At 73.2% G+C, this 56,557-nt stretch carries 51 protein-coding genes and 1 pseudogene (2 of these 52 only partly in view); 27 read left to right on the top strand and 25 right to left on the bottom strand.

Annotated elements, in window-relative coordinates; genetic code table 11:
• The 7 genes from AC3IYI_RS37140 to AC3IYI_RS37110 all read right to left on the bottom strand — a co-directional run.
• Positions 1-40, bottom strand: partial view of a hydroxyacid dehydrogenase gene (locus tag AC3IYI_RS37140; protein WP_489411812.1) — the 5' portion only. The gene continues 938 nt to the left of window position 1, outside the view; only the first 40 of its 978 coding nucleotides appear in the window; it begins with the start codon at positions 38-40; its stop codon lies beyond the left edge, outside the window.
• A gap of 95 nt (positions 41-135) precedes the next feature.
• Complete coding sequence (locus AC3IYI_RS37135) at positions 136-1,095, bottom strand: carbohydrate ABC transporter permease (RefSeq protein WP_489407821.1); 960 nt, start codon at positions 1,093-1,095, stop codon at positions 136-138.
• Positions 1,092-2,021, bottom strand: a complete 930-nt coding sequence (locus AC3IYI_RS37130) for a carbohydrate ABC transporter permease (protein ID WP_489407820.1) — start codon at positions 2,019-2,021, stop codon at positions 1,092-1,094. The genes AC3IYI_RS37135 and AC3IYI_RS37130 overlap by 4 nt, the downstream gene beginning before the upstream one ends.
• A gap of 126 nt (positions 2,022-2,147) precedes the next feature.
• Positions 2,148-3,458, bottom strand: coding sequence for an ABC transporter substrate-binding protein (locus AC3IYI_RS37125; protein ID WP_489407819.1), 1,311 nt, complete (start codon positions 3,456-3,458; stop codon positions 2,148-2,150).
• A gap of 115 nt (positions 3,459-3,573) precedes the next feature.
• Complete coding sequence (locus AC3IYI_RS37120; RefSeq protein ID WP_489407818.1) at positions 3,574-4,719, bottom strand: LacI family DNA-binding transcriptional regulator; 1,146 nt, start codon at positions 4,717-4,719, stop codon at positions 3,574-3,576.
• Between the two features lie 112 nt (positions 4,720-4,831).
• A complete protein-coding gene (locus AC3IYI_RS37115; protein WP_489407817.1) occupies positions 4,832-5,575 on the bottom strand; it encodes a ribonuclease H family protein in 744 nt (247 codons plus the stop codon).
• 7 nt (positions 5,576-5,582) lie between these two features.
• Positions 5,583-7,892 carry an MMPL family transporter gene (locus AC3IYI_RS37110; RefSeq protein ID WP_489407816.1) on the bottom strand — a complete coding sequence of 770 codons (2,310 nt, stop codon included), beginning with the start codon at positions 7,890-7,892 and terminating at the stop codon, positions 5,583-5,585.
• Positions 7,893-8,009: 117 nt separating this feature from the next.
• Here AC3IYI_RS37110 and AC3IYI_RS37105 point away from each other — a divergent pair, with 117 nt between their 5' ends.
• The 8 genes and pseudogenes from AC3IYI_RS37105 to AC3IYI_RS37070 all read left to right on the top strand — a co-directional run bounded on the left by AC3IYI_RS37105 (position 8,010) and on the right by AC3IYI_RS37070 (position 14,092).
• Positions 8,010-8,732: a TetR/AcrR family transcriptional regulator gene (locus AC3IYI_RS37105; protein ID WP_489407815.1), complete on the top strand. Its 723-nt coding sequence runs from the start codon at positions 8,010-8,012 to the stop codon at positions 8,730-8,732.
• Positions 8,729-9,469 carry an LmeA family phospholipid-binding protein gene (locus tag AC3IYI_RS37100; protein WP_489407814.1) on the top strand — a complete coding sequence of 247 codons (741 nt, stop codon included), beginning with the start codon at positions 8,729-8,731 and terminating at the stop codon, positions 9,467-9,469. The genes AC3IYI_RS37105 and AC3IYI_RS37100 overlap by 4 nt, the downstream gene beginning before the upstream one ends.
• 59 nt (positions 9,470-9,528) lie before the next feature.
• Positions 9,529-9,948, top strand: coding sequence for an SgcJ/EcaC family oxidoreductase (locus AC3IYI_RS37095; RefSeq protein ID WP_489407813.1), 420 nt, complete (start codon positions 9,529-9,531; stop codon positions 9,946-9,948).
• A gap of 83 nt (positions 9,949-10,031) precedes the next feature.
• A complete protein-coding gene (locus AC3IYI_RS37090; RefSeq protein WP_489407812.1) occupies positions 10,032-10,988 on the top strand; it encodes an ADP-ribosylglycohydrolase family protein in 957 nt (318 codons plus the stop codon).
• Positions 10,989-11,003: 15 nt separating this feature from the next.
• A pseudogene (locus AC3IYI_RS37085) lies at positions 11,004-11,395 on the top strand (class I SAM-dependent methyltransferase); the annotation flags it as partial.
• 86 nt (positions 11,396-11,481) lie between these two features.
• On the top strand, positions 11,482-12,204 hold the full coding sequence (locus AC3IYI_RS37080) for a VanZ family protein (RefSeq protein ID WP_489407811.1): 723 nt from the start codon (positions 11,482-11,484) through the stop codon (positions 12,202-12,204).
• Between the two features lie 63 nt (positions 12,205-12,267).
• On the top strand, positions 12,268-12,996 hold the full coding sequence (locus tag AC3IYI_RS37075) for a response regulator transcription factor (RefSeq protein WP_489407810.1): 729 nt from the start codon (positions 12,268-12,270) through the stop codon (positions 12,994-12,996).
• A 10-nt stretch (positions 12,997-13,006) separates the two neighbouring features.
• Positions 13,007-14,092, top strand: a complete 1,086-nt coding sequence (locus AC3IYI_RS37070) for a sensor histidine kinase (RefSeq protein ID WP_489407809.1) — start codon at positions 13,007-13,009, stop codon at positions 14,090-14,092.
• Positions 14,093-14,123: 31 nt separating this feature from the next.
• On the opposite strand, the gene AC3IYI_RS37065 is transcribed toward AC3IYI_RS37070, so the two are convergent.
• Positions 14,124-15,488 carry a D-alanyl-D-alanine carboxypeptidase family protein gene (locus AC3IYI_RS37065; protein ID WP_489407808.1) on the bottom strand — a complete coding sequence of 455 codons (1,365 nt, stop codon included), beginning with the start codon at positions 15,486-15,488 and terminating at the stop codon, positions 14,124-14,126.
• Positions 15,489-17,617: 2,129 nt separating this feature from the next.
• Here AC3IYI_RS37065 and AC3IYI_RS37060 point away from each other — a divergent pair.
• The 3 genes from AC3IYI_RS37060 (at position 17,618) to AC3IYI_RS37050 (ending at position 20,048) form a co-directional block, all read left to right on the top strand.
• Entirely contained in the window at positions 17,618-18,310 is a 693-nt protein-coding gene (locus tag AC3IYI_RS37060; protein WP_489407807.1) for a peptidoglycan recognition protein family protein, read from the top strand.
• A 174-nt stretch (positions 18,311-18,484) separates the two neighbouring features.
• Entirely contained in the window at positions 18,485-19,096 is a 612-nt protein-coding gene (locus AC3IYI_RS37055) for an NIPSNAP family protein (protein ID WP_489407806.1), read from the top strand.
• A 109-nt stretch (positions 19,097-19,205) separates the two neighbouring features.
• Positions 19,206-20,048, top strand: coding sequence for a hypothetical protein (locus AC3IYI_RS37050; RefSeq protein ID WP_489407805.1), 843 nt, complete (start codon positions 19,206-19,208; stop codon positions 20,046-20,048).
• Between the two features lie 67 nt (positions 20,049-20,115).
• On the opposite strand, the gene AC3IYI_RS37045 is transcribed toward AC3IYI_RS37050, so the two are convergent.
• Positions 20,116-21,840, bottom strand: a complete 1,725-nt coding sequence (locus AC3IYI_RS37045) for a chloride channel protein (RefSeq protein ID WP_489407804.1) — start codon at positions 21,838-21,840, stop codon at positions 20,116-20,118.
• Between the two features lie 379 nt (positions 21,841-22,219).
• Between AC3IYI_RS37045 and AC3IYI_RS37040 the strand changes: the two genes are divergently transcribed.
• On the top strand, positions 22,220-23,605 hold the full coding sequence (locus AC3IYI_RS37040; protein ID WP_489407803.1) for a cytochrome P450: 1,386 nt from the start codon (positions 22,220-22,222) through the stop codon (positions 23,603-23,605).
• Between the two features lie 150 nt (positions 23,606-23,755).
• Here the strand turns inward: AC3IYI_RS37040 and AC3IYI_RS37035 are convergent, their stop codons facing one another.
• Positions 23,756-26,224 (bottom strand): YfhO family protein, encoded by a 2,469-nt coding sequence (locus AC3IYI_RS37035; RefSeq protein WP_489407802.1) that lies wholly within the window; start codon positions 26,222-26,224, stop codon positions 23,756-23,758.
• Between the two features lie 418 nt (positions 26,225-26,642).
• Between AC3IYI_RS37035 and AC3IYI_RS37030 the strand changes: the two genes are divergently transcribed.
• A complete protein-coding gene (locus AC3IYI_RS37030) occupies positions 26,643-27,263 on the top strand; it encodes an L-threonylcarbamoyladenylate synthase (RefSeq protein WP_489407801.1) in 621 nt (206 codons plus the stop codon).
• Between the two features lie 105 nt (positions 27,264-27,368).
• Here AC3IYI_RS37030 and AC3IYI_RS37025 read toward each other — a convergent pair whose 3' ends face one another.
• The 4 genes from AC3IYI_RS37025 to AC3IYI_RS37010 all read right to left on the bottom strand — a co-directional run bounded on the left by AC3IYI_RS37025 (position 27,369) and on the right by AC3IYI_RS37010 (position 31,207).
• A complete protein-coding gene (locus tag AC3IYI_RS37025) occupies positions 27,369-27,620 on the bottom strand; it encodes a hypothetical protein (protein ID WP_489407800.1) in 252 nt (83 codons plus the stop codon).
• 111 nt (positions 27,621-27,731) lie between these two features.
• Positions 27,732-28,592, bottom strand: a complete 861-nt coding sequence (locus tag AC3IYI_RS37020) for a hypothetical protein (RefSeq protein ID WP_489407799.1) — start codon at positions 28,590-28,592, stop codon at positions 27,732-27,734.
• Between the two features lie 78 nt (positions 28,593-28,670).
• Positions 28,671-30,005 (bottom strand): uracil-xanthine permease family protein, encoded by a 1,335-nt coding sequence (locus AC3IYI_RS37015; RefSeq protein WP_489407798.1) that lies wholly within the window; start codon positions 30,003-30,005, stop codon positions 28,671-28,673.
• 71 nt (positions 30,006-30,076) lie between these two features.
• On the bottom strand, positions 30,077-31,207 hold the full coding sequence (locus tag AC3IYI_RS37010; RefSeq protein WP_489407797.1) for an aryl-sulfate sulfotransferase: 1,131 nt from the start codon (positions 31,205-31,207) through the stop codon (positions 30,077-30,079).
• 171 nt (positions 31,208-31,378) lie between these two features.
• On the opposite strand from AC3IYI_RS37010, the gene AC3IYI_RS37005 reads away from it, so the two are divergent.
• Complete coding sequence (locus AC3IYI_RS37005) at positions 31,379-31,981, top strand: helix-turn-helix domain-containing protein (protein ID WP_489407796.1); 603 nt, start codon at positions 31,379-31,381, stop codon at positions 31,979-31,981.
• Positions 31,982-32,082: 101 nt separating this feature from the next.
• On the opposite strand, the gene AC3IYI_RS37000 is transcribed toward AC3IYI_RS37005, so the two are convergent.
• Positions 32,083-33,261: an AI-2E family transporter gene (locus tag AC3IYI_RS37000; protein WP_489407795.1), complete on the bottom strand. Its 1,179-nt coding sequence runs from the start codon at positions 33,259-33,261 to the stop codon at positions 32,083-32,085.
• 271 nt (positions 33,262-33,532) lie between these two features.
• Here AC3IYI_RS37000 and AC3IYI_RS36995 point away from each other — a divergent pair, with 271 nt between their 5' ends.
• The 7 genes from AC3IYI_RS36995 (at position 33,533) to AC3IYI_RS36965 (ending at position 42,544) form a co-directional block, all read left to right on the top strand.
• Positions 33,533-33,904, top strand: coding sequence for a hypothetical protein (locus AC3IYI_RS36995; protein WP_489407794.1), 372 nt, complete (start codon positions 33,533-33,535; stop codon positions 33,902-33,904).
• A gap of 174 nt (positions 33,905-34,078) precedes the next feature.
• Entirely contained in the window at positions 34,079-38,155 is a 4,077-nt protein-coding gene (locus tag AC3IYI_RS36990) for an nSTAND1 domain-containing NTPase (RefSeq protein WP_489407793.1), read from the top strand.
• Positions 38,156-38,370: 215 nt separating this feature from the next.
• Entirely contained in the window at positions 38,371-39,219 is an 849-nt protein-coding gene (locus AC3IYI_RS36985; protein ID WP_489407792.1) for a C40 family peptidase, read from the top strand.
• 75 nt (positions 39,220-39,294) lie between these two features.
• Positions 39,295-40,602: a serine hydrolase domain-containing protein gene (locus tag AC3IYI_RS36980; protein ID WP_489411811.1), complete on the top strand. Its 1,308-nt coding sequence runs from the start codon at positions 39,295-39,297 to the stop codon at positions 40,600-40,602.
• A gap of 176 nt (positions 40,603-40,778) precedes the next feature.
• Positions 40,779-41,519 carry an NPP1 family protein gene (locus tag AC3IYI_RS36975; protein WP_489411810.1) on the top strand — a complete coding sequence of 247 codons (741 nt, stop codon included), beginning with the start codon at positions 40,779-40,781 and terminating at the stop codon, positions 41,517-41,519.
• A 168-nt stretch (positions 41,520-41,687) separates the two neighbouring features.
• Entirely contained in the window at positions 41,688-42,260 is a 573-nt protein-coding gene (locus tag AC3IYI_RS36970) for an HPP family protein (protein ID WP_489407791.1), read from the top strand.
• Between the two features lie 98 nt (positions 42,261-42,358).
• A complete protein-coding gene (locus tag AC3IYI_RS36965) occupies positions 42,359-42,544 on the top strand; it encodes a DUF6381 family protein (protein WP_489407790.1) in 186 nt (61 codons plus the stop codon).
• A 54-nt stretch (positions 42,545-42,598) separates the two neighbouring features.
• On the opposite strand, the gene AC3IYI_RS36960 is transcribed toward AC3IYI_RS36965, so the two are convergent.
• Positions 42,599-42,949 carry a hypothetical protein gene (locus AC3IYI_RS36960; RefSeq protein WP_243332017.1) on the bottom strand — a complete coding sequence of 117 codons (351 nt, stop codon included), beginning with the start codon at positions 42,947-42,949 and terminating at the stop codon, positions 42,599-42,601.
• 119 nt (positions 42,950-43,068) lie between these two features.
• On the opposite strand from AC3IYI_RS36960, the gene AC3IYI_RS36955 reads away from it, so the two are divergent.
• Positions 43,069-43,680, top strand: a complete 612-nt coding sequence (locus AC3IYI_RS36955; protein ID WP_489407789.1) for a YdeI/OmpD-associated family protein — start codon at positions 43,069-43,071, stop codon at positions 43,678-43,680.
• A gap of 15 nt (positions 43,681-43,695) precedes the next feature.
• On the opposite strand, the gene AC3IYI_RS36950 is transcribed toward AC3IYI_RS36955, so the two are convergent.
• Positions 43,696-44,889 carry a cytochrome P450 family protein gene (locus tag AC3IYI_RS36950; protein ID WP_489407788.1) on the bottom strand — a complete coding sequence of 398 codons (1,194 nt, stop codon included), beginning with the start codon at positions 44,887-44,889 and terminating at the stop codon, positions 43,696-43,698.
• A 115-nt stretch (positions 44,890-45,004) separates the two neighbouring features.
• Between AC3IYI_RS36950 and AC3IYI_RS36945 the strand changes: the two genes are divergently transcribed.
• Positions 45,005-45,769 (top strand): dienelactone hydrolase family protein, encoded by a 765-nt coding sequence (locus tag AC3IYI_RS36945; protein ID WP_489407787.1) that lies wholly within the window; start codon positions 45,005-45,007, stop codon positions 45,767-45,769.
• A 223-nt stretch (positions 45,770-45,992) separates the two neighbouring features.
• Positions 45,993-47,114 carry an allantoicase gene (gene alc, locus AC3IYI_RS36940; RefSeq protein WP_489407786.1) on the top strand — a complete coding sequence of 374 codons (1,122 nt, stop codon included), beginning with the start codon at positions 45,993-45,995 and terminating at the stop codon, positions 47,112-47,114.
• Between the two features lie 71 nt (positions 47,115-47,185).
• Here alc and AC3IYI_RS36935 read toward each other — a convergent pair whose 3' ends face one another.
• On the bottom strand, positions 47,186-47,596 hold the full coding sequence (locus AC3IYI_RS36935) for an organic hydroperoxide resistance protein (protein WP_250741571.1): 411 nt from the start codon (positions 47,594-47,596) through the stop codon (positions 47,186-47,188).
• Positions 47,597-47,723: 127 nt separating this feature from the next.
• Between AC3IYI_RS36935 and AC3IYI_RS36930 the strand changes: the two genes are divergently transcribed.
• Positions 47,724-48,197 (top strand): MarR family winged helix-turn-helix transcriptional regulator, encoded by a 474-nt coding sequence (locus AC3IYI_RS36930; protein ID WP_489407785.1) that lies wholly within the window; start codon positions 47,724-47,726, stop codon positions 48,195-48,197.
• Here the strand turns inward: AC3IYI_RS36930 and AC3IYI_RS36925 are convergent.
• From AC3IYI_RS36925 to AC3IYI_RS36915, 3 genes are all read right to left on the bottom strand, one after another.
• Positions 48,160-48,936: a cytochrome b/b6 domain-containing protein gene (locus tag AC3IYI_RS36925; RefSeq protein WP_489407784.1), complete on the bottom strand. Its 777-nt coding sequence runs from the start codon at positions 48,934-48,936 to the stop codon at positions 48,160-48,162. The two genes, AC3IYI_RS36930 and AC3IYI_RS36925, sit on opposite strands and share 38 nt — an antisense overlap.
• The gene (locus AC3IYI_RS36920; protein ID WP_489411809.1) at positions 48,920-49,585 is read right to left on the bottom strand and encodes a molybdopterin-dependent oxidoreductase; all 666 of its coding nucleotides are present in this window, start codon (positions 49,583-49,585) and stop codon (positions 48,920-48,922) included. The genes AC3IYI_RS36925 and AC3IYI_RS36920 overlap by 17 nt, the downstream gene beginning before the upstream one ends.
• A gap of 238 nt (positions 49,586-49,823) precedes the next feature.
• A complete protein-coding gene (locus AC3IYI_RS36915) occupies positions 49,824-51,185 on the bottom strand; it encodes an FAD-dependent oxidoreductase (protein WP_489407783.1) in 1,362 nt (453 codons plus the stop codon).
• Positions 51,186-51,369: 184 nt separating this feature from the next.
• On the opposite strand from AC3IYI_RS36915, the gene AC3IYI_RS36910 reads away from it, so the two are divergent.
• Complete coding sequence (locus AC3IYI_RS36910) at positions 51,370-51,921, top strand: HAD domain-containing protein (RefSeq protein WP_489407782.1); 552 nt, start codon at positions 51,370-51,372, stop codon at positions 51,919-51,921.
• A 176-nt stretch (positions 51,922-52,097) separates the two neighbouring features.
• Positions 52,098-52,853, top strand: coding sequence for an HNH endonuclease family protein (locus tag AC3IYI_RS36905; protein WP_489407781.1), 756 nt, complete (start codon positions 52,098-52,100; stop codon positions 52,851-52,853).
• 6 nt (positions 52,854-52,859) lie between these two features.
• Here the strand turns inward: AC3IYI_RS36905 and AC3IYI_RS36900 are convergent, their stop codons facing one another.
• The 4 genes from AC3IYI_RS36900 to AC3IYI_RS36885 form a co-directional block, all read right to left on the bottom strand.
• Positions 52,860-54,026, bottom strand: a complete 1,167-nt coding sequence (locus AC3IYI_RS36900) for a YncE family protein (protein ID WP_489407780.1) — start codon at positions 54,024-54,026, stop codon at positions 52,860-52,862.
• A gap of 186 nt (positions 54,027-54,212) precedes the next feature.
• Positions 54,213-54,746 (bottom strand): GNAT family N-acetyltransferase, encoded by a 534-nt coding sequence (locus AC3IYI_RS36895; protein WP_478685493.1) that lies wholly within the window; start codon positions 54,744-54,746, stop codon positions 54,213-54,215.
• 115 nt (positions 54,747-54,861) lie between these two features.
• Positions 54,862-55,833, bottom strand: a complete 972-nt coding sequence (locus tag AC3IYI_RS36890; protein WP_489407779.1) for an isopenicillin N synthase family dioxygenase — start codon at positions 55,831-55,833, stop codon at positions 54,862-54,864.
• A 142-nt stretch (positions 55,834-55,975) separates the two neighbouring features.
• Positions 55,976-56,557: the 3' portion of a GNAT family N-acetyltransferase gene (locus tag AC3IYI_RS36885; protein ID WP_489407778.1), read on the bottom strand. The gene runs 504 nt beyond the window's last position; only the last 582 of its 1,086 coding nucleotides appear in the window; its start codon lies off the right edge, out of view — the gene reads right to left on this strand; it ends in the stop codon at positions 55,976-55,978.

The raw sequence follows: 56,557 nt of genomic DNA, 5'->3' as shown, positions 1-56,557 counted from the left end.
CCTGCTCGTCGAGCAGGGCCGCCTTCGTGTCCCGGTCCATGACGAGGAGGGTGCGGGGCTTGCGGGGCCCGTTGGGTGTGGGGTGCACGCCGGGGGTGAGGTGCACGCCGGGCTCGCAGGTCGGGCCGGGTTCGGTCACTTGACCGCTCCCGCCGTGAGGCCGGAGCGCCAGAACCGCTGCAGGCCGATGAAGGCGAGGGCGAGCGGGATGACGGCGACCAGGGATCCGGTGATCGCGAGGGAGTAGAACTCCGGGTACTGGAGCACGACTTGGTTCCAGCTGTAGATGCCGAGCACCGCCGGGTACAGGTGGTGGTCGTTGAGCATGACCAGCGGGCCGAAGAAGTTGTTCCAGCTTGCGGTGAAGGAGAAGAGGAAGAGGGTCATGAAGCCGGGCATGAGCATCGGCAGCGAGATCGACCGGAACACGCGCAGTTCGCTCGCTCCGTCGATGCGGGCGGCCTCGAGGACCTCGCCGGGTACGTAGCCCTCGGAGAAGACCCGGGCCAGGTACACGCCGAAGGGGTTCACGAGCGCCGGGAGGAGGACCGACCAGTAGGTGTTGACGATCCCGGCCTCGGAGGCGAGGAGGTACTGCGGGAGCGTGATGACCACCGTCGGGACGAGGGTGCCGGTCAGGACGAGGCCGAAGAGCGCGCCCTTGCCGCGGAACTCGTACTTGTCGAAGCAGTATCCGGCGGCGACGCTGATCAGTGAGGACGCCAGTGATCCGACGACGGAGTAGAGGAGGCTGTTGAGCAGCCAGCGGCCGAAGATGCCGTCGTCGTACGTGAAGACGGACCGGAGGTTGTCGAGGAGGTGGAACTCGCCGAATCCGAAGCCGGCCGTCCCGAAGAGGTCGGCGTGGTTCTTGGTGGCGGCGATCAGCAGCCAGGTCAGCGGCATCAGGGTGTAGAGGACCGCCACCAGGAGCACGGCGTTGACCACGGCCTTGGAGGCCATCGCGCCGCTCCGGCCCGGCCTTCCGGCCGGCTTCCGCTTGCCCTGCCGGGCGGGCGGGGCTCCGGGTGCGGGCGCCGGCTCGCCGCCGGGGGCGGCCGCGGGCGGGGCCGAGGGGGCCGTCTGGGTGCTCATGCCGAGTCACCTCGCTTTCCGATCCGGGTGACGACGTAGGAGAGGGTGCCGGCGACGAGGGCCACGAGGAGCGAGGCGGAGGACGCGAGGCCGTAGTCGTGCCGCTCGAAGGCCGCCTTGTAGATGAACATCATCGGGGACCAGTCCGAGCCCATCGAGCCGGCCCGCTTCGAGAGGAGCATCGGCTCGCCGAAGATCTGGACCACGCCGACACAGGTGAACAGGAGCGTGAGGAAGACGGCGGAGCGGATCATCGGCAGTTTGATCCGCAGGGCGATGCGCAGTTCGCCGGCGCCGTCCATGACGCCCGCTTCGATGACCTCGCGGGGCACTGCCTGCAGGGCGGCGAAGAAGATGATCATGTTGTAGCCGATCCACTGCCAGGCCGCGACGTTCACCAGCGAGGGCAGGACGCTGCCGGGGGCGAAGAAGTCCCAGTGGCCGCCCGCCGCTTCGATCCAGTCCAGGACCGGGCTCAGGCCGGGGGTGTAGAGGTAGGTCCAGATGATCGCCGCGATCAGTCCGGGGACCGCGTGCGGCATGAAGACGGCGAACTGGACGAGGCGCCTGGCCTTGGCCGCGGCCGAGTCGACGAGCAGGGCCAGGGCGAGCGCCGCGCCGATCATCACAGGGATGTAGAGGGCGCAGTACGCGGCCACGTGCAGGAAGGAGGAGGTGAAGCCGTGGTCGCCGAGCGCCTTGGCGTAGTTTCCGAACCCGCTGAAGACCCGTTCGGTGCCACCGAATCCGAGACCGGAGGAACGCTCGGTGAAGAAGCTCATCCAGAGCGCGTACGCGACGGGCAGGATCAGGACCGCGGTGAAGAGCAGGAAGAACGGGCCGAGGAAGACGAGTACCGCCCTGCCCTGGCCTGGCCGGCGCACGGGCGCGGCGCCGCGCGCTGAACGAGTGAGTGGTGCTGCCACCGGATCTCCTTGGTGGTGCGCTGCGGAGGAACAGAACGGAACGGACGGGGAAGGGACTTCACTGCGGGGCGGGACGGGGCGGGGCGGGGCCCGGGTGCCGGGAGGGCTGCGGGCCCCGCGCGGCGCCTACTTCACGAGGTTGAGCCCCCGGCCCTTGATGGCCGCCTCGGCTGCCGTCTGGCCGGCCGCGAGTCCGTCGGTCAGGGTGCCCTTGAGCGCGGCGTCCTGGATGGCGGTGTTGGTGGCCGTCTGCACCGGGCCCCAGACCCAGCCGGGGACGATCGTGTCGACCTGCGCGCCGGCGATCTCGTAGACCTTGTCGCCGCCGAAGAAGCCCTTGTCGTCGAAGGCCGCGGCGGCGATCGGACGCAGTTCGGGGCTGGCGGGCAGGCTGCTGCTCGGCGCCTTCAGGCTGCTGAGGCGGGCCTTGACGCCCTCGGGGCTGGTGGCCGCCCACGCGGCGAACTCGGCCGCTTCCTTGACGTGCTTGCTGCCCTTGGTGACGGCGTAGCTGGTGCCGCCGAACATGCCGGTGGCCGGGGTTCCCCAGTGCGGCAGCGGGGCGACGCCCCACTTGCCGGAGTCCTTGACCAGGGCCGTCATCGTGCCGCCCGCGCTCCACGAGGCTCCGATGAAGCTGGCCATGACCCCGTCGGCCTTGGCCTTCGCGAACTCCGGGCCGTTGATCTTCAGGTTCATGACCAGGTCGTCCTTGACCAGGCCCTGCCAGTACGAGGCCACCTTCTGCGAGGAGGCGTCGTTGATGGCGACCTTCCAGCCGTCGCCCTCGGTGCCGTACCACTTGGCACCGGCCTGCCAGGAGAGCGCCGCCAGCAGGGGCGCGTCATCGTTGCCCCAGCCGCCTATGCGCACGTTCTTGTCGGCGGCCTTGATCTTCTCGGCGGCCGTCTTGTACTCGTCCCAGGTCTTGGGGACTTCGACGCCCGCGTTCTTGAAGAGGTCCTTGCGGTAGTAGAGGAGGTTGGGCGTGGCGTCGTACGGAACGGCCCAGGTCTTGCCGCCGAGGGTCACCCGGTCCTGGACGCCCTGGGGGAACTTCGCCTTCACGGTGGCGCCGGCCGGGCCGCTGATGTCCTCCAGGAATCCCTGGCTGACGAACTCCGGCAGGGTCGGGTACTCGATGCCCGCGACGTCGGGGGCGTTCCCGGCCTTGATCGCGTTGCTGATCTTGGCGTACCCGTCCGGTCCGCTGGTGATGGCCGAGTAGGTGACCTTGATGTTCGGGTGCGACGCGTTGAAGGCGTCCACCACCTGCTGGGCACCGCCGGTCCAGCCCCAATAGGTCAGGTTGACCGGCTCTTTGGGAGCGTCGGCCTTCGGCGCGGCGCCCCCCTCGCTCCCACCGCAGGCAGTGGCGAACAAGGCCAGCGAGAGCGTGGCGAGGGCGGCGCGGGAGGTACGGGAAGTGAGCTTCACTGCTCTGCTCCTCAGATGCGAGCCGTCGATGCGGCGAGGTGATGCACATCATTCGGCCAGAGGAGAAGCGAGTCAATAGGAAAGGAAAGTTTGAGAAAGAAAAGCCAAGTCGCCGTTAGGCTTCGCTGGAAGCGCGCACCCGCAGCTCGGGGAGGATGGCGATCCGCCGCCTGGGCCGGCCCGGCTCGCGCAGTCGCCGTACGAGCAACTCCACTCCCGTGACCCCGACTTCGTGCTTCGAGGGCGCCACCGCGCTCAGCGGCAGGTCCGCCAGGGAGGCCACCTCGTCGTCGTACGAGACCAGTGCGACATCGCCCGGCACGGCCAGCGAGGCGGCGCGCAGCCGCTGCAGCAGCACCATGGCCTCGTGGTCGGGATGGACCAGGGCGGCGTCGACGCGGCCCTCCCGCACCGCCTCCACGAAGGCGGCCATCACCTCTTCGTAGACGGCGTCACCCGCCCCGAACTCCGCGAGGTCGAGGAAGAGCGCGTGCTCGGCGACCCCGGGGCCGGCCTCTTCCATCGCCGCGCGGTACCCCTTCTTGATCCAGGGTGCGGTGGGGGTTCCGCCGCGCATCACCAGGGCGATCCTGCGGCGCCCCGTGTCCAGGAGGTGGCCCACCGCCAGCCTGGCTCCGTACCCGTGGTCCGTGCCGACGTGCTCGGCGGCGGAGGCCTGCTGTTCGGGGCGGCGCTCGATGAGTACGACGGGTACGCCCAGCTCCTCGTACCACTGGCCGCCCGGCTTCCCGTCGGCGGCGGAGGGCGCGAGCAGCAGCCCGTCGACGCCGTCCGCGACCATCCGCGCGGCCTGCGCCTTCTCGGTGTCCACGTCGTACGTGGACACGGCGAGGGTCAGCCGCACCCCGAGGGAATCCGCCGCCTCCCGGGCCCCCTTGATCACCTCGGGGTAGTAATAGGCGGAGGACGGCACGATCAGCCCGAGGACCAGCGGCCGGCCGGAGTCGGGGCCCGCTCCGGGTCCGACTGCGGATCCCGCTCCGGCGCCGGTGGCGGGAGCGGCCGAGGTCGCGCGCGCCGCCGTCGGTGCGGCGGTCACGGCGGCGGTCTCCGCCCAGTCCTCGGGCAGCATCGCGCCGCCGTGCACCCGGGCCAGCAGGCCGCGTTCGGCGAGGACTTCGACGTCCTTGCGGACCGTCACCACGGACACGCCGAGCTCCGCCGCGAAGTCCGTGACGCGCATGGATCCCGCTTCGCGGACCCGGCGCAGGATCGCCTGCTGTCGTTCCTCTGCGTGCACGGTGGAGCTCCCCTCGCCTGCATCCCCTGGTCGAGGTCAGCGTAGCGCGCGAAAGCCGAAACTTCCGTTTTCTTTCGAACGAAAGCTTTGCATAGTGGGGCGTGGCTGAAAGCTATCCGGCGTCGGCTCCGCCGCAGTCGGGGTGACCCCAGCGCGCACCCAGCTTGCCGATCTTCTCCCCCGCCGCGTACTGCTTCCCGCAGGGGCAGGTACCGGGGAACTTGGCCTTGATGATCACCCCGGCCCGTCCGGCGGTCGCACCCTTGGCGGCCGTCGCACGGTTGGCAGCCGTCGCGCTCTTGGCCGACGCGGCTCCGGTGGGACGGCGGGCGGAGGTGCTGCGGGCCGGGGTGCTGCGGGCCGGCGCCGGGACGGGCATGGACGCGTGGCCCAGCGCGGTACCGGCCGGCTCCTGGCTCACGGCCGCGTCGCTGGCCGCCTGGTCGGCGATCGCGTTGAGGTGGTCGCCGTCCTCGCGGTGCGCGGGGACGTAGCGGAACTCCACGTCCCGGTCGGTCAGCAGGGCGTCGATGCTCTCGACGAGCTCGCGGTTGGCCACCGGCTTACCCGCGGCCGTCTTCCAGCCGTTGCGCTTCCAGGCCGGGAGCCACTGGGTCACGGCCTTCATGGCGTACTGGGAGTCCATCCGCACCTGCACGGCCGTGCCGGGGGCCACGGCCTCCAGCAGCCTCTGCAGAGCGGTGAGTTCACCGACGTTGTTGGTGGCCCGGCCCAGCGGACCGGCCTCCCAGCGCTCGGGGTGGCCGTGGACGTCGGCGATGACCCAGGCCCATGCGGCCGGCCCGGGATTTCCCTTGGCCGCCCCGTCGCAGGCGGCGATGATGCGATCAGACATCCCCCGATCATGCCTCACCGAGACCACCGCCCGTGCCCGCGGTCGCACACCGAGGACCGGCCGCCTCCGGTTCCGGCAGCGCGTCCGGTTCCGGCGACGCCTTCGGTTCCGGTTCCGGCGACGCCTCCGGTTCCGGTTCCGGCGACGCCTCCGGCTGCCGCTCCTCGTCGCGCGGCCGCGGCAGGAACCGGTCCAGGAACGGCGGCAGCCACCAGTTGCCCCGGCCCATCAGGAACATCGCCGACGGGACCAGCACCAGCCGCACCACGGTCGCGTCCAGGACCACGCTCACCGCCAGACCCACCGCGAGCATCTTGACCACGACGGTGGGCGAGGCCGCGAAGGACAGGAAGACGGCGGTCATGATGAGCGCCGCACTGGAAATGACCCGGCCGGTGGCCGCCAGGCCCGTGCCGACGGCGACCGTGTTGTCGCCGGTGCGGTGCCAGGCCCCGGCGATGGCGGAGAGCAGGAAGATCTCGTAGTCCATCGACAGGCCGAAGACGATCGCGAACATCATCATCGGGACGAACGACTCGATGGGTACGGGCTGCGACACCCCGATCAGCCCGCTCCCCCAGCCCCACTGGAACACCGCGACGAGGACCCCGTAGGACGCGGCGGTGGTGAACAGGTTCAGGGCGACCGCCTTCAGCGGGACCACGACACTGCGGAACACGAAGGTCAGCAGCACGAGCGCGGCGGCCAGCACGATGGCGATGATGAGCGGCAGCCGGTCCTTGACGGTGTCGCGGAAGTCCAGCTGGCCGGCGGTGGATCCGGTGAGGTAGCCCTCCGCGCCGGTGCCGGTCAGTGCGTCGGGCAGGGTGGCGGCGGTCAGCGTCGTGAACAGGCTGCCCGTGCCGGCGCTCTGCGGTCCGGTGGCCGGGGTGACGGTGGAGACGAGCAGGCGGCCGTCGGGGCTCGGCGCGAGCGGGGTGAACCCGGCTATCCCGGCGGTGTCCCGGAGCGCCGCCGTGAGTTCGGCGCCGATCCGGTCGGCCGGGACGGTGGCTTCGTGCAGGTCGGCCACCAGGACGAAGGGACCGTTGGCCCCGGGGCCGAAGCCGGGTCCCTCGCCCTCGGCGATCCAGTCGTAGGCCGTGCGCGTGGTGCTGCCCGCCCGGTCGGCGCCGTCGTCGACGTGGCCGAGGCGCAGCGAGAACAGCGGTACGGCGCAGAGCGCGAGCAGCAGGGTGCCCGCGGTCAGGAACTTCCACGGATGCCGTGCCACCAGGGCCGCGTAGCGGTGCCAGCCGTCGTCGTCGCCGGAGGATTCGGCGACCGGGCGGCGCAGCGCGAACCGGTCGATCCGGCGTCCCACCAGCCCCAGGGCGGCCGGTACGAGGGTCAGGGCGGCCGCTCCGGTGACGACCACGACGAGGGTGGCGGCCAGCCCCATGCGGCCGATGAAGGTCAGTCCGCACGTGTACAGGCTCAGCATCGCCACGGCGACGGTGACGGCGGCCACCAGGACGGCGCGCCCGCTGGTGGCGGCGGTGCGCCCGGCCGCGTCGACCGGATCGTGCCCGTCGAGGAGGTCTTGGCGGAAGCGGGTGGTGAGGAAGAGGGCGTAATCGATGCCCACGCCGAGGCCGATCATGGTGGCCAGGGTGGGGGCGGCGGTCGCGAAGCTGACGACGCCCGCCACGATGCCGACGATCCCGAGGCCCACGCCGACGCTGACGACCGCGGTGAGCAGGGGCAGCAGGGCGGCGGCCACGCTGCCGAAGGCGAGCAGGAGGATCAGCAGGGCCACGAGGACGCCCGCCGCCTCGCGGGCCCTGTCGTCGGCCGGCGGCCGGACGACCTGGTTCAGGTCCCCGCCGTACGCGACCTCCACGCCCGAGGCGCGGGCCGCGGCGGTGGCCGTGTCGAGGGTGCCGGTGTAGGCGTGCCCGAGGGTTTTGACCTGCCGGTCGAAGGACACCGTGGTGTAGGCGCTGCGGCCGTCCGCGCTGGTGACGACCGGGGACGCGCCGGTGACGTGGGGCATCCGCGCGAGGCGGGCCGCGCTCTCGTCGAGGGCCTCGCGGTGCCCGGCCAGGGAACCGGAGTCCACGTGGAAGACCACGCGTCCGTTGGGGTCCCCGGTCCCGGGGGCGGACGCGGCCAGCAGATCGGCGCCGGTACGGGACTGCGTGCTGGGGAGGTTGATCTGGTCGCTGTAGACCGGGGCGGCGAGCCGGCTGCCGGCCATCGCGCCGGCCAGCAGCAGGAGCCAGGCCGCGATCACCCAGACGGGGTGGCGGGCGCAGAAGGTGCCGAGGCGGCCGAGGCGGCTCGGGCCGCCCTTCCGGCCGAGGGGGGAATGCACGACGGCACCTCCAGGAAGTGTCAGGGCTGACACGAAGCACCTTGGCAGAAAATGTCAGGCCTGACAATTGTCACCTATGACAATTGACAGGGGTGACGTCATTGCTAGGCTTCGACGGTGAACCAAGATCCGGCCGAGCCCGTCTCCGCACGCACGCCCCCACCCCCGCCCGCACCCGCACCCGCACCCGGCTCCGGCCGGGAGCCGGAGCCCGCGTCGGCGTCGGAGCACGGGCTGCGCGAGCGGAAGAAGGAGCGGACCCGCAAGCTGCTCCGCGAGGGCGCCGCGGCACTGTTCGCGGAGCACGGTTTCGCGGGCACCACGGTCGCGGACATCGCCGCCTGCGCGAACGTGTCCGAGCGGACCTTCTTCCGCTACTTCGACAGCAAGGAAGCCCTGCTCCTGCCCGACAGCGTCGACCTGTTCGCGTACGTCGAGGCCGAACTGGCCCGGCGCCCGCCGCAGGAGGATCCGCTCGACGCGGTCTGCAACGCCCTGATCTCCGCGGTGGCCCCGTTCGCCGCCTCCAGCCTCACCGCCCTGACCCACTCCGTGGCCATCGCGGGCGACGAGCGCGTGGTGGCCACCCAACTCGTCCAGCTCTTCGCCGAATTCGAGAACCGGCTCACGCTCTTGGTCCTGAACCGGCTCCCCGCCGACACCCCCGGGGCCGACCTGCGCGCCGGTGTGATCGCGGGCGCCGCCCTGTCCGCCGTCCGCGCCGTCCTGCGCACCCAGCGCCGGCGCCGCGCGAACGGCACCCTCACCGACACCCCACCCTCCGCGCTCCTGCTGGAGGCCTTCGGAACGCTGAAGCAGATCGGATCCGCCCCGCAATGAAGCTCCGACGCACCCCCGTCCTCGTCACCGCCGGGATGGCCGCCGCCCTCGCCGGCGTCTTCGTCGCCGACGTCGCCGTCGAACACACCGCCCAGGACCGCATCGCACGGGCGGCGGGCTGCCGCCTCCAGGCCCGCGGGCCCGTCACCGCCGAGCTCTCCGGCGCCTTCGCCGGACTCCGCGCGCTGACCGGCCGGCTGGGCTCCGTACACCTGGCGGCCGAGGGCGTGCGCCGCGCCGACACCGACATGGACGTCAAGGCCGACCTGTACGACGTCACGCGCGACGGCGGCATCAGCGGCGGCCGGGCGACGGCCACCATCCCCTACGAGGCCCTGCAGAAGCGCCTGGCCGACTCGGGGGAAGCCGCCTCGGGCGCCGAGGGGCTGACGGTGGGCGGCGACGCGAAGGGACTCACCCTCACCGGGACCGTGGGCGGCCTCGGCCTCCCCGTCACCGTGCACGCGAGCACCAGCGCCTCGGCGGCCGGCCTGACGATCACCCCGACGACAGTCACCGTACTGGGCCGCGAACTGCCGATAGCCACCGTGAGCGCACTGCCCGGCACGGCCGGCCTGGCCGAGCGGCTCGCACCCCGCACCGTGGACGTAGGCGAGCTGCCCGAGGGGGTCAGCCTCACCGGAGCCCGTACCACCGGCGCGGGCCTCACGCTGGACGCCTCCCTCACGAAGTCCGCCGCGTCGGACACCGCCGGGAAGGACTGCAAAGCGGCATAGACGACCCTCTCAACCCGAACCTCAACAGCCTTGACCTCAAGCGCGCTTGAGGTGTGAGCATGGTCCGCATGACCACGGAACTCCCGTCCCGCGCGGCGGACATCGAAGCGATCGGCCGGCTCGTCGCCACCGTCGAGCACTCCCAGCGGACCAAGGACCCCGAGGAGTTCCTCGGTCTCTTCCACCCGGACGCGATCTGGACGACGGCCCACGGCAAGGTCCTCATCGGTCTCGACGCGATCTCGGAGTTCACCCGCAAGGTCCTGCCCGCGGCGACCTGGGACGGCCAGGTCACCTACGAGGTGGTCCACGTGCTCTTCATCCGCCCCGACGTCGCGGCCGTCAAGGTCCGCCAGCGCTACCTGTCCCCGGGCGAGGAGAGCGAGGGCGCTCCGCTGTACGTCCTGGCGAAGCAGCCCGACGGGCGCTGGCTGCTGACCGCCTGCCAGAACACCGGGGTCGTCGTCGACGGGAGCTGATCGAACGAGCCCAAATCGGCTCGCGATCGGCACCCGCGTACGGAGAGGATGGCTCGACCAGTCCGCCGTTCGAAGGACCTCCGATGAGCAGCCCGCCGTACGTCCGATCCGCCCGTGCCTGCCTGGACGGGCTGGTGATGGGCGATGCCTTCGGCGACAGCTGGTTCACGCTCTCCGGCGAGAACGTCGAGGAGCAGTGGGCGGCGCGCGGGCTCCGGCCCACGCCGTGGCGGTGGACGGACGACTCCGCCATGGCGTTCGTGCTCTTCGCCCACCTGGCGGCCCACGGAGAGGTCCGGCCGGGCCTTCTGGCGCGGGAGTTCGCCGCCGAGTACGCCCGGGATTCGGGGCGCAAGTACGGGGCGTCCATGCACGAGGTGCTGGGGCGGATCGGTGCGGGCGAGGACCGGCGGGGCGTCACCGCCGAGCAGTTCGGCGGGCAGGGTTCCTACGGCAACGGCGCCGCGATGCGGGTCGCGCCGCTCGGGGCCTGGTTCCGGGGCGACCCGAAGGAAGCCGCCGCGCAGGCCCGGCTGTCCGCGTCGGCCACGCACACCCACCCGGAAGCGGCCGCCGGCGCCGTCGCCGTGGCGGTGGCCACCGCGCTGGCGGCGGCGAGCGCGGGCCGCGACGCCCCCGCCCGCGCCGAGTTCCTCCGGGAGGTCGCCGGGTACGTACCGGGGAGCGAGGTCGGGTCCGGGCTGCTGGTGGCCACGGGCCTGCCAGCGGGTACGTCGGTGGACCGTGCCGCGTCCGTACTGGGCTCGGGCCGGCGGATCTCGGCCCCGGACACCGTGCCGTTCGCCCTGTGGTCCGCCGCGGGGCACTTGGACGACCTGACGGAGGCCTTGTGGCAGACCGTCGGCGGCTGGGGCGACCGCGACACCACCTGCGCGATCGCTGGCGGGGTCGTCGCGGCCCGCACCGGCACCGGCGGCGTTCCCGCCGACTGGCTGACGGCCCGCGAGGCCATTCCGGCGTGGAGCGGGTGGACGCCCGAGCGGCCGGCTCCCCAAGCCCTGTCCCGGCAGATCATGTGACTACTAGGCTGCGGCGATGTGGTCGCGTCGCTGGTGCTGCACTACCTGGAGGACTGGGGACCGACGCTGGCCGAGTTGCGGCGCGTCCTCAGGCCCGGCGGCCGGCTGATCGCGTCGGTGGACCACCCTTCGTGGCCTACACGTTCCAGGATCCACGGCCCGACTATTTCGCGACCAGCAGCTACACGTTCGATGGAAAGTCCGTCCCGATGAAGTTCTGGCGCAAGCCGCTGCACGCGATGACCGACGCCTTCACCGGCGCCGGCTTCCGGCTTTCCGTGATCAGCGAACCGCAGCCCGACCCGGCGGCCCGTGAGCTGTTCCCCGACGGCTTCGGTGACCTGTCGAGCACAACCTGCTTCCTGTTCTTCGTCGTCGAGGTACCGCTGCCGGCTTCGGGTCCTTGATGCCGGGATCGCGTCCATCGCGGATATCGCGCGCGTATCGAAAATCGCATACGCCCTCACAACGGCCCGCCGTGTCCCCTGGGGACATGAACCACAACGCATCCCCGTCGCCGCCGCCCCGCCGCACGCGCAGGATCGTGCTCCTCGGCCTGGCGGCCCTCGGCGTGGTGAGCGCCCTGTACGTCGTGCGGGGGCCGCTCATGATGTCCGCTCCGAGGTGCATGGCCGGGCAGTGGCACGGGTGCCTCGATACGTTCAACGGCGTGGTGCTCATGACCCTCGTCGCCGTGCCGTTGTCCCTGCTGGTGGTGTGGGCCCTGGCGCGCCGTCGGCGCACCGCCGGCATGGGCGCCGGATCGGCGTGGCGGGTCTCGCTGGCCGAGGTAGGCATGGTGCACGGGACGCTGCCGTTCGTGTGGATGACCATGATGCCGGGCTCCGGGGCCGGGATCGTCCCCGGCCGGTTCAGTCTGGTACCGGTACGGGACCTGGTCACGATGGGGCCGCTCGGCATCGCCGGCAACCTGCTGGTCTTCGCCTCGCTGGGGTTCTTCGCCCCGATGCGGTGGGCGGCGCTGGCCTCCGTGCCGCGGATCCTGGCCCTCGGGGCGGGCTGCTCCGTCCTCGTCGAGACCGCGCAGTACGTCCTGCAGCTGGACCGGGTGTCCTCCGTGGACGACGTACTCGTCAACGCCGCCGGCGCCGCCCTGACCGCCCTGGCATCGCGCCGCTGGTGGCGGACCACGGCACCGGCGCCGTCGGACCGGCCCCGCCCCGCGCTGACGCCGACGCCGACGCCGACGGGCTGAGCCGCGTACCCGATGTGCGCCTTGCATACGACGGCGATATGTCCTGGTGCTTAGGCTGCGTGCATGCGCGTACTGATCGTCGAGGACGAGCCCTACCTGGCCGAGGCCGTCCGTGACGGTCTGCGGCTGGAGGCGATCGCCGCCGACATCGCCGGCGACGGCGACTCCGCCCTGGAACTGCTCGGCGTCAACTCCTACGACCTCGCGATCCTGGACCGCGACATCCCCGGCCCCTCCGGCGACGAGGTCGCCCGCCGCATCGTCGCCTCCGGCAGCGGCATCCCGATCCTCATGCTCACCGCTGCCGACCGGATCGACGACAAGGCCTCCGGGTTCGGACTCGGCGCCGACGACTACCTCACCAAGCCGTTCGAGCTGCGGGAGCTCGTCCTGCGGCTGCGGGAGCTCGTCCTGCGGCTGCGGGCGCTCGACCGCAGGCGCGCGTACGCCCGGCCCCCGGTCCGCGAGATCGCGGGCCTGCGGCTCGACCCCTTCCGCCGGGAGGTCTTCCGCGACGGCCGCTACGTAGCGCTCACCCGCAAACAGTTCGCCGTGCTGGAAGTCCTCGTCGCCGCCGAGGGCGGGGTCGTCAGCTCCGAAGACCTGCTGGAACGGGCCTGGGACGAGAACGCCGACCCCCTCACCAACGCCGTGCGCATCACCGTCTCGGCCCTGCGCAAACGGCTCGGCGAACCGTGGGTCATCGCCACGGTCCCCGGAGTCGGCTACCGCATCGACACCCAGCCGGAGGCCGGACGCGAGGAAGCACCCCGGGGAGCAGGCCGTGGATAGAGCGCCCGGATTGAGCGTTCGCTCCAAACTCACCCTCAGCTACGCCGGATTCCTCATGGTCGCCGGCATCCTGCTGCTCGCTGCGGTGTGGCTGTTCCTCCTGCGGTACGTCCCCGATCGCGCGCTCATCGTCTCCGCCGACACGCCCACCCACGGCGTCTTTCCCATCCGCTCCAACCTCCTGCGCGTCTTCGCTCCGAGGGCGGCCGCGGTACTCGCGTTCCTGCTGGTGCTCGGCCTCGTGGGAGGGTGGATCCTCGCCGGCCGGATGCTCGCACCGCTCACCCGGATCACGGACGCGGCGCGGACGGCGGGGAACCGGTCGCTGTCCCACCGGATCCACATGCAGGGCCGCCAGGACGAATTCCGCGAACTCTCCGACGCGTTCGACTCGATGCTCGAACAGCTGGAGTCCCACGTGGCCGAGCAGCAGCGGTTCGCCGCGAACGCCTCCCACGAGCTGCGCACCCCCCTGGCCATCTCGCGGACGCTCCTCGACGTCGCCCGCAAGGACCCGACGCGGGACCGGGGCGAACTCATCGAACGCCTGCACGCCGTCAATGCGCGGGCGATCGACCTCACCGAGGCCCTCCTGCTCCTCAGCCACGGCGACCGCGCGGACCTCACCCTCACCCGCGGGGGCGTCGACCTGTCGCTCCTCGCCGAGGAAGCCGCCGAAACCCTGCTTCCCCTCGCCGAGCAGCGCCGGATCACCCTCGACGTCACCGGCGGACCGGCCCGGACCGACGGCTCCGGGGAGCTCCTGCTGCGGATGGTGACGAACCTCGTCCAGAACGCCGTCGTCCACAACCTCCCCACCGGCGGGAGCGTGACGGTCCACACCGAGGAGCACGGCGACACGAGCGTGCTGCGCGTCGAGAACACGGGCCCCCGGCTCCCCCCGGAACTGGTCCCGACGCTCACCGAACCCTTCCGGCGCGGGGCGGACCGCGTACGCACCGACGAGCACGCCGGTGCCGGCCTCGGGCTGGCGATCGTGCACAGCATCGTCCGCGCCCACGCCGGAACCCTCGACCTCGCCCCCGGCCCCGCCGGCGGCCTCCGCGTCACGGTCCGGCTCCCCGGCAGACGGTAGGCGGCAGGCATCGCCCGTACCCGGCACGGGCCTAGCGGAGACGTACGAGCTTCGCGCCGAGGGACGGTGCGGACAGGTCCGTCTGGAGTGCCACGGGGACCGTCGGGGCGCCCGGCCCGGTGCCGATGGTCAGGACCCCGATCTCGGTGCCGGCCCGCGCCTCCTCAGGGAGTCCCTTCTCCCCTACGGCCAGACTTAGTTCGAGCCGCTGGCCCGGCACGGCGACGACGGCCGTGTCCCGGGTGGCCACCACCGGGGTCCGGGTACCGAGCCCGTCGTCCACGTAGCCGACGACCTGGCCCTTCTTGACCGCGCCGGCCGAGGTCAGTGCCGCGCGGACGGCCTCGACGACCTTCTTGCTGTTCTGCTTGACCAGGATCAGGCTGTTGGAGCCGTCGGGGTCGGCGCCGGTGACGTGCTGGTCGAGCATCGTGCCGAGGATCAGCGGGGTCTTGTCGCCCACCGTCTTGTACGCCGCCCACATCAGCGCACCGCCGGCCGCGGAACTGGAGCCGGTCTTGATGCCCTTGATGCTGAGTCCGGCGATGAGCAGGTCGTCGTTGTTGTTGTTGAGCGGCTCCCGCAGGCCCGGGACGGTGGCGTTGGGAAGCTGGACGATCGCCCGGAACGCGTCGAACTTCATGACCTCCTCGGCCAGTTTCAGCTGATCGACGGCGGTGCTCATGGTCTTGGCGTCGAGGCCGCTCGGGTCGGTGTACGTGGTGGAGGTCATGCCGAGCGCCTTGGCCTCGGCGTTCATCTTCTCCACGAACGCGGCCTCGGAATCGCTCCCGGTGTCCCAACGTGCCAGCAGGCGGGCGATGTTGTTGCCCGAGGGGATCATCAGCATCTTCAGCATGTTCTGCTGGGAGAAGCGGGTGCCGGCCGTCAGGCCCCTGATGCGCGATTCGCTCAGCGAGGTGCCGTCCGCGACGGCCTTGGCGTCGACCTCGATCTGAGGGCCGTCCTCGCCCTTCTTCAGCGGGTGGTTCTTGAGGATCACGTAGGCCGTCATGACCTTGGCGACGCTGGCCGTGGGCACGGGCTTCTGCTCCCCGAACGTGCCGACGTCGCCGGCGCCGCCGATCCGTACGGCGGCCTGGCCCTTCTCCGGCCAGGGCACGTCGAAGCGACCGTCGAGGGTGACGGCGGACGCGGCGTCCCCACGGGTGAACACGGCGTCGGGCAGCGGCCGCAGCGCCTGGACGACGGCCAGTACGGCGACCAGCAGGAGCAACGGCGGCACCCAGATCCGAACCCGCCGGGCAACGGTCCGGCCGGGGGTCGCGGGCGGCGGCGGGGTATTGGTGAGCTGCGCGAGCAGATCGAGCGCGGGCAACGGCTGCTCGGTGGTCCCCTCGGGGGTGGCGCCCTGCGGCTGGGCGGGGGCGGGCACCCGTGTGGGGACGGCCCCTGAAGCGGGAGCCGTTCCCGAGGCGGGAGCCGTTCCCGAAGCCGAAGCCGCTCCCGAAGCGGGAGCCGTTCCCGGAGCCGACTGGATTTCCGGGGCCGACTCGGTTACCGGAGCGGGAGCTGTCCCCGAAGCCGACTCGGATACCGAAGCCGGGACGGTTACCCGAGTAGCCGGGACGGCTCCCGAGGCCTGGACGGGCGCAGGTCCCGGAGTCGACGCGGTTCCCTGACCCGGGACGGGAGCCGTAGTCGGCACGGTTCCCGAAGCCGGGGCATGCGCCGCCGTCGGCACGGCCGGGGCGGGTCGTGCACGTACCGGCGCTGACGCTGACGCTGACGCCCATGTCGGCACAGACGACGAGGGGGCCTCGTCCAGCGGCTTGAGCGCGATGAACGTGCTCGTCCTCTCGGAGTCCGACTCAGGACGGGTACCGGTACCGGTACCGGTTGCTGCTGCCATCCTGTCCGCCGCGGGGCCGGGCCCCGGACCCAACTCCGCATCCGGCCGCGCCCGCGGGTCCGGAGCGGGCGAGACCCGGAGGGCCCCCTCCACGACGGCTTGCGGCTCCGATCCGGACTCCCGCTCCGGCCACGACACGGGCCCCGAGGCAGGCCCGGCCGCGGACTCGGACGCAGACTCAAGCTCGGCCGTGGGCTCTGCCCCGGCCCCAGGCCCGGCCGTGGACGCGGACCCCGGCACAACCGTCGGCTCGGCCCCGGCCACAGGCCCGGGCACGACCTCGGATACAGACACCGCCTTGACGCCGGATGCAGACACGGGCACGGGCACGGCCACGGCCGCAGGCGAAGGCGCGGGCATGACCTTGGCCCCGAACGCAGCCACAACCGCGGACGCGACCCCCGGGTCCGGCTCGGGCTCCGGCTCCGGCTCCGGCTCCGGCTCGAGAGCGGGAGCGGGAGCGGGAGCGGACGCAACCTCGGCTGCGCGCTCGGACGAAGCTCCGGGCGCAGCCAGGGACGCAGGCTCGGCCCCCGGCGCCCGCTCGGAAGCGGACGCGGTCTCAGGCTCGGCCCCGGGCACGGACACCTGCGTGGGTACGGCCCCGGCCGCGGGCGCTGGCTCGGAGCCCGGTGCGGACGCAGTCCCGGACTCCTCAACTGACGCAGCCTCAGGCTCGCCGCCAGACGCGGGCTCGGAGGCATTCGAAGGCGCGGGCACGGCCCTGGACGGTGGGATGGGCTCGGGGCCGGGGGTTGACCCAGTCTCAGATTCGGGCCCGGACCCGGCCGGGGGCTCCGGCATGGCGCCCGAGGCGGGGGCGGACGAAGGCGCGGGCGCCGTCCCGGCCCGGGGCACGGGCACGACCCTGGGCGCGGGCGGGGGCGTGGGCGCGACCGCGGGCGGGGGCGTGGGCTCGCAGCCGGACTCCGGCTCGGAGGCGGTCGCAGACTCAGCATCGGGTAGGGGAGCCGCCGTCCGCGCCGGCACGGTGCGCGGGTCCGAACCCGGCCGGGGTGCGGGCACGACCGCGGATGCGGGCTCGGAGCCGGGCTCCGGCTCGGAGGTGGTCGCAGACTCAGCATCGGGTACGGGAGCCGCCCTCCGCGCCGGCACGGTGCGCGGGTCCGAACCCGGCCGGGGTGCGGGCACGACCGCGGATGTGGGCTCGCAGCCGGACTCCGGCTCGGAGGTGGTCGCAGTCTCAGCATCGGGTACGGGAGCCGCCCTCCGCGCCGGCACGGTGCGCGGGTCCGGACCCGGCCGGGGTGCGGGGGCGGGCGTGAGCCGCTGGGCGGGAGTCGGTGTGTGCGCCTCGCGCGTGCCGGGCGTCCTCGCCGGGTGCCCGTCCCTCGTCGCGCCGGGCGTCTCGCCCTCCACCGGTACCGCCGTCATGCCGTACACCGCCTTGCTCGTGCCGTTCTGGATCAGCAGCCAGTCTCCGTACCTCATATGCGGAGGTGATGCGCACTGGATGACCAGTTGGTCACAATCCGTCCGGCCGGGCCCCGGCCGTGCCCCGGCCGTGCCCCGGCCGTGCCCCGGCCGGCATCCGTCGTCAAACGATCACGCCCCCCTCATGAGCGCCCCGAAGAATCGCCCTCTCCACCCTCTCCCCCACGCACGGCACCACCAGGAACCGGACACCGCTCATGAGCACCAGCACCCCCGGCCCCCCGGCCCCGTCGCGGCGACGTCTGCTCGCCGGCGGCGGGGCCGTGTTCCTCACCGCGGCCACCGGCTCCGTGTTGGCCGCCCGGTCCGGCGGCTCCGTGCAGAGCGACGACGACCGCGGCCCGGGGGCGGGACCGCCCACCGCCTCGCCCACCGCCTCCCCCGCATCCGGATGGATGCCCGGGGTGGCGAGGATCCCCCTGGAGCGCAACTTCGTCCCGGGCGACCGCGATGCGCAGCGCGGGCTCGTGCTCCATGTCCAGGAGGGCGAGGGGTCTTTGTACGAGCGGTTCAACACCCCCGGGATCAAGACCTCCTCGCACTTCTGGGTCTCCCGGGACGGGGAGACGGAGCAGTACGTGTCCGTCCTGGACCGGGCCTGGGCGCAGGTGGAGGGCAACGGGTCGTGGGCCTCGGTCGAGACCTCCGGTTTCGCGACCCGGTCGCTCACCGAGGCGCAGGTCGACGCCGTCGCCCGCATCTTCGCCTGGGGCGCCGGCTCGCACGGCTGGCCGCCGGCCGTCAGCGAGCGCCCGGACCAGCCGGGGCTGGGGGTCCACGCCATGGGTGGCGCCGCGTGGGGCGGGCACGCATGCCCCGGCACCCTCCGGTCCGGCCAGCGCGCCGAGATCATGCGCCGGGCGCGCGAGCGGTTGCCCGGCGGGGAGTGAGCCGGTCGGGCGGTACGCGAGGGCTTGCGCGGGCGGGCGGCCCCAGCGCGATCGGGCAGCGGTTCCAGTCCGGGGCCCGCTCCGCGTCCGGCACGGGGAGCCGCCCGGTCTCGTGCGTGTCCGTGCCGGTCCACTGACAGGAGGTGTCAGTGGACCGGCTCTAGCGTCCGGGCCATGAACGTCATAGTCGAACTCCGGCAGTACACCCTCCGTCCGGGCGCCCGGGACACCCTGGTCGACCTCTTCGAGCGGGAATTCGTCACTGGGCAGGAGGCGGCCGGCATCACCGTGGGCGGCCGGTTCCGGGACCTCGACGACCCGGACCGCTTCGTCTGGCTCCGCAGCTTCCCGGACATGGCAGCACGGGCGCGGGCGCTGCACGCCTTCTACGGCGGCCCCGTCTGGCAGGCCCATCGCGAGACGGCCAACGCGACCATGATCGATTCGGACGATGTGCTCCTGCTGCGCGGACCGGGCTTCGCCGCCCCGGCCACCAACGGGCCCATCGTGGCGACCGTCTGTCACCCCCTGGACCTCATGGCCTTCGCCGGTCACTTCGAGCAGCACCTGCGCCCCGTCCTGGCCGCCGCCGGGACCCCCGCGCAGGCGGTACACCTCTCCGAGCACGCGGAGAACACCTTCCCCGCGCTGCCGGTCCGGACCGGTGAGAACGTCCTGCTCTGGTTCACGGCCGGGCAGGCGCCGCGCCTGCCGGACCTCTCGCTCCGGCTGAAGTCGGCTCCGCAGCAGCTCCGACTGGAGCCCGTCCGGGGGCTGCGGCCGTAGGCCGCCTTCGTCGGATCTTGCCGGTCGAGCGCGCGTCTCCCCCAGTTACCGCGGGAGGGGGAGGAGGGGGGAGCGAGATCCGGAAGAGACGGCTGCCTAGGGTTGGCCCATGAGCACGCCAGACGACGACCGCATGGCCCTCGACCTCCTCGGCGCCCACCTGGAAGACCTGTGCCGGGCGGCCGGCGAACTCCGGCGTGGAAACCGGGCCGTCGTCCCCGAGCCGCCGCGCGAGCTCGGCGAGGCCGCCGCGGACGGTGCGGCCTCGGAACTCCTGCGGTGGGGGTACGGAGAGCTGGCCGGCATCCCGCGCTCACCGGCCGAGGTGTTCGCCCTCGGCGTCGGCAGCACCCTCATGGAGCTGTGGCGGCGTCGCAGTCCCTGGAACGCGGCGGCCCTGCGCCTGCTGGAGGACCCGTACGTCTTCCTCGCCACCGGTCCGCGCCGGAACGAGGACTGGGCCGAGGACGTGCTCGCGCTGATGCACCGCGAGGTCCCGGACCCGCGCGGCTGGCTGCGGCTCGACGGCGACCGCACCAACGATGCCCGCAACGTCGTGCCGGCGTACCCCTTCGAGCCGCCGCCCGCCGCCGGGTTCCGGGACCGCCTGTACGAGCTGGAGCCGGCGGGGGCCGTCACCGCGCTCGCCGTTATGGCGGAGGAGTGGGGCCACTGCCAGCCCGTCCGCAACCGGCCGGATCGCGATGCCCTGCTGGCCGACGCACGGTTCCTGCTGGACCGCTACGGCCGGGACGCCCGGTTCTGGACGAACGCCCGGGACGCGGCCTCGCACCCCGCCCGGGACTTCGTCCGGGCCGGCCTCGAAGGGACGACGGTCCACAGGTTCCTCACGAGCGAGTACATCAAGGGCCTCGACCTGTTCGAAGAACTGGGCCTCATCGCCGTGTCCGACGACGAGGTCGGGGTCTTCTGGTCCATCGGCGCGTACTGACACCGGCTCCCCGGCACGCAGACCCCCGCGCGCGAGGCGGCCGCCGCTCCCCGGACCTGTCGCCTCATCAGGCCTGCGGGTGCAGGGCCAGCAGGGCCGAGCGGTGGGAGACCCATCCCAGGAGGCGGAGCCGTTCCTCGTCGAGGACCGGGAGTCCGTCGCCCTCGCTCGCTGCGAGGAGCGGCAGCGCTTGCTGGAGGGACTGGCCGGCGAGCAGGGCCGGCGGGTGGTCCCGTACCGTCTCGACGGGCGTGTTCTCGGGGAGGCCTTCGTGCAGGGCCCGGGAGAGGGCGGGCGCGCCGACCGAACCCGCGTAGTGGCCGTGGCGGTCGACGAGCGGGAGGCGGTCGGCGCCCGCCTCGATCATCACCGTGATCGCCTCGCGCAGTCCGGTGCCGGGCGCGAGCGCGGGCGGCGGTGGTCCCATGGCGGTCCGGACCTCGATCGCGGCCGGGCCCGTCAGGTCCAAGTCGACGCCGCGGCGGCGGAGTTTGGCCGTGTAGACGGTGTCCCGGCTGAGCGCGTGGCTGACTCCGGTGGCGACGGCGACGGCGGCCATCAGCGGCAGGACGATGCCGTACTCGCCGGTCAGTTCGTAGATGATGACGACGGCGGTGATCGGTGCGCGGGCCGAGCCGGCGAAGACGGCGCCCATCCCGATGACGGCGTAGGTCGTGGCCGAGCCGGTAACTCCGGGGGCGAGGTGGTCCATCGACTGTCCGAAGGCGCTGCCGAGCATGGCGCCGACGAAGAGGCTGGGTGCGAAGACGCCTCCCGAGCCGCCGATCCCGATCGTGACGCTGCACGCGATGATCTTGCCGACGAGCAGCACGAGCAGGAATCCGATCGCGTACCCGCCCGCCGCGGCCTTGCCGAGGACCGGGTAGCCGACCCCGTACATCTCGGGCAGTGCGAGCAGGATCGCGCCCAGCACGATGCCGCCGGCTGCCGGGCGGAGCCATTCCGGGCCGTGCCAGACGGAGTCGCAGAGGTCTTCCACCCCGTACAGCACCTTGGTGAAGAGCACCCCGACGACCCCGGCCACGGCGCCGAGCAGTACGTACAGGGCGTACGCGGCCAGGTGGCCGGTGCTCACCGGTGCCAGGTCCAGGAACCGTTCGTCGCCGAGGAGCACGCGTCCGATCACGCTGGCGGTGACCGAGGAGACGGCCAGCAGGCCGAAGGCGCGGGCCGTGAAATCGCGCAGGATCAGTTCCATCGAGAAGAAGACGCCGGCCAGGGGCGCGTTGAAGGTGGCTGCGATGCCGCCGGCCGCGCCACAGGCGACGAGCAGCCGCATCCGTTCCTCGCGCACGCGCAGGAGGGCTCCGGCGGTGGAGCCGAGGGCGGCCCCGATCTGGACGATGGGCCCTTCGCGGCCGACGGAACCGCCGCCGCCGATGCACAGCGCGGAGGCGAGGGATTTCACCACCGCGACCCGGGGCGGAATCCGGCCACCCTTGCGGGCGACCGCGTACATCACCTCGGGGACTCCGTGGCCGCGCGCCTCCTTGGCGTAGCGGTAGACGAGCGGCCCGTAGAGCGCGCCCGCGACCACGGGCGCGAGCAGCACGAAGTACGGTCCGAGCCAGGGCACGTACGGGTTGTCGGCATGGCCGGCGGAGGAGTAGTCGTCGTGGCCGGACAACACCCGGGTGAAGACCTCGATCAGCCAGCGGAAGCCCACCGCGCCCAGTCCCGCCCCGGCGCCCACGAGTACGGCGGGCAGCAGCATCGCGGCCTGGGTGCGGTCCAGCGCGTCCCGTACCCCGTCCGCCGAGAACGGACCCATCTCCACTCCTCAGGAACCGATCCACTGCCGATCGCGCGCCCCGGCCCCTGACCACGATCCCCCGGACCCCCATCCAACGGGCCGCCTCCCGCCTCGGCCCGGAGGCGGGCCGGAGGGGCACCCGCCCGGCGTAGGGCGGGTCACCGGTCCGTCGCGGGCCCGTCTCCCGTCCGCCGAAGGCACGTCACCGATCCGTCGAGGGGCCGTCCGGGGCGGTGTGCCGCCTGGCCGAAGGCCGACCCCCGTCCGTGCCCGGTCCCGTACAGTCCGTGCTGCCGCCGGCCGGACGCGCGGGCGGAACCCGCCGAAACCCGGCGGAACGCAGGGGTGCCGAGCGGAACCCGGCCCAGCCGGCGAACGGACGAACAGGGGAACACCGATGGCCATCGAAACCGGTCCCGTGGGCCGCCTCAGTCCCCCGGTCCCCGAGCTGGACCCCTCCGTCGTGGAGCGGTGGAGCGCGGGGGGAGGCCAGCTCGTCGAGCTGCTGGCCGAGGTGTGCGGACGGCTCGGCGGGGTCGGTGCGTTCCGGCTCGGCGACGGCCCCGGGGGCGGATCGGGGAGCGGGTCGGGCAGTGCGTCGGGCAGCGGGCCGACGGGCCGGCCGACCGTGCTGGTCACCGATCCCGGGGCGATCCAGCACGTGCTGGCCCTGCATCCGCAGCGCTACGTCAAACGCTCGCACCGCGCCCGGCTGCTGGTCGGCGAGGGCGTGCTCTCCGCGACCGGCGAGGCGTGGAAGCGGCAACGGCGGCTCCTGCAGTCCCAGTTCACGGGGACCGGGATGCGCCGCTACGAGCAGCGGATCGCCGAGGCCGCGCGGATCACCGCCGGGCGCTGGGCCGCGTACGCCCGTACCGGGGAGGTCTTCGACGTCGGCGAGGAGATGCGGCGCTTCGCCCTCGACACCATCTGGCGCTCCCTGACCGGCCACCCGCTGGACGCGGACACCGAGCGCGAACTGGGCTCCGTCGCGGCCGTGGTGGCGGCGCTTCCGACGCTGCCCGCAGATTCCGCCGACGCCGGGGAGGCGGTCGCCGCCGATCTGGCCAGGATCGACGCCGTGGCCCACCACGCCATCGCCGCCGCCCGCCGGGGCTGCGCGGGGCCCGACGGGCCGGGGCTGCTCCACCTGTTGGTGGAGGCCTCGGCCGAGCGGCCCGAGTACTCCGACCGGCTGATCCGCGACGAGCTGGTCACGCTGCTGGTCGCCGGGCACGAGACCACGGCCACCACGCTGACCTGGCTGTACCTGCTCCTCGACCGCCGTCCCGAGGCCCGCGCGTGGGCCCTCGCGGCGGGCGGCGAGGGCTCGGCGGAGCGCCGGGAGGCGATCCAGGCCCTGGTCAACGAGACGTTGCGGCTGTACCCGTCCGCCTGGATCCTGCCCCGGCACGCCGTCGAGGACGACGTCCTGGCGGGCTACGCCATCGAGGCGGGCACCGACGTGCTCGTCTGCCCCTACCTCGCGCACCGCGACCCCGGGCTGTGGCCCGATCCCGGGCGCTTCGACCCGCTGCGCTTCACCGCACCGGGCGGCCGGCCGTCCGTCCCGGGCGGGTACGTGCCCTTCGGCATCGGCCCCCGCGCCTGCCTCGGGCTGCAGTTCGCGCTGCGCGAGTCGACGGTGTTGCTGGAGCAGCTGCTGCCGGCCCACGTGCCCGCCTTCCGGTCCGTCCCGGACAAGGCCGCCTACAGCATCACGGTGCGTCCGGACGGTCCGACGCCGGCCACGCTCACCGCCCGCGCGGACCGCGGGCGGTGAGGAATCCCGCCACCGTCGGCAGACCGGTGGCGGGGCGGGCGCTCTTCGAGGTCGACGGCGGGGCGGGGCCGATCACGAGCGGTGTGCCGCCCCGGAGCCGTGTGCCGAACCGCCCCTGCGGTCCGGCACCCGGCTGCCCATCCCCACGCCTCACGCCCTGCGGGCGGCGCGCCACCGCGCACCGGCCAGGGCGCCCGCGATGAGCAGCAGGCCCGCGCCGGTGCCGGCCAGACCCGCGCGGAGCCCCTCGGGGACGTACGAGCACTGCAGCCGGTCGGCGCCGCCGGATCCCAGCGGGACGCCGAGCAGGCCCTGGTACGGGACCGGGGCGCGGGCCGGTCCCGCGTCGACCGAGCAGCTCCAGCCGGGGGACGCCGTGGTGGCGAGCACCGCGGTGCCGGTCGAGCCCTTGGGTAGCCGGGCGTCGACGGTGTGTCCGCCGGCCGTGACGTGGGTGGCCCCGCCTGCCTTCAGCCGGGCCACGGCGGCGTCGAAGGCGGCCTGGTCCAGGCAGCCGAGCGCCTCGGGCGGCAGGACCTGGCCGTCCTTCGGGGTGCGCACGGAGAAGGCGAAACGCCCGTCGGCCGCCGCCGTGCCCAGTTCCGTGACCGGAGCACTGACCACGGGCGGCCTGCCGACGAACTCCTCGAGCCGGCCGGTGTCTTCGGCCCGGACGGTCGCGTACAGGTCGGGCGCGTGGAGGAAGGCGCGGGCCCCCGGGGCGCACTGCCCGGTGAACGCGGTCCAGCTCGCCGGGCCCTTGCCCTCGGCCCTGGTCAGGGCGAACCCCGGCCCGGCCGCCGGTGCGGGTGCGGCCGGCCCGCCGCTGCGGGCGAGCGCGGGCACGGTGTAGATCCTGGCGCCGAGGGCGGCCTGGCGGCGGGCCCAGACGGAGCCCTCGGGGGCCCCGTAGGACTGGTCGCTGCCCGGTGCGCGGAGGGTGACCAGGGGCGGGGCGGGCAGGGTGCGGACGGTGACGCCGCTCTCGCCGACCGGTTCCAGGACGGTGCCGATGCCGAGCAGGGCCCGCAGCACCGGGTCGCCCACGGGCCACAGGTGGCGGCCGCCCATGCCCTGGCCGAGGCCGAGGCCGCGCAGTCCGCGCGCGGTCTCCACGCTCACGTAGCTGCTGTAGTAGGCGCCGCCCTGGCCGCCGACCAGCATCGCGTCGTTGTTGGTGACGAAGAGGCCGGATCCGGCGTCGGCCCGGGTGGCGGGCCAGTTCTTGTGCGCGCCCAGGGCCTGGTGCGCGCCCTTGCCTCGCTCGGTCATGGTCTGGGCGCGGACGGGGCCGCGCCGGCGGGGGTCGTCGGCCACGGAGTTGCCGTAGACGCAGTACGCGGTGCCGGCGAAGACCGAGACGGCCAGCAGCAGCATGACGCCGGTGCGGGCGGGGCGGCGCAGCCCGCGTGCGTAGAACAGCAGCAGGACGGTGGTGACGGCCCCGCCGGTCAAGGCGCCGGTGAGGGCTTGCCCGTTGACCGGCGGGAGGTCGTAGGTGGCCGCGACGAGCAGGGCCAGCAGGCCCGCGCCGCCGAGCAGGGCCCGGGGCCGGGGCATGTGGGCCAGGCAGATCCAGGCGGCCATCGCCAGCATGCCGCTGAGTACGAAGGACTCGCGGAAGGGGGCGCCGTGCGGGAGGGCCCCGCCCTGCCACAGTTCCGCGGTGGGGGTGAGGACGAAGGAGACGCCGGTCAGCAGGAGGAGCGAGAGCCAGGTGAGGCGTTCGCGGCCGCGCACCTTCGACTGGAAGGGCAGGGTCAGGACGAGGAGGAGGACGAGCACCCCGGCGTAGACGTTCGGCGACGCGACGCGGACGGGGTGGGTGCCCGGTATGAGCATCGAGAAGAAGGTCAGCGGGTCGGTGTTCACGCTGACCACGTACAGCTCGGTGGGCTGGGCCCGCCGGTCGGCGAAGGCGCACACCAGGATGGCGGGGGCGGCGAGGAGCAGTCCGGTGCCGGTCATGGTGACGGCCCGCCACAGCGCCCGGCCGCGGGTGCGCAGGTCGGTGTCGGCGAGCAGGAGCCGTACGGAGAACACGAGCGCGGTGGCCGCGGTGGCCATGGCGGCGGTGTAGAAGTTGGCGAACCAGCACAGGGCGACGAGGAGGCTGCCCAGGATCCAGCGGCGGCCGGTCAGACACCAGTCGGCGGCCATCCCGAGCATGGGTATCGCGACCAGGCCCCAGGTCCACATCGGCACGACGGTGCCCTCGGCGACTGCCCAGCCGCAGACGGCGTAGCCGACGGAGAGCAGGGCGCGCAGCCAGGGCGAGCCGGGGCGCAGGCGTCCCAGGTACACGGTCATCAGCGCGGCGGCGAGGCCCATGCTGCAGAGGCTGACGAGGTAGACGGAGAGCTCCGCCTGCTGGCGGGGCAGGAGGCCGGTCAGCAGGGAGAACGGATTGGTGAGATAGGTGAAGAAGTCACCGAGGAATCCGACACCGTAGCCGCTCTGCCAGTTGAAGAGCAGATCTCCCTGGGCGTTGCCGTGCTGGAGGTCCCAGAGGCGGGTGTGGAACGGAACGTATTGGTGGCGCAGGTCGTTGGTGGCGCGCGGGACGGAACCGAAAGGGTAGACGCCGCGTGCCGCGAGACCGGAACTGTAAGCCGCCATGGATATGAGCGCGGCCGCGAGAGCGGAAAGGAATTCAATATTCCACTTACCCCCGCCCACCTGGGGCGCAACCCCTCTGCGACCTCGCGTGGAGAGGGGCTTTCCGGCTGGCTGGAGTGACGTGGCGGTCATGTGTGGCAAATCCCCGTGCGTGGCCAATCGGCCGCGGGCAGGCCACCGATTCCCGCAGCCTATGCACACCGCCGAAAAATTCAGGCACGCGGCGCAACGAATATGATCGCCATCACGAGATTGTCCGGTCCGTGCAGCATAAAGAATGGACAATCGGCCATTTTTTTGTGCGGCCCGGCCTCACGGAGTCCTCGGGGGGCCTCGGGGGGCCTCACGGAGTCCTCGGGGGGCCGCGGAGAGCGCCGGGCCCGAGTGCCGGAACCACCGGATCCCGTAGGCTCGGCGGATGGCAAAGTACTTCGACGTACACCCCGAAAACCCCCAGCCCCGCGCGATCGGCAGCATCGCCGACGGCATCCGCGCCGGAGGGCTCGTCGCCTACCCGACGGACTCCTGCTACGCGCTGGGCGCCCAGCTGGGCAACCGTGACGGCGTGGACCGGATCCGGTCCATCCGGCAGCTCGACGACCGCCACCACTTCACCCTGGTGTGCGAGAACTTCGCGCAGCTCGGCCAGTTCGTCATCATCGACAACGACGTCTTCCGCGCGATCAAGGCGTCCACCCCCGGCAGTTACACCTTCATCCTCCCGGCGACGAAGGAGGTGCCGCGCCAGCTCCAGCACCCGAAGAAGAAGACGGTGGGCGTGCGCATCCCCGACCACGTGGTGGTCCAGGCCCTGCTGGCCGAGCTCGGCGAGCCGCTGCTGTCGAGCACGCTGCTCCTGCCCGACGAGGCGGAGCCGATGACGCAGGGCTGGGAGATCAAGGACCGGCTCGACCACGTCGTGGACATGGTGGTCGACTCGGGCGAATGCGGGACGCTGCCGACGACGGTCATCGACTTCTCCAGCGGCGAGGCCGAGATCGTCCGGCGGGGCGCGGGGGACACCGCGCGCTTCGAGTAGCGGCGGCCGACGTCCGGTTCGCGCAGCGGCGGGCGGCGAGCGGCGGATCAGGCCGGGCCTGCTCGCCGCCCGCCGACCGTACGGCGGGCGGCGACGTACGGCGTGTCAGGTGGGCGGGTACAGGACGGGCTTGAGGCCGTAGTCGAGCTCGGAGCCGTCCACGAGGAGTGCTTCCACCGTTCGGGTGTGGGGATCGATGTCGGCCACCATCCCGTCACCCGAGTAGCGGGGGTAGCCGGAGGCCCCGTTCTGGCCGGTCCGTGCGACGACGGCCGAGCGGACGGCGTCGTCGGGCGACCCCTCCACCACGTGCTCGGGCACCAGCAGGATCTCGAAGGTCTGCGGTTCGGTACTCATCCCCCGACGCTAACCGGATCCCGCGGATCATGCCGTCCGGCGCGGGCCGGCTAGGGCCTGTCGTCAAACTCCCGTCTGCCTCGGGCGACGACGGGAGTTTGACGACAGGCACTAGGCCGTCTCCTTCCCGGGTGCCGACGGGTGGCGCAGCAGACCGCGCGCCCACCGTTCGTTCAGGCCCGCGAGGAAGCCGATGGCTCCCCAGAAGAACCAGGTCTTGACCAGGGCCCCGTGCTCGGCGCCGGGGAACGGGCCGGGCGCGCACAGTTCGGCCGGGGTGGCCGGCGGGGTGAGGACGGTGAGGATGCCGCCGGCGACGAGGAGGTAGAGCGCGGTGGCCAGGAACCATCCCACCACCACCCGGTACCAGCCCTCTTGGCGCAGCGCCCGGCACAGCTGGACCGGATCCACGGCCGGGCCGGCCCCGTCCGAACCGTCGCGGATGAGCTGCCGGGGATCACGCAGCCGGACGATCACGCTGAAGACCGCGCCCATCGCGCCGCCCGCGAAGCACACCAGGGCCCCCGCCAGGGCCAGTCGCGACTGGCAGCCGAGTTCCACTCCGAAGATCCTGGGCACCCACGCCCCCAGCGCGAAGACCACGACCAGGATCACCGGGCTGACCACGATCCCGCACGTCAGGCCGGTGTTCAGGCCGCGTGCCCCGGCGGTGGCCGTGTCGGCCTCCAGCCGCGTTCCGGCCAGCGCGACCGCCGTCTCCAGCCGGGCCACGTCCGCACCCCGGGCCACGGCGCGCAGGGCCCGGAGCAGGTCCTCGGTGACCGCCACCCTCGTACGCCGTTCGAAGGCCCGCTGCGCGGCCGTGTGCAGGCGGTCGAGGCGGAGCATCAGCTCCGGTTCGGCACACCACAGTTCCCGCAGCCGTTCCGGATCGATGCCGGGCACCTCTTCGAGTGCCCGTATCTCCCCGTCGGCCGCGCCGTCGAACCACTCGCGCGCATCGCGCAGCATCGGCTTCCCCTCTTCGCACAGCAGTTGTACCCGCCTTCGCCGCGTGAGGATAGCCGCCGGCCCGGCGGATGGCCGCCGTCAGTCCGCGGGGCCGGCCTCCTGCGCGGACACCCTGCCCGGCGGCTCGCCGCCCCCGAAGGTGCGGAAGAGTGCGTGGAGCAGGACCGCGGCGAGCGTGCCCGCCACCACCCCGCTGCCGAGAACCGTCCGGGCCCAGGTGGGGAACCCCTGGTAGAGGTCGGGGGCCACCACCGGCAGCAGTCCGGCGGTGAGGGCCAGCGCGATCACGGTGGAACCGCCGCCGGCGCCGGGCGATGTCCGCCCGAGCATGTCGACGCCCATCACCGCGATGATCCCGTAGATCACCAGGGCGGATCCGCCGACGACGGGCGCGGGGATCGCGGCGAGCAGCCGTGAGACGGGTGCCAGCAGGCCGACGGCGATGAGCAGTACTCCCGCGCCGGCGGTCACGAAGCGGCTGCGGACACCGGTGAGCCGCCCGATGCCGATGTTCTCGGCGCTCGTGACCATCAGCGAGGTGCCGAACAGCCCGCCGAACACCGAGATCAGGGCGTCGGCCCTGGCCACCCGGGGCACATCGCGGCCGGGGTCGCTCTCGCGGCCCACCGTCTCGCTGTTGAGCACCGTCTGCCCGGTGATCTCCGCGAGGGTGGTGAGGCTGAAGACGAGGAGGGGCAGCGCGGCGAGCACGTCGAAGTGCGGTGCGCCGTACGGGAGGAGGTGCGGCAGGGTCAGGCCCCCGCCGGCTCCGCCCACGGGCGCGAAATGGCCGAGGCCGGTCGTGAGCGCGATGAGGGTGCCCGCGCCCATGCCGAGGAGCACGGCGGTCTGCCGCCAGATCCCGCGCAGCACCATGAGGAACAGCACGGTGCAGCCGATGGTGGCTCCGGCCAGCACGACGGCCGACGGCGCGGCGTACCCGGGGTTCCCGGGGCGGCCGGTGACCAGCTGGGCGGCGACCCGGATCATGGCGATCCCGATGAGCAGCACGGTGACGCCCATGACCACGGGCGGGAAGAGCCGTACGACCTTCGCGTAGAAGGGCAGTACGGCGAAGAGCAGCGCCGCGGCGAGGAGCACCGAGCCGGTCGCGGTCGCGGGGCCGTGGTCCTTGGCTATCTGGAGGAAGAGGGCGGTGGCCGCCCCGCCGGGGAGCATGACGAAGGGCAGCCGGGCCCCGAACCGCCAGATCCCGAGGGACTGGAGCAGGGTGCCGGCGCCGCAGAGCACGAGGGTGGCGCTGAGCAGGGAGGCGGTGGCGGCGGCGGTGAGACCGAGGGCCTGACCGGTCAGGAACGTGGTGGAGACGGGCGCGGCCACCATGGCCAGTACGTGCTGTGCGGACAGCGGGGCCAGCCGACGCAGCGGCAGCCGCTCGTCCACGGGACTCACGGAACTTACGGGACTCACGGGGCCCTCCGGGCTCTCCGGGCTCTCCGGTGCGCGCTTCGCGGAGGCGGCGCTCATCGGGCTGCCTCTCTGTTCAGCCAGGGCAGCTCTTCGGCGGTGTACCGGTAGGCACGGAAGACCGCGTTGGGTTCGGACGGGAACAGGCCTCGGACCTCGGACTCCTGGTAGGGGCCGAAGTGGGGGACGACGTACTCCCAGCAGAGGTAGCCCTCGGGGGTCACCTCGAAGAGACGGCCGGACGGGGAGTCGGTGACGAGGGTGTTGCCGCCGGCGAGGCGCTGGGCGCTGCCCATGAACGGAGCGAAGAAGGCCTCGCGGGCGGGGTCGTGGTACTCCCAGACCACCTTGCCGGAGGACCGCTCGATCTCGATGACGCGGGAGTAGGGGACGTCCGATCCGGGCCGGAAGACGCCGTTGTCGAACACCAGCACCCTGCCGTCGGCGAGTTCGGTGGGGGCATGCTGCTGTGAGACGACTCCGGGCTCGGTGCGCCAGAGGATCTCGCCGGTCTCCCGGCTGATGACGACCACGGCCGAGACGCTGCGCAGGCTGGCCAGGACGTTCCCGTCGGCGAGCGGCACGACGCTGTTGATCAGCGGCCAGTGTTCGCGCGCGTAGTCGGGGTGCAGGGCGTACTCGGCCCGGTCGAGGTGTTCGGCCGCGCTCCACGACCAGCGTACGGAGCCGTCGGCGTCGACCTCGGTGATGGTGTCGGCCCACACCGTGCCGTCGGCCGCCTCCGAGCCGGGCACTCCGCCGAGCACGCCCTCCGCGTCCGCGCCCCGCAGGGGTTCGAGCGCGGTGTAGAGGACGCGGCCGTCGCCGAGGTGGTGGGCGTCGTGGTGCTGGAGCGGATCGCGGTGCTCGCGCAGGACGGTGCCGTCCGGGGCGGCTTCGAGCATCACGCCGCCGCGGTACTTGTGCCACATCGGGAAGAGGGCCTCCTCGCCGGGGAGCACGCCGCTGTAGGCCAGGTTCCCGTTGTCGAGGATCCGGGCGTGCCGGCCGGGGCGGTAGGGCAGCCGCCACTCGTGGACCACGTCGCCGTGGATGTCGATCAGGTAGACCTCGCCGGTGCCGGTGAGCGGGGCGTAGAGGGTGTACCCGCCTTCCGAGGCGGTGGGGTCGAGGGCGATGAGACCGGTGCCGCGGCGGCGGCGGAAGTTCTGGTCGACCGGGGGCATGCTGTCCTCCTGCGGAACGCGAACGAGCGTGAAACTTTCTTTGATGCGAGCAATCTCCTTTGAAGTTAGCGGCGCATTGTTGCGGCACTGTGAAGGGCGTGCGAAGCCCGCGGCGGGGTGCGGGAAGATGATCGTCAGTGGCGGCGAACGAGGAGCGGGGTGGGCGGCCAGGTGGAAGACGAGACGTCCGAGCGGAGGATCGGTGCGGGCATCCGCAGACGGCGCAGGGCTCTGGACCTCACCCTCGCCGAGGTGGCCGCGCGCAGCGGGCTGTCCTCGCCCTTCCTCAGCCAGATCGAGAACGACCGGGCCCGCCCCAGCATGCGTTCCCTCCAGCGGGTGGCCGACGCCCTGGACACCACGGCCGTGCAGCTGCTGGCCGCCGGTGAGGCCCCGCGCCGGGTGGACATCGTGCGGGCCGACGCCGATCCGGGGCTGGATGCGGGGCTCGGTTCCGGGCCGGACGCCGGGCCGGATCCGGCGGCCCGGGTCCGTCCGCTCGTACGCGGCCAGCACCAGATGCACGCGCTGGAGTTCACCGGGGACCACGACGCCGAGCGTGCGTTCCGGCACCGCAACGACGAGTTGATGTACGTGGCCGACGGCGCGGCCGAGGTCGAGGTGGACGGGCGGAGCCACCACCTGGGCCGCGGCGACACGCTGTACCTCACCGGCGGGGTGGAGCACCGCTGGCGGGCGCTGGAGGCGGGCACGCGGGTGCTGCTCGTCGCGGTCGCCGACCACGTCGAGGCCGTCGTGGACCCCCTCGGCTGACGGGGCTCCGCGCGTGCGGGGCCCCTCCGCGTCGGCTCGTACGGCCCCCTCCGCGTCAGCCCATACGCCCCCCGCACGTCAGCCCGTACGGGCCTTGCGCGTCAGCCCGTACGGGCCTTGCGCTTGCGCAGGGACTGGTGGACGGACCAGGCCACCGAGACCAGGGGCACCGCCACCACCGCCCCCACGATCCCGGCGGCGATGGCTCCCGCGACCACCGACAGGGCCACCACCATCGGGTGCAGGCGCACCGCCCAGCTCATCACGAGCGGATGCAGCAGGTGCCCTTCGATCTGGCCGATGACCACGATGAGCGCGACCACCAGGGCGGCCACGAGCGGCCCCTTGGTGGCGAGGGCGACGACGGCGGCGACGCCGAGGGCCACCGGGGAGCCGATGAGCGGGACGAAGGCGGCCACGAACTCCAGCAGGGCGAGCGGCACGGCCAGCGGGACGCCGAGGAGGTAGAGCGCGATGCCCACGAGGACGGCGTTGGTCGCGGCCACGAGGACGATGCCGTGGGTGTAGCCCGTGAAGGTCCGCCAGGCGGCGCGGCCGGCCTCGGCCACCCGCCCCCGTACCCCTTCGGGCAGTTGTCCGCAGAACCAGTTCCACTGCCGGTCGCCCGAGTGGATGAAGAAGATGGAGCAGAACAACCCCAAGGCCGCCACGGTGAGCACCGACACGACCCGCCCCGCACCGCTCAGGGCCGTGCTCAGCACGGTGGAGCGGTGGCTGGAGAGGTAGGTGCCGATCTTCGACTGGACGTCGCTCAGGGCGTGCGAGTCCAGGTGGAACGGCGGACCCTGGAGCCAGCTCTGGATGCGGGCCAGCCCGACCCGGAACTCGCGCACCAGCGTCGGCCATTCCCCCGCGACGGCCTCGCCGACCAGCGCGAGGCCGCCGAGCATCAGGACCAGACTGACGATCAGCGTGCAGGCCACGGCGAGCCCGCGGGACATCACCCGGGCCAGCAGCGCGGCCGGCGGGCGCAGCATGGCCGCCGCGACCAGCCCGAGGAAGAGGGCCAGCGCGATCTCGTGGAACCGTCCCAGGACGGCGAAGACCGCGTACGCCGCCGCGCCGACGACCAGCAGCCGCCAGGCGTACCCGGCCGCCGTCCGCAGGGCCGGGGCCACCGGGGTCGCGGCGGCGGCCGCCCGTGCGCCCGGGGCCACCGCCGGCTCAGGGGTACGGGCCCGGCCGGTCCCGCCTTCGCCGCGGGGGCGGCCGCCGGGAGGGAGCCGCCGGGCGGGCCGCGTCACGAGTCGCCTGGTCATGTGCGGCCGCACCTCCGGGGTGTGTTGGTCCCCTCGGGCTATCACCCCGGCGGCGGCCGCCCCGTGCACCGCGCAGCGCGTTCGCCCGAAGGCCTCATCCGCGCTGGGCCGAAGGAGCAGGCACGGGCGTTGCCCCTCCTTCGGGGAGTTCGCTGGTCACAGGGGGTTTCCCGGTCCGGTCCGCGGACGGGCGACGGGAAACCCGTCGACCCCGGTGCCCGCCGGGGACAGGCTCTAAGTGTCAGCACGGAGCAAGACCCGAGGGGACACCATGCGCAAGATGATCCGCGGCGCCGCCGCGTTCGCCACCGCCGCGGCCGCCGTCGTCGCACTGAGCGGAGCCGCCGGCGCGTCCGGCGGCCAGCCGGCCGACACGTGGGCCGGATGCCCGGACGGGGCGGTCTGCATCTACCCGCAGAACCAGAACCCCGCCGTGAGCCCGAGCCACGTCTTCTACAGCTACGGGGCCCACAACCTGACCAACCAGTACGGCAACCACTGGGTCCTCAACAACCAGTACGGCGGCGCCACCGCACGCCTGTGCGCCGGCTCCAACGGGGTCAACTGCGGCAACCCGATCGCCCAGGGCACCGGCGTCTACGCCGACCTCGGTCCGATCAACTCGATCACCCTCAACCGCTAGCGGTTCACGGGCCACTGCGCCCGTTCGCCACCCGCACAGACGTTCCGGAGTCCGGCCCGCGGCCGGGCTCCGGAACGCCGCTGTTTCGCGCGACACCGCACGAATGGCCGGTCGGCCCTCCGACCCCCGCGCTAGCCTGGGCACCTGCCTCTCACAGCCTGGGCGCACATTGCCATGGGGGACGTCTTGGGGGATCCGGACCGCGCGAGCGGGACCGCGGCGGCCTTTCCCGCCCAATTGCGAAGGCTGCGCGTGCAGCGCGGCCTGTCACTGGGCGACCTGGCCCGCCGGACGCACTACAGCAAGGGCTATCTCAGCAAGATCGAGACCGGTGCGAAGCCGGTCACCCTCGATGTCGCCCGCAGCTGCGACCGGGCCCTCGGGGCCGAGGGCGAACTCCTGCGGCTGGTACCGGAGAACGAGGGGTCGGGACCGCCCCCGGCCGGATCCCGAACCGAGCCGGCCGGCCGGCCCGGTCCTCCCGGCCTGCCCGGTGCTCCCGCCGCTCCCGGTCCGCCCCACCAGCGTGCTCCGCAGTCGGACGGCGTCTGCCCCTACCGCGGTCTGTCGGCGTTCACCCCGCAGGACGCCCAGTGGTTCTTCGGCCGCGAGCGTGCCACGGCCGCCCTCGTCGAGCGGGTCCACGACCGGCTCGGGCACGGCCCGTTGCTCCTCGTCGCCCGATCGGGCGCGGGCAAGTCCTCCCTGCTCAGCGCGGGTCTGGTACCGGCGCTGCGGCGCGGTGGCTTCCCGGTGGCGGGGGCCGACGGCTGGCCGGCCGTCAGCTTCACCCCCACCGCGCATCCGCTACGGGAACTGCTCGAAGCCACGGCCAAGGCGGTGGGGGGCGATCTCGACGTCACCCCGGGGCAGTTGAGCGCCCACCCGGAACTGCTGCTCGAATCCGTACACCGGCTGACGCACTGCGCCGGCGGCCACCCCGGGCCGGACGGGCAGCAGCTCCCGACCGTGCGGCCGGTGTTGCTGGTCGACCAGTTCGAGGAGCTGTTCACCCTCTGCTCCGACGAGGAGGAGCGCCGCTCCTTCGTACGGGTTCTCCTTGCCCTGTCCGCTTCCCCGGCCTCTCCCGCCGGGTCCGATGCCGGGTCCGGTGCCGAGGCCGAGGCCGGTGCCGGTGCCGGTGCCGGGTACGAACCCGCCGTCGTCGTGCTCGGTGTGCGGGCCGACTTCTCCGGAGAGTGTCTGGACCTGCCGGAGCTGGCCGCCGTGTTCAGCGACGGGCTGTTCGTCCTGCCCCCGATGTCCGTGGCGGAGCTGCGGGAGTCGATCACGCGCCCGGCGGAGCTCGCCGGGCTCGTACTGGAGCCGGGGCTGGTCCCGCTGCTGCTGCGGGACGCGGGCGTACGGGACCCCGGTGCGGGGGACCCCGTGGCGCGCCCCGGCGGTGGTACGGAAGCCTGGCCGGGGGAGGCTCCCTCCAGCGCCCTGCCCCTGATGTCCCACGCGCTGATGGCCACCTGGCAGCGGCGCGAGGGATCCACGCTCACCGTCGCGGGATACGAGTACGCCGGCGGCATCCAGGGCGCCGTCGCGCGCAGCGCCGAGCAGGTGTTCGCCCGCCTGTACCCGGCCGAGCAGCGGATGGTCCGGCGGCTCCTCGTCCGGCTGGTGCACATCGCCGACGGTACGGGGCCGACCCGGCGCCGGATGAGCCGCACCGCCCTGCTGGAAGGGCAGGCCGACACCGTGCGGGCCGCCGCCGCCCTGGGCCCTGCCGTCAAACTCCCGTCTGCCCCGCGGGGCCGCCCTTCGGGCGACGACGGGAGTTTGACGGCAGGCCTCGACGCCTTCGTCCGGGCCCGGCTGATCAGCGCGGACAGCGAGAGCGTGGAGATCACCCACGAGGCCCTGCTGCACGCCTGGCCCCGGCTGCGCGGCTGGATCCACGCCGACCGGGCCGGGCTGCTGGTCCACCAGCAACTGGCCCAGGCCGCCGACGAATGGGTGCGCGAGGCCCGCGACCCTTCCGTGCTGTACCGCGGCAGCCGCCTCGCCACCGCCCGCGCCTGGGCCGACGAGCTGGACGGCCGCAGCCGGCTGGGCCCCCGGGAGGCGGCCTTCCTCGACGCGAGCCGGGCCGCGGAGGAGGCCCGCCGCCGTCAGGACCGGCTCCGGGTCCGGCTGCACCAGCGGATGCTGGCCACCCTCGTCGTCCTGCTCCTGCTGGCGCTGACCGCCGGCGGGGTGGCGTACCAGCAGCGAGCGGGGGCGCTCGGCCAGGAGCGGACCGCCCGGTCCCAGGCGCTGGCCGCCCGGTCGCTGTCCCTGTCCGCCGGACAGCCCGAGGCCTCCATGCTGCTCGCCGAGGAGGCCTACCGGGCCGAAGCGACGCCCGAGGCGCGCGGCGCCCTGCTCAGCACCCAGTCGCAGCCATTCCTGGCGCGGCTGGCCGGGCACGGCGGGCCGGTCAACGCGGTGGCCTTCGCACCGGACGGCCGGCTCCTGGCGACCGCCGGCTCCGACGGGAAGGTGCTGCTGCGGCGGGTGGCCGACCGGAGCACGGTCGCCGCCTTCACCGCGCCCGGCCGGGTGCGCACGGTCGCCTTCAGCCCCGACGGGCGGACCCTGGCGGCCGGTTCCACCGACGGCCCGGTCCGGCTCTGGTCCGTCGGTGCGGGCGGCGGCCCCGTGTCGGTGCTGCCCCCGAGCACGGCGGGCGCCCGAGCGGTGGCCTTCGCCCCCGACGGGGGCACCCTCGCCATCGCCACCGCCGACGGGACCATCCAGTTGCGGGACCCGGCCGGGGAACACGGCGAGCGCGCCGTGCTCACCGGGCACACCGCACGGGTCAACACCCTGGCCTACGCCCCGGACGGCCGGAGCCTCGTATCGGCCGGCGCCGACGGGACCGTACGGCTGTGGGACACCCGGCGGGCGGAGCCGGCCGCCGTGCTGGAGGGGCACACCGGGGAAGTGCTGGGCGCGGCCTTCGCCCCGGACGGGCGTACGGTCGCCACCGGCGGGGTCGACCGTACGGTGCGGCTGTGGGACGTCGGCGGGCGGCGCGCGACCGCGACGCTGGCCGGGCACAGCGACGACGTCAACTCCGTGGCCTACACGCCGGACGGCACCACCGTCATCAGCGGGGGCGGCGACGGCACCACCCGGCTGTGGGACGTCCGGAGCGCCCGGCTCACGGCGACGCTCGCCGGGCACACCGACTACGTGCTCGCCGTCTCCGTGGATCCGGCGGGATCGGTGCTCGCCACCGCCGCGTTCGACCAGTCCGTCGTGCTCTGGGACCTGCGGGGGCCGGTGCTGACGGCGCGCCCGTTCACCGAGGTGTGGCACGCCGCGTACAGCCCCGACGGGAAACTGCTGGCCACGGCCGACGCCGATCACACGGTGCTGGTGTGGGACGTGGCCGGACGGCGGGTTCAGGCCACTTTCGCGGGGCACGCCGAGACGGTGTTCTCGGTGGCCTTCGCCCCCGACGGCCGCACCCTCGCCTCGGCCGGCGCCGACGGCACCGTACGCCTCTGGGACACCGCCACGCGCGCTCCCCTCGCCACCCTCACCGGACACACCGGGACCGTGTTCTCGGTGGCCTTCGCCCCCGACGGCCGCACCCTCGCCTCGGCCGGCGCCGACGGCGCCGTACGGCTGTGGGACACCGCCACGCGCAGTCCGCTCGCCGTCCTCACCGGGCACACCGACTTCGCCAACGACGTCGTCTTCAGCCCCGACGGACGGACCCTGGCCAGCGCCGGGGACGATCTGACCGTACGGCTGTGGGACGTGGCCGGGCGCCGCCCGCTCGCCGCGCTCAGCGGGCACGCGGGAGCGGTACGGGCCGTCGCGTTCGGCCCGGACGGGCGGACCCTGGCGAGCAGCGGCAACGACGGCACCGTACGGCTGTGGGACGCGGAGCAGCGGCGCGTCACCGCGGTGCTGACCGGGCACACCGGCTCGGCGCGGGGCATCGCCTTCTCCCCCGACGGGCGGACCCTGGCGAGCAGCGGCAACGACCGTACGGTGCGGCTGTGGGACGTGCCCGGCCACCGGCTCCGGGCCGCGCTGTCGGGCCACACCAACGCGGTGTGGGGGGTCGTCTTCTCCCCCGACGGGCGGACCCTGGCGAGCAGCAGCAACGACGGCACCGTACGGCTGTGGAACCCGGATCCCGGCGCCCGGCTGGCGGACATCTGCCGGACGGTGGGCCGCCTCGGACCGCGCGAGCGGCAGGCGCTCGTGCCCGGTCTGCCGCCGCGGGCTCCGCGCCGTTGCTGAGCCTTCCGGGGGTTTCCTGGGGGGTTTCCCGTTGCCCGTTCGGGTGGTGCCGCGCCCGGCCCTCGACGGGACGCGGCGGCGGCCGACAGGCTGGTCGCGGGTGCGGCGCCGACGGCCAAGTGCCGGTCGGACGGCCGCGCTTCATCACCACCGCGCCCCGTGAATCGAGGTCTCCCATCGTGTCTCCCCTCGCGTCTCCCCTCCCGTCTCCCCTCGTGCTGCGTCGAACAGGTCTCATCGGAACGCTCCTCGCGCTCCTGGCCGTACTCCTCTGTACCCCCGCAGGCCCGGCGGCCGCCGACGGCGGTTGCCGGGTCCTGGCCCCCGGGGCCTCCGCGGCGGCCGAGCGCGCCGTCGCCGCCGCCTGCGAACAGGTGGGAAAGGGGGTCTGGTACACCTGGGGCGGTGGTCACGGCCCGGGGCCCGGTGCCACGTACGGGCAGGTGGACCCCACCGATCCGGCGAGCGAGCACGATCCCGAACGGCTCGGCTTCGACTGCTCGGGGTTCGTCCGCTACGCCTACGCGCAGGCAGCCGGCTCGGACCTGCTGGACGGGGTGGCCAGTGCGCAGTACTACACGCACCGCGCGGACGCCCGCTTCACCGCCGCCCAGGGGCTCGCGCCGCTGCTCCCCGGCGACCTGCTGGTGTGGGGAACGTCCCGGGACCTGCACCACATCGCCCTCTACCTCGGGGCGGGCAAGATGGCGGAGGCCCGGCAGTCGGGCACCAAGCTGATGGTCAGTGAGGTCACCGACGCACGACTGTCGAACGGCTACTACGGGGCCGTCCGCGTGGACACCGGACCGGTCACCGGACACGTGTTCCAGACCTGGGGCTCGGGCGTCTGGACCAAGGAACGGCCCTCCACGGCGGCCGCGCGCGTCTACGCCTTCCCCGGGCCGACGACCATCCGCGTCGCATGCCAGAAGCACGCGGAGTCGGTGACCTCGGACGGCTACACCAATGACGTCTGGTCGTATCTTCCGGACTATCAGGCGTGGATGACGAACATTTACGTCCGCGGGGCGGCTTGGCTGGAAAACGTGCCTGCCTGTCGTTGATCATCCGTAAGGTCGGAATCGACCCGCAAACCCCCCAAGCCGGCCCGCCCGGCCCATCCGAGGAGCAAAGTGCGCCTGTCCGCGTCCCCGTCGTCCCTGTCGTCCCCGTCGTCCCCGTCCGCCCGGTCGCCGCTCCCCCGCTCACGGCGCCTGGCCGTCGGCGCCGCCCTGCTCGCCGTCGTGGCCGGCGGTACGCTGCCCGCCACCGCCGCCCACGCGGCGACCGCGCCGGGCTCGGCCGCCCAGGCAGCCGCGCAGCCGGCCGCCGCGCCCGATCTGGAAGCGCTGACGCAGGCGTTGCGCAATACGACGGCGGCCGGAGCTCCCGGCGCGATGGCCCGCTTCACCGGCCCGGACGGCGTCCGGTCCCGGGTGGAGGGCGTACGGGACCGGAGCACGGGCGCGGCGATGGACACGCGGGCCCGCTTCCGCATCGGCAGCGTCACCAAGACGTTCTCCTCGGTCGTCCTCCTCCAACTGGTCGACGAGGGAAAGATCAAGCTGGACCAGCCGGTCAACGCGTACCTCCCGGGCCTGCTGCCCGACGACCGGATCACGGTGCGCCACCTGCTCACCCACCGGAGCGGTCTCGCGGACTACACGAACGCGATGTTCGAGCACACCGTGCCCGGCTTCGAGGCCGTCCGGAACAAGGTGTTCACCTACGAGGAGCTCGTCGGCCTCTCGCTCGCCGAGCCGAGGACGACCGAGCCCGGGGTGGCGTACAAGTACTCGAACACCAACTTCGTCGTGGTGGGGATGCTGATCGAGAAGGCCACCGGAAAGCCGGTGGCCAAGGAGTACGAGCGGCGCATCATCAAGCCCCTCAAGCTGAAGCACACCTCCTACGTCCACCCCGGCACGGCCATCAAGGGCCTGCACGCCAACGGCTACCTCCACCCGGACGAGGCCGGCGCCCCGCTGGTCGACTCCACCGAACAGACCGTCTCCTGGGCGCAATCCGCCGGCGCGATGATCTCCAGCGCGGCCGACCTCAGCACCTTCATGTCCTCCCTGCTCGGCGGGAAGCTGCTGCGCCCGGGCACGCTGGACGCCATGCTCACCGTGACCCCGACGGACACCACGAACACCCGGTTCTACGGGCTGGGTCTGCGCCGCTACGACCTCTCGTGCGGTGCGCAGGTCTACGGGCACACGGGCACGGTGCAGGGCTTCTACACCTACGCGTTCACCACCCGGGACGGCAAGCGCTCCCTCTCCGCCATGGCGAACACCTCCAACCGGGGGCAGGCCAACACCGCCCTCGGCGGCACGCTGGAGGCCGCCTTCTGCGGTAAGGCTCCGGCGGCCGGCCCAGCCACCGCGCGCGGCTTCGCGTTCGCCCCGGCCGCGGCGGAGGCGGACCTCCCCGAGAACCGCTGACGGCGATTCCCGGACACCGGGAGGCTCCCGCCCCTTGGCCTGGGGGCGGGAGCCGGGAAAGCTGAACTCCGCATTCCCACACGGGCGTTGTCCGTGTGACCGATGAGGAGGACACGATGGCCGACGCACCGCCCGTGAAGCGTTCCCGCAGGGGGCCGGGCCGACGGGCCCGCAGGATGCTCGCCGTGACGGCGGGGGCCGCGGCGCTGGTCCTCGCCGCCTCGGGGATCGCGTACGCGGCTCCTCCCCCGGCGCTGCCGGCCAACGCGGACGCGCTGGAGCAGACCTTCCAGCCGGCCTACGACTACGACCGCGACGGCTGCTACTCCACCCCCGCCATCGGTCCGGACGGCACCATCAACGGGGGCCTGAAAATGGGGGGCGACGTCAACGGCCAATGCCGCGATCTCTCCGACCTCGACAACACCAACGGCTACTCCCGCGCGAAGTGCAACAACGGCTGGTGCGCCGTCATGTACGCGCTCTACTTCGAGAAGGACCAGGTCTCGCTCGGCCCCGGCAGCGCCGGGCACCGGCACGATTGGGAGCACGTCGTCGTGTGGATCCAGAACAACCAGGTCGGCTACGTCTCCACCTCGGAGCACGGGAACTTCAAGATCCACGCCGCCTCGCAGATCCGCTTCGACGGCACCCACCCGAAGATCGTCTACCACAAGGACGGCTGGAGCACGCACTGCTTCCGTGCCGCGAACTCCAACGACGAGCCGCCGGAGAACCACAAGGGAACCTGGCAGTACCCCACGCTGGTCGGCTGGAACGGCTACCCCGCCGGGCTGCGCGACAAGCTGAGCCAGGCCGATTTCGGCAGCGCCCTGCTCGGAATCAAGGACGGCCAGTTCAACGGCCACCTGGCCAAGGCCAAACCGGCCGCGATCCCCTTCGACCCCAACGCGTGACGGCCGTGCCGACCGTGACGGACACCGGACCCGAGGGCTGACCCGCGGGCTGACCCGCGGGCGGGTGGCGGGAGGGGGCCGGATAGGGTCACGGCGGGAGGCGCCGCACCGTCACCCCTGGTCCGCCCCTGCCCGGCCGACGGCCGCCCTGCCCGGAAACCTGCCTCTGTGAGTACCGCTGTCCACCCCGCGTCGCCCGGGGGCTCCCCCGGCTCCACCGGGCCCGCCGCCCCCGAGCCGCTCCGCCGCCGGGCGTTCGGCGGCCGGGCCCCGGCCCGGCCCACGGCCGCCGCCGCGATCCACAGCATCAGCGCCGCCACGGCGGTCCTGCTGTGGCTCGTGGCGATCGGAGCCATGATCCACGAGCCGATCCTCATACCCCCGCTGGCCGCCAGCGCCGCCCTCGTGCACAGCGCGCCCACGCTGCCCCTGGCGCAGCCGCGCGGGGTCGTCATCGGCCACATGGTGGGGGCGGCCGTCGGGTACGGCGTGCTGGCCGTGGCCGGAAGCAGCGCCTGGGGGGCCGCCGTGGCCGCCGGTGTCACGCTGGCGCTGGTCATGGCCGCGCGCACGCCGCATTCACCCGCCTGCGCCACCGCGGTGGTGGTCGTGCTCCAGACTCCGGTGGCGGCCCGGTTCGTCCCGTTGCTGTTCGGATCGACCGTCCTGATCGTCCTGACCGGGTACGCGGCCTCCCGCGTGCGCCGCACGGCGCCGAGGTACCCCGCGTACTGGTGGTGACCGTAGGTCACCGTGGCCGCGCTTCGAGATGCGCTCCGGGTGGACTGCTGGTTCGCTGAAATCCGCCCGGCGTCCCCCCACAGCGCCCAGGAGTGATCATGAGTGCAGGCGAATCCCACGGCCGTTCCCGGCAGCTGCGCGACAAGGCGCAGGAACTCGACGATGCCGCCACCCGCTCGACCGACCCCGCCGAGAGCCGCCGGCTGCGGGACAAGGCGCGCCGCCTGCGCGAGCAGAGCGAGCAGGAGCGCGTCATCGACGACCCGGGCATGGACCTGCGGTAGTCCCGGCCGGCGGCGTCCGGCCGGCTACGGGACCACGGACTACGGGACCACGGACTACGGGGCCACGGCCGCCGCGGGGGCCTCGTCGAGCTCCCACGCGTGGCGCTTGAACTCGCGGACGAAGTCGGCGTGGTCCTCCCACTGGCGGGCGATGCCGCGCAGCACGTCCCAGTGGTGCTCCACCGCCTGGTCGATGACCCGGCGGACCGCCGGCTCGGCCGTCTCCCGCTGCTCGATGAGGCCCTTGGCCACCGAGGCCTCCAGCGCCGCGTTGCGCAGGGCGCGCAGGGCGCGGGAGGTGTCGTCCATCCCGAAGCCGTTCTCGCTGCCCGTCTCCTCGGCGAAGAGCGGGGTCAGCCGCGCCTCGATGAAGGCGGTGATCCGCTCGAAGTGGCGTACGTCCATCGGGGGCTCCATCTCGGGTCGATGCGCTGTCCGGCGCGAACCGGGCCCGCACCGGCGATCATTATCCCGCAGCCGGGCACCCGCTCCGCTCCGGGGGCGCGGCCACTAATCTGGCCCGCATGGACGAGCTGGACGGGCCGGATGAGCTGGACGTGCTGGACGTGCTGGACGGCGTGGAGGTCATCGCGTTCGCCGATGCCGCGGCCTTCGAGGACTGGCTGGCCGGGCACCACACCCGGCACGAGGGCGTGTGGGTCAAGCTGGCGAAGAAGGCGTCCGGGATCCCCTCGGTCACCTCGGACGAACTGGTCGACATCGGGCTCTGCTACGGCTGGATCTCCGGGCAGCGCCGGTCCCTGGACGAGCGGCGCTACCTACAGAAGTACGTCCCCCGCAGGCCCCGGAGCCTGTGGTCCCAGGTCAATGTCGACAAGGTGACCGAGCTGACGGCCCTGGGCCGCATGCGCGAACCGGGCCTCGCCGAGGTGCGCAAGGCGCAGGAGGACGGCCGCTGGGCGGGGGCCTACGCCTCCCAGCGGACGGCGGAGGTGCCGCCCGACCTCGCGGCGGCCCTGGCACAGAACCCGGTGGCCCGGGCGGCCTTCGAGGCCCTGGACCGGACCGGACGCTACCTCGTCGTCCTGCCCCTCCTCCAGGCCCTCACCCCGGAGACCCGGCGGGCCCGCCTGGAGCAGGCCGTACGCCTCCTGGCGCGGGGCGCCGCCGGCTGACCCGGGCCGCCGGGGCTACCAGCGGAGCGGCAGGCGGCTCACGCCGTGCATCAGGGTGCCCGGCAGCCACGCCGGCGGGCCGGCCGCCGGGTCCTCGGCCAGGCCGGGGAAGCGTTCGAGCAGGGAGCGGATGGCGATGCGGCCCTCCATGCGCGCCAGCGGGGCACCGATGCAGAAGTGCAGCCCGTGCCCGAAGGCCAGGTGGCCCTGCGGGGCGCGGCCGATGTCGAACACCTCGGGGTCCGCGAAGCGGGCGGGGTCGCGGTCGGCGCCCGCCAGGGAGACGAGCACGATGGCTCCGGCCGGGATGGTGGTGCCGCCCAGTTCCAGGGACTCGCGGGCGTAGCGGTACGTGGTGTGCTGCACGGGGCCGTCGTAGCGGAGCATCTCCTCTACCGCTCCGTCGAGCAGTCCATCGAAGTCCTCGCGCAGCGCGGCCAGTTGTCCGGGATGGGCGAGCAGGGCCCGTACGCCGTTGGAGATGAGGTTGACGGTGGTCTCGTGGCCCGCGACCAGGAGCAGGAAGGCCATCCCGATGACCTCGTCGGAGGACAGGGAGTCGCCGTCCTCGTCGCTGGTCCGGATCAGCGCGCTGAGCAGGTCCTCCCCGGGCTCCTTGGCCTTGGCCTCGATGAGCTCCGCGAGGTAGGTCCCCAGCTCCCGGTGCGCGGTGCTGTTCGAGGTGCCCGAGGTGGGGGCGACGATCTCGTTGGACCAGTACCGGAACCGGGCCCGGTCCAGGTCGGGGACGCCGAGCAGCTCGCAGATCACGGTCATCGGGAGCGGGAAGGCCAGCGAGTCGATCAGGTCCCCGCCGCGCTCCGGCCGGGCGGCCATCGCGTCGAGCAGCTCGTCGGTGATCTGCTGGACTCGCGTCCGCATGCCTTCCATCCGGCGTGCGGTGAACTCCCGTGCGACCAGGCGCCGCAGCCGGGTGTGGTGGGGCGGGTCGGATTCCAGCATGTTGGAGTTCACGGCGTTGGGCTGGGCGTCCGGGAAGTTGCCCGAGGAGCGCCACTCCTTGGACAGGGCCGGGTGGTTGAGCGCGCGGCGCGCCTCCTCGTGCCCGACGACCATCCAGCTCGGCTGGATCTCGTCGGCGGTGAGGACGATCTGGTGGACGGGCGCCGCCGCGCGCATCCTCTCGTAGAACGCATAGGGGTCGGCATCGAACTCTTCCGCGCTGGCACTGATGTCCACTACTGGCATCGGACCACGGTACGCCCCCAGTTGGGGACCGGTGAGGGCGGTTTCCGGACACTCCGGGGCAAGTGCCCGATCACGGTAGTCTGCGGCATTCGCCATACGAAAGAGGGGGACGGCCATGACGACCGCATGCGAGGTAGTCCGGACGACGGTTGACGTCGTCACTCGGGACGGCACCGCCGATGCCTATCTGGCCCGGCCCGACGGCGTGGGCACGTACCCCGGGGTGCTGCTGTACGTGAACGCCCTCGGGATCCGTCCGCACATCAAGTCGATGGCGGACCGGATCGCGGCGGCCGGCTACGTCGTCCTGATGCCCAACCTGTTCTACCGCCACGGCCGCGCACCGGTGTTCGAGCTTCCGGAGTTCGTGGACTTCGCCCGGCAGCCGGAGCTCTTCGACCGGGTCGGCCCGGCCCTCGACTCGCTGACAGCCGAGCTCGCGATGCACGATGCCGAGGCCTATCTGGAGCGGCTCGCGGGCCTCCCGGAGGTCGCCGATGGGCCGGTGGCGATCACGGGGTACTGCCTGGGCGCCAGGCTGGCCCTGCTCACGGCGGGTAGGTATCCGCAGCGGGTGGCGGCCGCGGCCGGCTTCCACGGCGGGTTCCTGGCCACGGACGCGGCGGACAGTCCGCACCTGGTGGCGCACCGGGTCACCGCCGAGCTGTACTTCGGCCACGCGGACCAGGACCCGTCACTGCCGGCCGAGGAGATCGACCGGCTGGAGAAGGCCCTCTCGGCGGCGGGCGTCCGCCACCGCGCCGAGGTGTACGAGGGCGCGGCACACGGCTACACCCTGGCCGACACGAGCTCCTACGACGCGGTCTCGGACGAACGGCACTGGTCCGCGCTGTTCGCGCTGCTGGAACGGACGTTCTGAGGCGCGCGGGCCCGGCGCTCTGCCGGGCCCGCGCTCCTACGGCGCTACGGAGTCACGGGGCCCCGGTCACCGGCACTGGCCGGACCGGGGCCCGACCTTTCAGCTCTCCTGAAAGGAATGATCGAAAACAATCGATGGACCTGTGCAATCCCGGTGGGCGAGAGTCAAGGCATCACCCCAAGCCCCAACTCCCCTCTCCCCAAAGGAAAGCAGGCATCCGCGCATGCAGTTCCCGACCACCGACTTCGCCGCCGCGCCCTACGTCTCGGGCGACCCGTACGCCGACTACCGGGGCGGCACCTTCGAGTTCTCCCACCTGACGGACCTCGCCGACCGCCGGCTCGGCGCGGGGGTCGTCGCGGCCAACGACGAGTTCTTCGCCGAGCGGGAGAACCTCCTGCTGCGCACTGCGGCCGCCTTCGACGTGCACGACTACGGCAACAAGGGGAAGGTGATGGACGGCTGGGAGACCCGGCGGCGGCGCGGGGCGGGCGCGGACGAGCCGTTCCCGGCGGACTCCGATCACGACTGGGCGCTGATCCGCCTCGGCTCCCCCGGCGTCATCCGCGGGATCGTCGTCGACACCGCACACTTCCGCGGCAACCACCCGCAGCAGGTCAGCGTGTGGGCGGCCGCCTTCGAAGGGACGCCCTCGACCGCCGAGCTCCTCGAACGGGCGGACGCCTGGGAGGAGATCGTGCCCCGCACTGCGGTGCGCGGCCACGCCGCAAACGGGTTCGCGGTCGGGTCGGGGCGCCGCTGGACCCACCTGCGGATCAACCAGCACCCCGACGGCGGCATCGCGCGTCTGCGGGTCCACGGCGAGGTGCTGCCCGATCCGCAGTGGCTGGCCCTGCTGGGCACGGTGGACGTGGCGTGCGTGGTCAACGGCGGGGTCGTGGAGGAGGCCTCGGACGGCTTCTACTCCTCCCCCGGGAACACGATCATGCCGGGGCTGTCGCAGAAGCAGGACGACGGCTGGGAGACGCGTCGGCGCCGCGACAAGGGGAACGACTGGATCGCGTACCGGCTGGCGGGGCAGTGCGAGATCCGTGCGGTGGAGGTGGACACCGCGAACTTGAAGGGGAACGCCGCCGGTTGGGTGTCGCTGTCCGTCAAGGACGGTGCGGACGGCGTGTGGACGCAGGTCCTGCCGCGCACCCGGCTGGAGCCCGACAGCCCGCACCGGCTGCCGCTCACCGCGCCGGCCCTGGCCACGCACGCCCGGATCGACGTGTACCCCGACGGCGGATTCGCCCGCCTGCGCCTGCACGGCCGGCTCACCGACGCCGGAGCGGCCGCCCTCACCGCCCGCGCGGCGCGTGCGGCGGGCGCGGCGCTCTGACGGGGAGGACGGCCGCTCCGGCGACCCGCTCGGGGCTGCCGCCCGGAGCTCACGGGACCACTCGGCCGGGACTACTCGACGACGAGCTCGACGGGGATGTTGCCGCGCGTGGCCCGGGAGTAGGGGCAGACCTCGTGCGCCTGCTTGACCAGCAGGGTGCCGGTCTCGCCCATCAGGGCCTCGGGGAGTTCCACGCGCAGGACGACGGCCAGCCCGAAGCCCGCACCGTCCTTGCCGATGGAGACCTCCGAGGTCACCGAGATCTCGCTGGTGTCGACCTTGGCCTGGCGGCCGACCAGCCCGAGGGCACTGGCGAAGCAGGCGGCGTACCCGGCCGCGAAGAGCTGCTCGGGGTTGGTGCCCAGGCCGCTGCCGCCGAGGGCCGGCGGCATGGCCAGCGCCAGGTCGATCTGACCGTCGGAGCTGACGGCGCGGCCTTCGCGGCCGTTGGCGGTGGCGACAGCGGTGTAGATCGCGTCCATCTCGGGGGTTCCTCTCACGGGGCGGAGGCGGGCCGTCGACCGACGGCCTCGCTCCATCAATATGGCACACAATTAAGTTGTGCACAATTTAGTTGCCGACACGGCACCCCCGGGTACACTTGCCCCCATGACCGAGCAACCGACCGACACCCTCCCCGACCAGGACTTCCTGCGCCTCGACAGCCAGATCTGCTTCGCGCTCGGCGCGGCGAACCGCGCCTTCGGTGGGCTCTACCGCGTCATCCTGAAGGACCTCGGGCTGACCTACCCCCAGTACCTGGTGATGCTGGTGCTGTGGGAGCACGGGGAGATGCCGGTCAAACAGCTCGGGCAGCACCTGCGCCTCGACTCGGGCACCCTCTCCCCCCTCCTCAAGCGGCTGGAAGCCGCCGGTCTGCTCGTGCGCGAGCGCAGCGCGGCCGACGAACGGTCCGTGCACGTACGGCCCACCGAGGCCGGTACGGCCCTGCGCGCCCGGGCCGTCGAGGTGCCCCGGCGCATCGCGGCCGCGACCGGCTTCGAACTCGGCGAGATCAAGGAGCTTCAGGAGCGCCTGCGGCGGCTCACCGACGCCCTGGACGCTGCGGTTCCGCCGGAGTAGCCGGAGCAGGAGCCGACGGAGCAGGTGGATCCGGGCGCACCGCCCGCGCGGCGGAGGATCCGTGCGGGCGCCACAGGGGGTGCTCACGCCGGGCCCAGTCGGCGGCCACCGAGCCCGTCCGCATGCCGCGCCGCGCCTCCGGGCTCCCCAGGGCCATCATGACGTGGCCCACGACGGCCACGGTCAGCGCGATGGCCAGCCAGTCGTGGACGAAGGTGGCCCCGGTCCGCCAGGACAGCGGCGCCAGCCCGGTGAACCACATCAGCAGACCGGTGCCGAGCATCACCAGGGCCGCCCCGGCGCTCCAGCTCGCGTAGAGCTTCTGCCCGGCGTTGAACTTGCCCGCCGGGCGCGCGGACGGCCGGTGGTCGCGGCGCAGGGCGGAGCGCAGCCAGGTGCGGTCGTGCGGGCCGAAGCGGTTCAGCCGGCGCAGGTCCCCGCGGAAGGCCCGGGAGCCGAGCCCCAGCAGGACGGGGGCCGGAATCAGCAGTCCGGACCACTCGTGGACGGTGACCACGAGGTGGCGGCGGCCTACGAGTTCGGCGAGGGGCGGCAGGTAGAGGCAGGCGGCGCTCGCCAGGCACACCCCGCTCAGGGTGGCGGTGGCCAGGTGGACCAGTCGCTGCGCGCGGCCGAACCGGCGTACGCGGGCGGGGTGTTCGGCTGCGGCTTCGGCGGCGGCCGCGTCGCCCGCCTCGGAGGCCGGGGGTCCGGCCGGGAGTTCAGACGGTCGGGGCATCGTCGCGTCCGTTCGACTTGCCGACCCAGGCGTCGACGTCGTAGCCGAGTTCCTCCCAGTAGCCGGGCCGCACGTCCCGGGTGAGGGTGATGCCCGACAGCCATTTCGCCGACTTGTAGAAGTACATGGGGGCCGCGTAGAGGCGAACCGGACCGCCGTGGGCGTGGCTGAGGGGCTTGTCCTGCATGTTCAGGGCGACCATGACGTCCTCGCGGCGTGCCTGCGGGAGCGTGAGGCTCTCGCTGTAGGTGCCGTCGAAGCAGGTGAAGCGGATCGCGCGGGCCTCGGGATGGACCCCGGCGGCGTCCAGGAGCCGGAAGAGCGGGACGCCCTCGAAGGGGGTCGCGGGGACCCGCCAGCCCGTCACGCACTGAACGTCGCGGACGATCCGGGTCTGCGGCAGGGCCCGCAGCGCGTCGAGCGTGTACGTGGCCGGGCGCTCGACCAGGCCGTCGACGGTCAGCCGGTAGTCGGCCGGGCCGCGTTCGGGGACCGAGGAGGCGACCGAGTAGTACCGGAACCCGCCGCCGCCCGGCAGCAGTCCGGTGAGCCCGGTGGGGTCCTTGTCCGCGGCCGCGCCCAGTACGGCGTCGACCCCGGACTGGAGTCGCGGCGCGAGGATCAGGCCGAGGGCTCCGAGCCCCACCATGCCGAGGAGCAGCCGCCGACCCACGGGGGCACCGCGGCCGTCGGGGTCGGGGTCTGGATCGGGGGCCGGGGCGGCGGCTTGCTGGTCTGTGCTCACGTGCCGATTCGACCACCTGCGCCGCCCCGGCGGCCAGGGTCCGCGCCCGCCCGTCAGACTTCCGTAAGACGCGCTCGGGCGGGAGTCAGGCAGGTCCGGCCGGACCCGCGCGCAGCGGGACCGGCCGGACCGCGGAACCGGACTAGGCCCCGCTCGCCTTGAGCATGTCCTCGCGCTCGACGAGCTTCACGCGCTCGCGGCCCTGCGGCTCGCCCAGCGCCTTCTCGGCGGCGTCGAGCTTGTACCAGCCCTCCCACGTCGTGAAGCGGACCTCCCTCTGCGCGAGGAAGGTCTCCACCGCCTCCGGCTCGGGAGCGGCCGGCGTCAGCAGGCGGCCGTCCGCGTGGTCGGCGAGCAGGTTCGCGACCGTCTCGTTGGCGTCGCCCTTGGTGTGGCCGATCAGGCCGATGGGCCCGCGGCGGATCCAGCCGGTGACGTACGTGGACGCCAGGTGCGATCCGGCTTCGATGACGCGGCCGCCCTCGTCCGGCACCGTGCCGGAGTCGACGTCCCACGGCAGCTTGGGCAGCTCGTCGGAGAGGTAGCCGACGGCGCGGTAGACCGACTGGACGTCCCAGTCGGTGAACGTGCCGGTGCCCTTGACGTTGCCGGTGCCGTCGAGCTCGGTGCGCTCGGTGCGCAGGCCCACGACCTTGCCGTCCTCGCCGAGGATCTCGGTGGGCGATTCGAAGAAGTGCAGGAAGAGCTTGTGCGGGCGCTCGCCTATGTCGCGGATCGCCCAGTTCTCCAGGGTCTTGGCGACCATGTCCGCCTGCTTGTTGGAGCGGCGGGTGGTGATCGAACCCTCGTCGTAGTCGATGTCCTCGGGGTTGACGATGACCTCGATGTTCGGCGAGTGGTCCAGCTCGCGCAGCTCCATCGGGCTGAACTTGGCCTGCGCGGGGCCGCGGCGGCCGAAGACGTGGACCTCGAGGGCCTTGTTGGCCTTGAGGCCGTCGTAGACGTTCGCCGGGATCTCGGTCGGGAGCAGCTCGTCGGCGGTCTTGGCGAGGATCCGGGCCACGTCGAGGGCCACGTTGCCGACACCGAGGACGGCGACCTTCTCGGCCTCCAGCGGCCAGGTGCGCGGCACGTCGGGGTGGCCGTCGTACCAGGAGACGAAGTCGGCGGCGCCGTAGGAGCCGTCGAGGTCGACGCCCGGGATGGTGAGCGCGCGGTCCGCGGTGGCGCCGGTGGAGAAGATCACGGCGTCGTAGAACGAGCGCAGCTCGTCGAGGCTGATGTCGTTCGGGTAGTCGACGTTGCCGAAGAGGCGGACCTGCGGCTTGTCGAGCACCTGGTGCAGGGCGGTGATGATGCCCTTGATGCGGGGGTGGTCGGGAGCGACGCCGTAGCGGATCAGACCGAAGGGGGCCGGCATCCGTTCGAAGATGTCGATGGACACACCCGGCTCGGCGGCCGCCTCGGACTTCAGCAGGGCGTCGGCGGCGTAGATGCCGGCGGGGCCGGCACCGACGATTGCTACCCGCAGGGGGCGAGGCATGGCTGGGTTCCCTTCGAACGACGAAACACTCGATCAAGGGAACCCTAAGCTAAGGGCAACCTAACCCGGCACCCGCCCCTTGGTTATGCCCCTATAACCCTGGCTTATGGCATCCCCAAGCTGCGCTTGGGGCCTCCGGCGGCATCCAGGAGCTGGCCGGAACCCCGTGATACCCATGGGCCGCATGGACACCGACCCCGCCCACCACCCCGAGACCTCGCGCGCCCGCCGCCCCCTCCTCTTCCTCGATGTCGACGGCCCGCTGATCCCGTTCGGCTCCCCGCACGGGCACCCGGTCTACGAGGCTCCGGGCGCGGCCGACGCCTCCAACAACCATCCCCTCCTCTCCCGGGTCGATCCGGCGCTCGGCCCCCTGCTCGCGGCGCTGCCGTGCGAGCTGGTGTGGGCCACGACCTGGGGCGAGGACGCGAACCTGGTTCTCGGCCCTCGGCTCGGGCTGCCGGCCCTGCCGGTGGTGGAGTGGTCCGAGCCCTCCGCTGCGGACGGCCCGGGCCGCCCGGGCGGCCCAGCGCACTGGAAGACCGCCGGCCTCGTCGCCCGGGCGGCGGGCCGGGCGTTCGTCTGGGTCGACGACGAGATCGGCGACGCGGACCGCCGGTGGGTGGCCGCCCACCACCCCGGCCCTGCCCTCCTCCACCGGGTCGACCCCCGGATCGGCCTCGGCAAGCCCGACTTCGCCGTCCTGGAGGCGTGGCTGCGCACACACGGCGCCTGAGCCCGGACAGCCGCGGACCCCGCACCGCCCGGCTCCGCGGCCGCCCCCGCGCGCCACCCGGCGTACGCCCGGGGAGCGTTCGCCGCACCGCCGGGCCAACGAGCGCGGCTTCGGGCCCCGTCCGGCATGGGTAGTCTTCCCGGGACACAGTGTGCGGCGGGGTTCGGGGTGGGGTCATGGGGCGTCAGATACGTGTGCCCGGTGCGGTACTGGCGGCCGTGCTGCTGCTGGCCGCAGCCGGCTGTTCCGGGGCGACGGGGGCCGGGGCGGGGGCCGGGAGGGCTCACGGCGACGACGGGAAGCCGGGCGGTGCGACGCCCTCCGCGTCCGCACCCGCCACGTCCGCGCCCGCCGACGCCAAGCCCACCTCCGGCGACGTGCTCCCCGGCATGGTCGGCGCCTCCGTGGCCCGTACCCAGCTGGCCGCGCTGAAGGTGGCCCCGCCGGGAACCATGTCCGGCTACAGCCGGGACAAGTTCACGCACTGGGCGGAGCAGGGCGACAAGTGCGACACCCGCGAGGTCATCCTCCGGCGGGACGGCGCGAACGTCACCCGGGACTCCCAGTGCAAGGCCGTGTCCGGCACGTGGAAGAGCTTGTACGACGAGGTGGTCGTCACCGAGGCCTCGAAGATCGACATCGACCACATGGTGCCCCTCGCCGAAGGCTGGCGTTCCGGCGCGGCCGGCTGGGACGCCGCGAAGCGCAAGGCCTTCGCAAACGATCTGGCGCACCCTCAACTGCTCGCGGTCACGGCCTCGTCGAACCGCTCGAAGGGCGACCAGAGTCCCGACCTGTGGCAGCCGCCGTCGAAGACCTCCTGGTGCCAGTACGGGCGGGCCTGGACCACCGTCAAGTCCGTGTACGGCCTGACCGTCACCGAGCCCGAGAAGAAGATGCTCTCCACCATGCTGGACACCTGCGCGGCCTGACGTCACTCACCCCAGGACCGCGATGCCCAGGGGACGCGATCCCGCCGCGAGCCGGCGGCTGTTCCCGCTGTCGAGGTCCACGACCGTGATGCCGTTCCAGTAGCCGTCGCGGGTGTAGCCCCCGGTGACGTAGGCCGTCCGCCCGTCCCGGGACACGGCCACGTCCTCGTGCGGCCCGTCCAGCGGGTACACCCGCTCCGAGCCGTCCGGGGAACGGACGGTGAGGGAGGGGCCCTTGCCCTTGCCCGGTTCCACGGCCCCCGTCCCGACCACCAGCAGCCGGCCGTCCGCCGTGACCGCGGCCCCGTGCTGGTGGGTGTCGGCGGTCATCTCCTCCACCGTGGTGCGGCCCGTCTCCGGGTCCACCACCGCGAGCCGCTCGCCCTCGAAGGGGAGCAGCAGCATCCCGTCCGCCGGCCGTACGACGGCGTAGTGCGGTTTCAGCCAGGAGGCGAGGCCGCCCTCCGTCCCGTACGGGGCGACCTCGAGGCGGCGCGGCGGCGCCGATCCGGCAGGGCCGCCGGATCCGACCGGCACGACGGTGACGTCGAAGGAGTCGTGGCCGGTGACGTACACCTCGGAGCCGTCGCGCGAGACGTCCACGTCGAAGGGCCGTCGGCCCACCGGGACCACCCCCGTGACCTTGTTCTTCGACGTGTCGATGACCTCGAGGACGCCGGTGGTCCCGGGCACGTTGACCCCGACGTACGCGTGCGCGCCGTCGGGCGAGAGCCCGATGCCCATGCCGCCGCCCCGGTACTCGCCGCCGGTCACGGGCCCGGTGCCGGTGGTGCGGTAAGGGATCAGGGCCAGCCGGGTCCGCTTCCGGGTATCCACGACGGCGACCCCTTCGGCCGTGGCCACCCAGGCCCGGCCGTCCGCGCCGACCACCAGGCCGTACGGGGCCCTGCCGACCGGCACGGAGGCGACCGCGCCGCGCTCCGGGTCCACGAAGGTGACGGTGTCGGCCCCGAAGTCGGCGACCAGGAGGGTGCCGCCAGGAGTGGTCGCGTCCGTCGGGAGCGGGGAGGCCGCGGAGGCCGCGGGCGCGGCGGCTGCCGGTGCGCCGGGGGTGGAACAGGCCCCCAGCAGCAGGGCGCCGGCGAGGGCGGCGAGGGCGGTACGGGTTCCCCGTACGCGGCGGCGCGGGTGCGGGCGGTCGTGCTGCGGCATGGGCGTGGCCCCTCTCGGTTCCGGGGGCGGGGCCGGTGGTGCGCCCGCTCCCCCGTACCCATCCTCACCTCGCGGGGCCACCGGACCGCTCGGCCCGGCGGCCGACAGCGGGGTCGTCCGATCGGTCGATGCGGGGACGCGCCGGGCCGGGGAGCCGGACCGGGCGCGGGAGGTGAGCAGGGCGGCTCAGCCCTCGTACTCCGTCAGGTCGATGCCGTGGAGGTTGAGGAGGGCGCCGGTCTCCGGGTGGTTGATGTCCTTCTCGGCGGTCATGCCCAGCTTGCGGATCACGTTCTCGGACTCGTCGTTGCCCGCCCGGTTGATGGCGACGACCCGGTCGAGGCCCCGGTCCTGGAGGGCGAACTCCAGGGTGGCGTGCGCGGCCTCGGAGCCGTAGCCCTGGCCCCAGTAGGAGCGGCCGAGCCGCCAGGTGATCTCGGCCGCCGGCAGGACCTCGGGCAGCCACCACGGCATGGAGAGCCCCACGGCTCCGATCAGCTCGCCGGAGGCCAGCAGCTCCACGGCGAAGATCCCGAAGCCCTCCTCGTCCCACTCGTCCTCCCACCGCTCGATGGTCTCGGCGGTCTCCTCCAGGTCGAGGGTCTCGCCGTCGCCGATCCAGCGCATCACCTCGGGGTCGGCGTTGATCTCCGACAGGGGGACGAGGTCGTCCTCGGACCAGCGGCGGAGGAGGAGGCGGGGGGTACGGATCTCGGTCATGAGTCCCATCCTGCCGAACGCGCCGGACATCGGGTAATCGGGTCCCCCACGGGCTCGCCCGCTCCCCCGCCGCCGCCCCGCCCTACCCCTCTGCTACCCCCCTGCTACCCCCCTGCTACCCCTCCGGGACGGTGATCGCATCGAGCTGCGCCCTCAGGTGGACGTGCGAGTCGACGGGCTCGTGCGCGATCCGGCCCAGCGGCGCCGGGAGCGATTCCACGCGGGTGTGCGGATCACACTCGTAGAAGTAGACCAGCGAGATCAGCTCCTCGGCTGGCGCGTCGGCGGGCGGCGGCAGCACCCGGTGGCGGCCCGCCCGCCAGCGGTCGCCCGTCCAGCGCGCCATCAGGTCTCCGATGTTCACGGTGAGCGCGGCCGGATCGTACGGGGCGTCCTGCCAGCCCTCGGCGTCGGTGTGGATCTGGAGTCCGCCCGCGCCCTGCTGCCGGTCGAGGACGGTGACGGTGCCGAAGTCGGTGTGCGCGCCGATTCGGAACTGGCCGGGCAGCGGCGGGCCGAGGAGCTCGGTGCCGGGGTACCAGTTGAGGTTGAACCCCCAGGTGGGGTGGCGGGTGTGCCGGGTGAAGTGGTCCGTCTCCAGGCCGAGCGCGGCCGCCAGCAGCTCCAGCAGCTCGTCGGACAGGGCCCGCATCGCGGACAGGTACTCCGTCACCGGCCCCTGCAGCGCGGGCACTTCGGCCGGCCACGCGTTCGGCCGGAACCACTCGGCGTCCACCGACGCGGTCCCGGTCGGCTCCTCCGCCGCGAAGGACCAGGACTCCTTGAGGTCGGGCGGGGAGGCCGCGCCCTCCGCGTAGCTGTTGGCCTCGGCCCCCGGGCCGAGCCAGCCCCGGCCGCCGACCGGCACGGCGTACGGGGCCTTGGCGGCGGCCGGGAGCCGGAAGAAGGTCCGCGCCGCCTCCCGGATCCGCCCCGGCAGCTCCGGGTCCACTCCGTGCCCGGTCACCAGCAGGAACCCGGCCGCCTGGAGCGCCTCGTCGACGCGGGAGGCGACCTGCCGGCGGGCCTGGGGCCCGCCGGAGCGCCACGGGCCGAGATCGATCACGGGGACCTGGGAACTCACCACGGCGGGACCTGCTTTCCGGATCGGGAGGGCTGCCCGAGCCCGGCCCGGCCGGGATCTTTCGGATCTTGCCGGTCAGGCAGGGTCCGAAAGAGACGGCCTAGGGCCAGGCGTCGCGCGGCAGACGGGAGTTTGACGACAGGCCCTAGCTCGGCGAGCTCAGGGTGTACCGGACCGTGCCTTCCCCGGAGCCCGCCTCCGTGAAACCGGCCCGGCGCAGCACCCCGTGCGAGGGGGCGTTGTCGTCGTCCGCCTCGGCCGCCAGCAAGGTGCAGCCCGGCTGCCCGAAGGCCCAGCCGGAGAGGGCCTTCGCCGCTTCGGTGGCGTAGCCGTGGCCGCGCGCCGACGGGAGGAGGTCGTAGCCCAGTTCGGCACGGCCCTCTGCGTCCGGGGCCGTGTGGAAGCCCATGCCGCCGATCGCCCGCCGGTCGCTCGCCCGGATGATGGCGTACGGGCCCCAGCCCGGCCGGTACACGCCTTTCTCGCGCGCCTCGGCCGTCCTGCCGGCGGCGTACCGCGTGCCCTCGCCGGGTCCGTCTTCGGCCCAGACGAAACCTCCGGTGCCGCCCGCGTGCAGGTCGGCCGCCACGTTCGGGGTGATCTCGCAGAGCAGTACGCGCTCGGCCGGGACGGGGTCGAAGTACCAGCGCCAGATCGTCTGCCGGGACCGGCCGGGCAGTTCGCCCCGGCCGGTGGCCCACAGCAGGGTGCGCCAGGAGTCGTCGGC

Source organism: Streptomyces sp. GL_148, from assembly GCF_057834205.1.
This window is presented reverse-complemented; position numbering and strand designations above follow the sequence as displayed.

Coding starts and splice junctions, on each gene's coding strand:
- AC3IYI_RS37025 (WP_489407800.1), bottom strand. CDS start 27,620: ATGAGTACCGAACCGCAGACCTTCGAGATCCTGCTGGTGCCCGAGCAC.
- AC3IYI_RS37030 (WP_489407801.1), top strand. CDS start 26,643: ATGGCAAAGTACTTCGACGTACACCCCGAAAACCCCCAGCCCCGCGCG.
- AC3IYI_RS37020 (WP_489407799.1), bottom strand. CDS start 28,592: ATGCTGCGCGATGCGCGCGAGTGGTTCGACGGCGCGGCCGACGGGGAG.
- AC3IYI_RS36950 (WP_489407788.1), bottom strand. CDS start 44,889: ATGCCAGTAGTGGACATCAGTGCCAGCGCGGAAGAGTTCGATGCCGAC.
- AC3IYI_RS36955 (WP_489407789.1), top strand. CDS start 43,069: ATGGACGAGCTGGACGGGCCGGATGAGCTGGACGTGCTGGACGTGCTG.
- AC3IYI_RS36900 (WP_489407780.1), bottom strand. CDS start 54,026: ATGCCGCAGCACGACCGCCCGCACCCGCGCCGCCGCGTACGGGGAACC.
- AC3IYI_RS36935 (WP_250741571.1), bottom strand. CDS start 47,596: ATGGACGCGATCTACACCGCTGTCGCCACCGCCAACGGCCGCGAAGGC.
- AC3IYI_RS37100 (WP_489407814.1), top strand. CDS start 8,729: ATGAAGCTCCGACGCACCCCCGTCCTCGTCACCGCCGGGATGGCCGCC.
- AC3IYI_RS36920 (WP_489411809.1), bottom strand. CDS start 49,585: ATGGTGGGGCTCGGAGCCCTCGGCCTGATCCTCGCGCCGCGACTCCAG.
- AC3IYI_RS36960 (WP_243332017.1), bottom strand. CDS start 42,949: ATGGACGTACGCCACTTCGAGCGGATCACCGCCTTCATCGAGGCGCGG.
- AC3IYI_RS37135 (WP_489407821.1), bottom strand. CDS start 1,095: ATGAGCACCCAGACGGCCCCCTCGGCCCCGCCCGCGGCCGCCCCCGGC.
- AC3IYI_RS37050 (WP_489407805.1), top strand. CDS start 19,206: ATGAGCACGCCAGACGACGACCGCATGGCCCTCGACCTCCTCGGCGCC.
- AC3IYI_RS37055 (WP_489407806.1), top strand. CDS start 18,485: ATGAACGTCATAGTCGAACTCCGGCAGTACACCCTCCGTCCGGGCGCC.
- AC3IYI_RS37095 (WP_489407813.1), top strand. CDS start 9,529: ATGGTCCGCATGACCACGGAACTCCCGTCCCGCGCGGCGGACATCGAA.
- AC3IYI_RS37090 (WP_489407812.1), top strand. CDS start 10,032: ATGAGCAGCCCGCCGTACGTCCGATCCGCCCGTGCCTGCCTGGACGGG.
- AC3IYI_RS36915 (WP_489407783.1), bottom strand. CDS start 51,185: ATGCCTCGCCCCCTGCGGGTAGCAATCGTCGGTGCCGGCCCCGCCGGC.
- AC3IYI_RS36965 (WP_489407790.1), top strand. CDS start 42,359: ATGAGTGCAGGCGAATCCCACGGCCGTTCCCGGCAGCTGCGCGACAAG.
- AC3IYI_RS36975 (WP_489411810.1), top strand. CDS start 40,779: ATGCTCGCCGTGACGGCGGGGGCCGCGGCGCTGGTCCTCGCCGCCTCG.
- AC3IYI_RS37010 (WP_489407797.1), bottom strand. CDS start 31,207: ATGCCCCCGGTCGACCAGAACTTCCGCCGCCGCCGCGGCACCGGTCTC.
- AC3IYI_RS36910 (WP_489407782.1), top strand. CDS start 51,370: ATGGACACCGACCCCGCCCACCACCCCGAGACCTCGCGCGCCCGCCGC.
- AC3IYI_RS37080 (WP_489407811.1), top strand. CDS start 11,482: ATGAACCACAACGCATCCCCGTCGCCGCCGCCCCGCCGCACGCGCAGG.
- AC3IYI_RS36945 (WP_489407787.1), top strand. CDS start 45,005: ATGACGACCGCATGCGAGGTAGTCCGGACGACGGTTGACGTCGTCACT.
- AC3IYI_RS36930 (WP_489407785.1), top strand. CDS start 47,724: ATGACCGAGCAACCGACCGACACCCTCCCCGACCAGGACTTCCTGCGC.
- AC3IYI_RS36895 (WP_478685493.1), bottom strand. CDS start 54,746: ATGACCGAGATCCGTACCCCCCGCCTCCTCCTCCGCCGCTGGTCCGAG.
- AC3IYI_RS37045 (WP_489407804.1), bottom strand. CDS start 21,840: ATGGGTCCGTTCTCGGCGGACGGGGTACGGGACGCGCTGGACCGCACC.
- AC3IYI_RS36995 (WP_489407794.1), top strand. CDS start 33,533: ATGCGCAAGATGATCCGCGGCGCCGCCGCGTTCGCCACCGCCGCGGCC.
- AC3IYI_RS37075 (WP_489407810.1), top strand. CDS start 12,268: ATGCGCGTACTGATCGTCGAGGACGAGCCCTACCTGGCCGAGGCCGTC.
- AC3IYI_RS36990 (WP_489407793.1), top strand. CDS start 34,079: ATGGGGGACGTCTTGGGGGATCCGGACCGCGCGAGCGGGACCGCGGCG.
- AC3IYI_RS36905 (WP_489407781.1), top strand. CDS start 52,098: ATGGGGCGTCAGATACGTGTGCCCGGTGCGGTACTGGCGGCCGTGCTG.
- AC3IYI_RS37040 (WP_489407803.1), top strand. CDS start 22,220: ATGGCCATCGAAACCGGTCCCGTGGGCCGCCTCAGTCCCCCGGTCCCC.
- AC3IYI_RS37000 (WP_489407795.1), bottom strand. CDS start 33,261: ATGACCAGGCGACTCGTGACGCGGCCCGCCCGGCGGCTCCCTCCCGGC.
- AC3IYI_RS37115 (WP_489407817.1), bottom strand. CDS start 5,575: ATGTCTGATCGCATCATCGCCGCCTGCGACGGGGCGGCCAAGGGAAAT.
- alc (WP_489407786.1), top strand. CDS start 45,993: ATGCAGTTCCCGACCACCGACTTCGCCGCCGCGCCCTACGTCTCGGGC.
- AC3IYI_RS37060 (WP_489407807.1), top strand. CDS start 17,618: ATGAGCACCAGCACCCCCGGCCCCCCGGCCCCGTCGCGGCGACGTCTG.
- AC3IYI_RS37035 (WP_489407802.1), bottom strand. CDS start 26,224: ATGGCGGCTTACAGTTCCGGTCTCGCGGCACGCGGCGTCTACCCTTTC.
- AC3IYI_RS36925 (WP_489407784.1), bottom strand. CDS start 48,936: ATGCCCCGACCGTCTGAACTCCCGGCCGGACCCCCGGCCTCCGAGGCG.